51 protein-coding genes and 1 riboswitch (2 of these 52 cut by a window edge) are annotated in these 57,671 nt (G+C 70.2%); of the genes, 27 read left to right on the top strand and 24 right to left on the bottom strand.

Annotated elements, in window-relative coordinates; translation table 11 throughout:
• The 6 genes from pgmG to HD841_RS17970 all read left to right on the top strand — a co-directional run.
• Positions 1-1,234: the 3' portion of a phosphoglucomutase/phosphomannomutase PgmG gene (gene pgmG / locus HD841_RS17995; RefSeq protein ID WP_179510267.1), read on the top strand. 134 nt of this gene lie to the left of the window's left edge; the window shows 1,234 of its 1,368 coding nt (coding positions 135-1,368); the start codon falls outside the window, past its left edge; its stop codon occupies positions 1,232-1,234.
• Between the two features lie 30 nt (positions 1,235-1,264).
• Positions 1,265-1,729, top strand: coding sequence for a PH domain-containing protein (locus HD841_RS17990; RefSeq protein WP_179510266.1), 465 nt, complete (start codon positions 1,265-1,267; stop codon positions 1,727-1,729).
• A gap of 194 nt (positions 1,730-1,923) precedes the next feature.
• Positions 1,924-2,682 (top strand): exonuclease domain-containing protein, encoded by a 759-nt coding sequence (locus HD841_RS17985; protein WP_218845638.1) that lies wholly within the window; start codon positions 1,924-1,926, stop codon positions 2,680-2,682.
• A gap of 182 nt (positions 2,683-2,864) precedes the next feature.
• Positions 2,865-4,376: a sensor histidine kinase gene (locus tag HD841_RS17980; protein WP_179510265.1), complete on the top strand. Its 1,512-nt coding sequence runs from the start codon at positions 2,865-2,867 to the stop codon at positions 4,374-4,376.
• Positions 4,373-4,819: a response regulator gene (locus HD841_RS17975; RefSeq protein ID WP_179510264.1), complete on the top strand. Its 447-nt coding sequence runs from the start codon at positions 4,373-4,375 to the stop codon at positions 4,817-4,819. The genes HD841_RS17980 and HD841_RS17975 overlap by 4 nt, the downstream gene beginning before the upstream one ends.
• A 1-nt stretch (position 4,820) precedes the next feature.
• Entirely contained in the window at positions 4,821-5,858 is a 1,038-nt protein-coding gene (locus HD841_RS17970; RefSeq protein WP_179510348.1) for a sensor histidine kinase, read from the top strand.
• Positions 5,859-6,295: 437 nt separating this feature from the next.
• On the opposite strand, the gene HD841_RS17965 is transcribed toward HD841_RS17970, so the two are convergent.
• Entirely contained in the window at positions 6,296-6,763 is a 468-nt protein-coding gene (locus HD841_RS17965; RefSeq protein ID WP_373563066.1) for a DUF1440 domain-containing protein, read from the bottom strand.
• 321 nt (positions 6,764-7,084) lie between these two features.
• On the bottom strand, positions 7,085-7,828 hold the full coding sequence (locus HD841_RS17960) for a class I SAM-dependent methyltransferase (protein WP_179510263.1): 744 nt from the start codon (positions 7,826-7,828) through the stop codon (positions 7,085-7,087).
• A 49-nt stretch (positions 7,829-7,877) separates the two neighbouring features.
• Between HD841_RS17960 and HD841_RS17955 the strand changes: the two genes are divergently transcribed.
• From HD841_RS17955 to HD841_RS17940, 4 genes are all read left to right on the top strand, one after another.
• On the top strand, positions 7,878-8,738 hold the full coding sequence (locus tag HD841_RS17955; RefSeq protein ID WP_179510262.1) for an oxygenase MpaB family protein: 861 nt from the start codon (positions 7,878-7,880) through the stop codon (positions 8,736-8,738).
• 103 nt (positions 8,739-8,841) lie between these two features.
• Entirely contained in the window at positions 8,842-10,338 is a 1,497-nt protein-coding gene (locus HD841_RS17950) for a DUF4153 domain-containing protein (protein ID WP_179510261.1), read from the top strand.
• A gap of 11 nt (positions 10,339-10,349) precedes the next feature.
• Positions 10,350-11,048 (top strand): response regulator transcription factor, encoded by a 699-nt coding sequence (locus HD841_RS17945; protein ID WP_257015754.1) that lies wholly within the window; start codon positions 10,350-10,352, stop codon positions 11,046-11,048.
• A complete protein-coding gene (locus HD841_RS17940; RefSeq protein WP_373563065.1) occupies positions 11,033-12,598 on the top strand; it encodes a sensor histidine kinase in 1,566 nt (521 codons plus the stop codon). Before HD841_RS17945 ends, HD841_RS17940 begins: the two co-directional genes overlap by 16 nt.
• A 4-nt stretch (positions 12,599-12,602) precedes the next feature.
• Here the strand turns inward: HD841_RS17940 and HD841_RS17935 are convergent, their stop codons facing one another.
• Together HD841_RS17935 and HD841_RS17930 are read right to left on the bottom strand one after the other, a co-directional pair.
• Positions 12,603-14,513, bottom strand: coding sequence for a CocE/NonD family hydrolase (locus tag HD841_RS17935; RefSeq protein ID WP_179510259.1), 1,911 nt, complete (start codon positions 14,511-14,513; stop codon positions 12,603-12,605).
• 96 nt (positions 14,514-14,609) lie between these two features.
• A complete protein-coding gene (locus tag HD841_RS17930; protein ID WP_179510258.1) occupies positions 14,610-15,902 on the bottom strand; it encodes an Hsp70 family protein in 1,293 nt (430 codons plus the stop codon).
• 267 nt (positions 15,903-16,169) lie between these two features.
• Between HD841_RS17930 and HD841_RS17925 the strand changes: the two genes are divergently transcribed.
• Together HD841_RS17925 and HD841_RS17920 are read left to right on the top strand one after the other, a co-directional pair.
• Complete coding sequence (locus tag HD841_RS17925; protein ID WP_373563069.1) at positions 16,170-17,660, top strand: ATPase domain-containing protein; 1,491 nt, start codon at positions 16,170-16,172, stop codon at positions 17,658-17,660.
• 1 nt (position 17,661) lies between these two features.
• On the top strand, positions 17,662-19,641 hold the full coding sequence (locus HD841_RS17920) for a hybrid sensor histidine kinase/response regulator (RefSeq protein ID WP_179510256.1): 1,980 nt from the start codon (positions 17,662-17,664) through the stop codon (positions 19,639-19,641).
• Here the strand turns inward: HD841_RS17920 and HD841_RS17915 are convergent.
• The 11 genes from HD841_RS17915 to HD841_RS17865 are packed head-to-tail and all read right to left on the bottom strand — an operon-like array spanning position 19,624 to position 30,350.
• Entirely contained in the window at positions 19,624-20,193 is a 570-nt protein-coding gene (locus tag HD841_RS17915) for a histidine phosphatase family protein (protein ID WP_179510255.1), read from the bottom strand. The genes HD841_RS17920 and HD841_RS17915 overlap by 18 nt on opposite strands.
• Positions 20,190-20,951 carry an adenosylcobinamide-GDP ribazoletransferase gene (locus HD841_RS17910; RefSeq protein WP_179510254.1) on the bottom strand — a complete coding sequence of 254 codons (762 nt, stop codon included), beginning with the start codon at positions 20,949-20,951 and terminating at the stop codon, positions 20,190-20,192. Before HD841_RS17910 ends, HD841_RS17915 begins: the two co-directional genes overlap by 4 nt.
• A 2-nt stretch (positions 20,952-20,953) precedes the next feature.
• A complete protein-coding gene (cobT, locus tag HD841_RS17905) occupies positions 20,954-21,970 on the bottom strand; it encodes a nicotinate-nucleotide--dimethylbenzimidazole phosphoribosyltransferase (RefSeq protein ID WP_179510253.1) in 1,017 nt (338 codons plus the stop codon).
• On the bottom strand, positions 21,967-23,421 hold the full coding sequence (locus HD841_RS17900; protein WP_179510252.1) for a cobyric acid synthase: 1,455 nt from the start codon (positions 23,419-23,421) through the stop codon (positions 21,967-21,969). Before HD841_RS17900 ends, cobT begins: the two co-directional genes overlap by 4 nt.
• Entirely contained in the window at positions 23,409-24,320 is a 912-nt protein-coding gene (gene cbiB, locus HD841_RS17895; protein ID WP_373563064.1) for an adenosylcobinamide-phosphate synthase CbiB, read from the bottom strand. The genes HD841_RS17900 and cbiB overlap by 13 nt, the downstream gene beginning before the upstream one ends.
• Positions 24,317-25,087, bottom strand: a complete 771-nt coding sequence (locus HD841_RS17890) for an ABC transporter ATP-binding protein (RefSeq protein ID WP_179510251.1) — start codon at positions 25,085-25,087, stop codon at positions 24,317-24,319. Before HD841_RS17890 ends, cbiB begins: the two co-directional genes overlap by 4 nt.
• On the bottom strand, positions 25,084-26,046 hold the full coding sequence (locus HD841_RS17885) for a FecCD family ABC transporter permease (RefSeq protein ID WP_179510250.1): 963 nt from the start codon (positions 26,044-26,046) through the stop codon (positions 25,084-25,086). The genes HD841_RS17890 and HD841_RS17885 overlap by 4 nt, the downstream gene beginning before the upstream one ends.
• Positions 26,043-26,855, bottom strand: coding sequence for an ABC transporter substrate-binding protein (locus tag HD841_RS17880; RefSeq protein ID WP_218845636.1), 813 nt, complete (start codon positions 26,853-26,855; stop codon positions 26,043-26,045). Before HD841_RS17880 ends, HD841_RS17885 begins: the two co-directional genes overlap by 4 nt.
• Complete coding sequence (cobO, locus tag HD841_RS17875; protein WP_179510249.1) at positions 26,852-27,454, bottom strand: cob(I)yrinic acid a,c-diamide adenosyltransferase; 603 nt, start codon at positions 27,452-27,454, stop codon at positions 26,852-26,854. The genes HD841_RS17880 and cobO overlap by 4 nt, the downstream gene beginning before the upstream one ends.
• Complete coding sequence (locus tag HD841_RS17870; RefSeq protein WP_179510248.1) at positions 27,454-28,431, bottom strand: aminotransferase class I/II-fold pyridoxal phosphate-dependent enzyme; 978 nt, start codon at positions 28,429-28,431, stop codon at positions 27,454-27,456. Before HD841_RS17870 ends, cobO begins: the two co-directional genes overlap by 1 nt.
• The gene (locus HD841_RS17865; protein ID WP_179510247.1) at positions 28,431-30,350 is read right to left on the bottom strand and encodes a TonB-dependent receptor plug domain-containing protein; all 1,920 of its coding nucleotides are present in this window, start codon (positions 30,348-30,350) and stop codon (positions 28,431-28,433) included. Before HD841_RS17865 ends, HD841_RS17870 begins: the two co-directional genes overlap by 1 nt.
• Positions 30,351-30,484: 134 nt before the next feature.
• Positions 30,485-30,687, bottom strand: a riboswitch (cobalamin riboswitch).
• Positions 30,688-30,715: 28 nt separating this feature from the next.
• Here HD841_RS17865 and cobU point away from each other — a divergent pair.
• Positions 30,716-31,237, top strand: a complete 522-nt coding sequence (gene cobU, locus HD841_RS17860; RefSeq protein WP_373563068.1) for a bifunctional adenosylcobinamide kinase/adenosylcobinamide-phosphate guanylyltransferase — start codon at positions 30,716-30,718, stop codon at positions 31,235-31,237.
• A gap of 98 nt (positions 31,238-31,335) precedes the next feature.
• On the opposite strand, the gene HD841_RS17855 is transcribed toward cobU, so the two are convergent.
• From HD841_RS17855 to HD841_RS17825, 7 genes are all read right to left on the bottom strand, one after another.
• Positions 31,336-32,019 carry a response regulator transcription factor gene (locus HD841_RS17855; RefSeq protein WP_179510245.1) on the bottom strand — a complete coding sequence of 228 codons (684 nt, stop codon included), beginning with the start codon at positions 32,017-32,019 and terminating at the stop codon, positions 31,336-31,338.
• The gene (locus tag HD841_RS17850) at positions 32,019-34,679 is read right to left on the bottom strand and encodes a sensor histidine kinase (RefSeq protein WP_179510244.1); all 2,661 of its coding nucleotides are present in this window, start codon (positions 34,677-34,679) and stop codon (positions 32,019-32,021) included. The genes HD841_RS17855 and HD841_RS17850 overlap by 1 nt, the downstream gene beginning before the upstream one ends.
• Positions 34,676-35,242, bottom strand: coding sequence for a potassium-transporting ATPase subunit KdpC (gene kdpC / locus HD841_RS17845; protein WP_179510243.1), 567 nt, complete (start codon positions 35,240-35,242; stop codon positions 34,676-34,678). The genes HD841_RS17850 and kdpC overlap by 4 nt, the downstream gene beginning before the upstream one ends.
• Positions 35,243-35,290: 48 nt before the next feature.
• Positions 35,291-37,327 (bottom strand): potassium-transporting ATPase subunit KdpB, encoded by a 2,037-nt coding sequence (gene kdpB, locus HD841_RS17840; protein ID WP_179510242.1) that lies wholly within the window; start codon positions 37,325-37,327, stop codon positions 35,291-35,293.
• A 12-nt stretch (positions 37,328-37,339) separates the two neighbouring features.
• Positions 37,340-39,043 carry a potassium-transporting ATPase subunit KdpA gene (gene kdpA, locus HD841_RS17835; protein ID WP_179510241.1) on the bottom strand — a complete coding sequence of 568 codons (1,704 nt, stop codon included), beginning with the start codon at positions 39,041-39,043 and terminating at the stop codon, positions 37,340-37,342.
• 16 nt (positions 39,044-39,059) lie between these two features.
• Positions 39,060-39,149 carry a K(+)-transporting ATPase subunit F gene (kdpF, locus tag HD841_RS17830; protein WP_038665721.1) on the bottom strand — a complete coding sequence of 30 codons (90 nt, stop codon included), beginning with the start codon at positions 39,147-39,149 and terminating at the stop codon, positions 39,060-39,062.
• Between the two features lie 109 nt (positions 39,150-39,258).
• Positions 39,259-40,116, bottom strand: a complete 858-nt coding sequence (locus HD841_RS17825; protein ID WP_179510240.1) for a TorF family putative porin — start codon at positions 40,114-40,116, stop codon at positions 39,259-39,261.
• A gap of 438 nt (positions 40,117-40,554) precedes the next feature.
• Between HD841_RS17825 and HD841_RS17820 the strand changes: the two genes are divergently transcribed.
• Complete coding sequence (locus HD841_RS17820; protein ID WP_179510239.1) at positions 40,555-43,062, top strand: TonB-dependent receptor; 2,508 nt, start codon at positions 40,555-40,557, stop codon at positions 43,060-43,062.
• Here the strand turns inward: HD841_RS17820 and HD841_RS17815 are convergent.
• Complete coding sequence (locus HD841_RS17815) at positions 43,032-44,399, bottom strand: sensor histidine kinase (protein ID WP_179510238.1); 1,368 nt, start codon at positions 44,397-44,399, stop codon at positions 43,032-43,034. The two genes, HD841_RS17820 and HD841_RS17815, sit on opposite strands and share 31 nt — an antisense overlap.
• Positions 44,396-45,076 (bottom strand): response regulator transcription factor, encoded by a 681-nt coding sequence (locus tag HD841_RS17810; RefSeq protein ID WP_179510237.1) that lies wholly within the window; start codon positions 45,074-45,076, stop codon positions 44,396-44,398. The genes HD841_RS17815 and HD841_RS17810 overlap by 4 nt, the downstream gene beginning before the upstream one ends.
• A gap of 200 nt (positions 45,077-45,276) precedes the next feature.
• Between HD841_RS17810 and HD841_RS17805 the strand changes: the two genes are divergently transcribed.
• From HD841_RS17805 to HD841_RS17745, 13 genes are all read left to right on the top strand, one after another.
• The gene (locus HD841_RS17805; protein ID WP_179510236.1) at positions 45,277-46,425 is read left to right on the top strand and encodes a zinc-dependent alcohol dehydrogenase; all 1,149 of its coding nucleotides are present in this window, start codon (positions 45,277-45,279) and stop codon (positions 46,423-46,425) included.
• A gap of 12 nt (positions 46,426-46,437) precedes the next feature.
• Positions 46,438-47,109, top strand: a complete 672-nt coding sequence (locus tag HD841_RS17800; protein ID WP_218845634.1) for a hypothetical protein — start codon at positions 46,438-46,440, stop codon at positions 47,107-47,109.
• Between the two features lie 4 nt (positions 47,110-47,113).
• A complete protein-coding gene (locus HD841_RS17795; protein ID WP_179510235.1) occupies positions 47,114-48,955 on the top strand; it encodes a PAS domain-containing sensor histidine kinase in 1,842 nt (613 codons plus the stop codon).
• A 259-nt stretch (positions 48,956-49,214) separates the two neighbouring features.
• Positions 49,215-49,835 (top strand): biliverdin-producing heme oxygenase, encoded by a 621-nt coding sequence (locus tag HD841_RS17790; protein WP_179510234.1) that lies wholly within the window; start codon positions 49,215-49,217, stop codon positions 49,833-49,835.
• Positions 49,819-50,265 (top strand): YbaN family protein, encoded by a 447-nt coding sequence (locus tag HD841_RS17785; RefSeq protein WP_179510233.1) that lies wholly within the window; start codon positions 49,819-49,821, stop codon positions 50,263-50,265. Before HD841_RS17790 ends, HD841_RS17785 begins: the two co-directional genes overlap by 17 nt.
• Before the next feature lie 58 nt (positions 50,266-50,323).
• Positions 50,324-51,265, top strand: coding sequence for a hypothetical protein (locus HD841_RS17780; RefSeq protein WP_179510232.1), 942 nt, complete (start codon positions 50,324-50,326; stop codon positions 51,263-51,265).
• A complete protein-coding gene (locus tag HD841_RS17775) occupies positions 51,255-52,049 on the top strand; it encodes a metallophosphoesterase family protein (RefSeq protein ID WP_179510231.1) in 795 nt (264 codons plus the stop codon). Before HD841_RS17780 ends, HD841_RS17775 begins: the two co-directional genes overlap by 11 nt.
• Positions 52,049-52,663, top strand: a complete 615-nt coding sequence (locus tag HD841_RS17770) for a hypothetical protein (RefSeq protein ID WP_179510230.1) — start codon at positions 52,049-52,051, stop codon at positions 52,661-52,663. Before HD841_RS17775 ends, HD841_RS17770 begins: the two co-directional genes overlap by 1 nt.
• A 102-nt stretch (positions 52,664-52,765) precedes the next feature.
• Positions 52,766-53,500: a methionine ABC transporter ATP-binding protein gene (locus HD841_RS17765; RefSeq protein WP_179510229.1), complete on the top strand. Its 735-nt coding sequence runs from the start codon at positions 52,766-52,768 to the stop codon at positions 53,498-53,500.
• Positions 53,497-54,162 (top strand): methionine ABC transporter permease, encoded by a 666-nt coding sequence (locus tag HD841_RS17760; protein ID WP_179510228.1) that lies wholly within the window; start codon positions 53,497-53,499, stop codon positions 54,160-54,162. The genes HD841_RS17765 and HD841_RS17760 overlap by 4 nt, the downstream gene beginning before the upstream one ends.
• Positions 54,163-54,173: 11 nt before the next feature.
• Positions 54,174-54,968 carry a MetQ/NlpA family ABC transporter substrate-binding protein gene (locus HD841_RS17755; RefSeq protein ID WP_179510227.1) on the top strand — a complete coding sequence of 265 codons (795 nt, stop codon included), beginning with the start codon at positions 54,174-54,176 and terminating at the stop codon, positions 54,966-54,968.
• 75 nt (positions 54,969-55,043) lie between these two features.
• Positions 55,044-55,742, top strand: coding sequence for a DUF2726 domain-containing protein (locus tag HD841_RS17750; RefSeq protein ID WP_179510226.1), 699 nt, complete (start codon positions 55,044-55,046; stop codon positions 55,740-55,742).
• Between the two features lie 134 nt (positions 55,743-55,876).
• A protein-coding gene (locus HD841_RS17745; RefSeq protein WP_179510225.1) for a hypothetical protein crosses the window boundary here: on the top strand, positions 55,877-57,671 show its 5' portion. 626 nt of this gene lie beyond the right edge of the window; 1,795 of the gene's 2,421 nt are visible here — the first part of the coding sequence; it begins with the start codon at positions 55,877-55,879; the stop codon falls past the right edge of the window.

Genomic DNA, 57,671 nt, shown 5'->3' with positions numbered 1-57,671 from the left:
GCGCGTCGCGGTCGGCCGCGACGGCCGCCTGTCCTCGCCCGAGCTGGAGGCGGCCCTGGTCGCCGGCCTCACCGCCGGCGGCGTCGACGTCGTGCGGATCGGCGTCGGCCCGACGCCGATGCTCTATTTCGCCGAAGCGACGCTTGCCGTGGATGCCGGCATCCACGTCACCGGCAGCCACAATCCGCGTGACGACAATGGCTTCAAGATGGTCCTCGGCCATCGCTCCTTCTACGGCGTCGACGTGCAGGATCTCGCCCGCCTCGCCGCCGCAGGCGCGTGGAGCGACGGCGCCGGCAGCGTCAGCGATGCCGACGTGCTCGACGCCTATGTCGCGCGGCTGCTCGCCGGCCATCGCGGCGGCGCCTATCGGATCGGCTGGGATTGCGGCAACGGCGCCGCCGGCCCCGCGGTCGCGGCGCTGACCGCACGCCTCCCCGGCGAGCACCACCTGCTCTATACCGAGGTCGACGGCCGCTTCCCCAACCACCACCCCGACCCGACCGAAGAGCATAATCTCGAAGACCTCAAGGCGCTGGTGCGGGCCGAGGGGCTCGACTTCGGCATCGCCTTCGACGGCGACGGCGACCGGATCGGCGCGGTCGACGGCGCCGGCCGCGTGCTATGGGGCGACCAGTTGCTCAGCCTGCTGATCGCGCCGGTGCTCGCCGCGGTGCCCGGCGCGACCGTGGTCGCCGACGTCAAATCCTCGCAATTCGTCTTCGACCGCATCCGCGACCTCGGCGGCACACCGGTGATGGGTGCGACCGGGCACAGCCTGATGAAGGAGGCGATGCTCGCGCATCACGCGCCGATTGCCGGCGAGCTGAGCGGCCACATCTTCTTCGCGCACGACTGGTACGGCTTCGACGACGCGCTCCACGCCGCGGTGCAGTTGATCGGCGCGGTGCATGACTCGGGCCGCTCGCTCACCCAGTTGCGCGACGACATGCCGCCATTGGTCAACACCCCCGACCTGCGCTTTCCCGTCGATCCCGCGCGCAAGGTTGCGGTGATCGACGCGGTGCGCCAGCGGCTCGAGGCGGCGGGGGCGGACGTCGTCGCGATCGACGGCGTCCGCGTGACGACGCCGCGCGGCTGGTGGCTGCTGCGCGCCTCGAACACGCAGGACGTGCTCACCGCCCGCGCCGAAGCCGCCGATCAGGCCGGGCTCGATGCGTTGCTCGCCGAGATCGACGCGGCGCTGGCGGCGTGCGGCGTCACGCGCGATTGACAGCCGCCGGCCGCCGGATAGGGTCGGCGCATGGTGGGGACCTATAGCAACGAACGACCGGTCGACAGCTTCCGGTCGAGCACCAACCGCTGGCTGTTCGGCAGCTTCACCGGCTGGCTGACCATCCTGGCCTGCGCGATCGGCGTCGGCCTGGTGGTGATCGCGGTGCGCTGGCTGCAGAACCTGTCCGCCGCCTATGAGATCACCGACCAGCGGCTGATCGTGAAGCGCGGCCTCGTCATGAAGTCGATCGACGAGATCGAATTGTACCGGATCAAGGACGTGCGCGTCGACTATTCGCTGGTCAACCAGATCACCGACATCGGCACGATCACCATCACCTCGACCGACCGCACCACCGGCAACACGCAGTTCATCCTGCGCGACATTCCCGCCGCGCGCGAACGCCGCGAGGGCATCCGCAAACTCGTCGACCGCGCCCGCCGCCTGCGTGGGGTGCGTGAGATGGATATCGACGACGACGATTACCGCTGAGGCCGCCCTACGCCCTCGTCATCCCGGACTCGGTCCGGGGTACACTCTGCGGCGAGGAGAACGGCAAGCGCTTCCTGCGTTGCTCCCGCGGTCCGGTGGACCCCCGAACCAGTCCGGGGTGACGGGTGGATGGAACGACCTGCACTCCCCCTTCCCACTGGCATAATCGGCTGCAAGCGCCCATTTAGGGCATAATGCGACCGACCCCACAGATCATCCGCGTCATCGACCTCGAAACCACCGGCAGCGCGCCGCCGGCGCATGGCGTGTGCGAGATCGGCTGGCAGGACGTCGCGCTCCAGAAGGACGGCCGCTGGGAGCTGGAGGGCGAAGGCGGCGCGATCCTCGTCAACCCCGGCCGCGCGATCCCGCCGATCACCCAGGCGATCCACCATATCCTCGACGAGGATGTCGCCGACGCCCCCTGGTGGCACGACGTCGCGCGCCGCGTGCTCGATCCCTATCCGCGCCGCGTCGCGCTCGCCGCGCACCGGGCCGATTTCGAGCAGCAATTCTGCACGCCGAACCTGACCCACGGCCAGGAATGGATCTGCACCTGGAAATGCGCGCTGCGGCTGTGGCCGGATTCGCCGAGCTTCTCCAATCAGGTGCTGCGCTACTGGCGCAAGCCCGACGGCCTCGACCAGAGCCGCGGCCTGCCCGTCCACCGCGCCTTCCCCGACGCCTATGTCACCGCGCATCATCTGCGCGACCAGCTCAACGAGGCGAGCGTCGCACAATTGCTCGACTGGTCGCGCACCCCGGGTCTGATCCCGCGCGTCCGCTACGGCCCGCATCGCGGCAAGGCGTGGAGCGAGCTCGATCACGAGAGCCTGATGGCCTTCATGACCGACCGTGATCCCGACATCCGCTTCACCGCCAACGCCGAGATGGACCGCCGCAGCGGCGGCGGCGCGGTCGGCCGCGCGACGACGCAGGAATTGCTGCTGTAGGCATCGCACTCCGCAGGCAGGCAGACGCCTCCCACCGTTCGCGCTGAGCCTGTCGAAGGGCAGGTGAGACCCAAAGCCCTCGACAGGCTCAGGGCGAACGGGGTGGGTAGCCGGCATCGCCAGCCGTCCCATCCCGACAGCATCGCTGGCGTAACGACACCGGCTCGCGTAAAGCCCCGCGCGTGATCAGAAAAGTCCGCAACCCGTTCGTCGTGTCCGAGGGTCGTTTCGGCCGCGTGCTCGTCACGTTCATGGCGCTCGGCTTCCTCGCGCTGGTCGCGGCGGGATTCGGTGCCGCCTGGGCGACCCGGCAGAACGAGGACCATACCCGCTGGGTCAACCACACCTATGAGGTCGAGCTGGCGGTCAGCAACGCGCGCCGCCTGATCGAACAGGGCGAGGCGTCGCGGCGCGGCTTTCTGCTGACCGGCAATCCCGAATATCGCGATGCCTATCATCGCTGGTCGGCGGCGACCCCCACCGCGCTCGGCTATCTCCAGCATCTGACCCGCGACAATCCGGAGCAGATCGCGACGCTGCGGCTGCTGCGCGACGAGATCCAGGCGCTGCTCACCCAGCGGGCGCGGACGATCGCGCTGATCGATTCGGGCCAGGCCGACACCGCCGTCCGCCTCTTCCGCACCGAGGCGAGCGTGCGCCGCCTGTCGACGATCCGCGACGCGTTCGAACGGATGGCGGTCACCGAGCGCCGGCTGCTCGCCGAGCGCGACGCCGCGCAGCGCGCCAGCGTGCGCATCTTCTACGTCATCCTCGCGCTCGCCGCGGTGATCCTGGTGCTGGTCGCGCTCGCCTCGCTGCTCATCGTGCTCGGCTACACCCGCGACCTCGCCCGCTCGCGCGATTCGCTGCGCCAGTTCAACGAGCATCTCGAGGAGACGGTGCACGAGCGCACCGCCGATCTCAGCCGCGCCAACGAAGAGATCCAGCGGTTCGCCTATATCGTCAGCCACGACCTGCGCTCGCCGCTGGTCAACGTGATGGGCTTCACCGCCGAACTCGCCGCCGCGACTGCGCCGCTCAGCGAGCTGGTCGATCGCGCCGAGGCGGAGGCGCCGCATATCGTCAGCGAGGAGGCGAGGCTCGCGGTGCGCGAGGACCTGCCCGAATCGATCGGCTTCATCCGCACCTCGACGCAGAAGATGGACCGGCTGATCAACGCGATCCTCAAGCTGTCGCGCGAGGGCCGCCGCGTCATCACACCCGAGGCGATCGATCCCGGCGCGATCGCCGACACCGTCGCCGGCTCGATCCGCCACCTGCTCGACGAGCGCGGCATCAGCTTCAGCGTGCGCCGGCCGATCCCGCAGATCGTTACCGACCGCGTCGCGATCGAGCAGATCCTGTCGAACCTGATCGAGAACGCCACCAAATACCTTCAGCCCGGCCGCCCCGGCGTCATCACCGTGTCCGGCGAACAGCGCCGCGACCGCGTGATCCTGTCGGTCACCGACAACGGCCGCGGCATCGATCCGCGCGATCACCAGCGCATCTTCGACCTGTTCCGCCGCTCGGGCCAGCAGGACCAGCCCGGCGAGGGGATCGGGCTGGCGCACGTGCGGGCGCTCGCCTATCGTCTCGGCGGCATGATCGACGTGGAGAGCGAACCGGGCCGCGGGTCGACTTTCCGCCTCAACCTTCCCAAGACCTACGTCAGTCAGGACAGCGCAGCATGAACGCCCATCAATCCGTCGGCATCGTGATGATCGAGGACGACGAAGGCCATGCCCGGCTGATCGAGAAGAACATCCGTCGCGCCGGCATCCTCAACGACATCAAGCATTTCACCGACGGCACCCAGGCGCTCCACCATCTGTTCGAGGCGGAGGACGGCCCCGCCAAGGGCGCGCCCGCGCTGATCCTGCTCGATCTCAACCTGCCCGACATGAGCGGCACCGACATCCTGCAGCAGATCAAGGCGGAGGGCAGCCCGCTCAAGCGCACGCCCGTCGTCGTGCTGACCACCACCGACGACAAGATCGAGATCCAGCGCTGCTACGATCTCGGCTGCAACGTCTACATCACCAAGCCGGTCAATTACGAAAGCTTCGCACAGGCGATCCGCCAGCTCGGCCTGTTCCTGTCGGTGATCCAGGTCCCCGCGGTCGAGGACCATTGATCTGACCGACGCCGCCGCCAGCGTACTCTACATCGACGACGACGACGGCATCCGCCGGCTCGCCGCGCGCGGGCTGGCGCGGCGCGGCTATCGGGTGACCACCGCGGAGAGCGGCGCGGAGGGCGTGATGCTCGCCGCGTCGCAGCCGTTCGACCTGATCGCGGTCGACCATTATATGCCGGGGATGGACGGGCTGGAGACGCTCGAACGGCTCGCCGCGCTGCCGGTGATGCCGCCGGTCGTCTATGTCACCGGCTCGGACGAGGGGCGGATCGCGGTCGCGGCGCTCAAGGCGGGCGCGGCGGATTATGTCGTGAAGACGGTCGGCGACGATTTCTTCGACCTGCTCGTCGCCAGCTTCGACCAGGTGCTCGACCGCAGCCGGCTGGCGCGCGAGAAGGCGCGCGCGGAGGAGGATCTGCGCGCCAGCAACGCGCGGCTCGAGGCGCTGCTCGGCGAGGTCAATCACCGCGTCGCCAATTCGCTCCAGCTCGTCTCAGCGATGGTGCGGTTGCAGGCGGGGGCGCTCGCCGATCCCGTCGCGCGCGCGGCGCTCGACGATACGCAGCGGCGGATCGGCGCGATCGCACAGGTCCACCGCCGCCTCTATTCGGCCAATGACGTCGAGAGCGTCGACATGCGCGACTATCTCGGCTCGCTCGTCACCGAACTGGCCGAGACGCTGACCAGCGGCGATGCGCCGCACGCGCTGCGCGTCGACGCCGAACCGATCCGCCTGCCCACCGACAAGGCGGTGTCGCTCGGCGTCATCGTCACCGAGCTGGTCACCAACGCCTGCAAATATGCCTATCCCGCCGGCGACGGTGGCGAGATCCGGGTGATGCTGGCCGCCGACGGCGACGCCGCCTTCCGCCTCGCGGTGGAGGACGACGGCTGCGGCATGACGGCCGACACCGCGCCCAAGGGCACCGGCCTTGGCACCAAGCTCATCCGCGCGATGGCGCAGAGCCTGCAGACGATCGTCGAATACGAACCGCGCGACCGCGGCGTCTGCGCCACGCTGCGCGCCGCGGTATAGGACGCCGTTGACGATAACGTCCTCGGCCGGGAGGCGAACCGGCCGTCCCTGTCCTACACTCCCGCCGGCGCTCTAAGCAGGATCGGCAGAGAGCGTAATTCCTCCCCGCAAGGGTGTGCCGGGTTGGAGTCTCCCGGTAATCCAAGCACATGCCGGGGCATATGCGACCCGGGACTGTGGCGCGGCGAAGCCGTGACGGAGGGGGGAGGAGCAACGTCTTCGGTGGCGTGTCCTCCCCCTCCGTCATGCCTTCGGCATGCCACCTCCCCCTGGCGGGGGAGGAATTCGATGGACGTCGATCTCGCCGGAGGCGGCGGAGGGTGAGGTCGAGGGAATGGCCCAAGGCTGTCAGAAGCCGTCGACCGATCATCACCGGCACGGAAACGGGGTATCGTTTCCGTCAAAGTATCCATCTTGTCCATGGTGCCGCCATCGGCTCAGTCGAGCACCTCGACGACCGCACGTCGCGTGCCTTCCAGCACCAGCCCGAACACGACATGGCTGACCAGCCCATAGGCATGCGTCGCCGCCGGCGTCTCGGTCGGCGGCGGGCCCCAGCCGAACGCCGGCACCGCGACATCGTCGAGCAGCGTCGCCACGCCGATCCCGAACGCCGCCCCGAAGCCCGCGTTGGACTCGGGCCATTGCCGCACCGCCAGCGCATAGCCCGCGCCGAGTGCCGCCCCGGTGGCATAATGGACCAGGCTGCCCGCGGTCTCGCGATGCTTCTGCGTCACCGCGTCGCCGGTGACCGCGCGCTTGGCGCTGTCGGCGGCCTTTACCGTCGCGGGATCGTCGTTGCTCCCGCCCTGGCCGAACGCCGATGCGCTCACCGACTGGAACAGGTTCATCGCCAGACTGGCGACGAGCCCGCCGGCAATCCCGGCGGCAAGGGTCTTGGTCACTGATGGCACAGGCGTTCCTCCGAAAGGTCGGCGGGGTAACGCACCGCCCTTGGAAAAGGCCCACCCGGCCCGCCAGGGGAGGGCTACCGCATATGACCGTTTGTGCAAGCCCGTCCTCTGCCAGGCCCACCCCGTCACCCCGGACGTGTTCCGGGGTCCACTCTGCGGCGAGGAGAACGGCTTGAGACGTGAGCGCGCGCCTGCGGCCCCGTGGACCCCGGAACAAGTCCGGGGTGACGAATCAAATCGGGAAGCCGATCGAACCTCAGCGCGCAGCGATATGCGATGGGCCGTCCGTCGAGGGGGAGAGGAATACCGGTGCTACGGCTTGCGGAACTTCAGCACGAACTGGTCGGTCCTGCCGCGGATCGCGGGATCGAACACGTTCTTGCTGTGGTCGTCCGCGGGATTGGCCAGCACCTTGCTCGCCCCGGCGAAGCGGAAGCCCGCCGCCTCGACCTGTCGCCGCACCGCCGCGGGATCGATGCGGTGCCGCGTCTCGGTGCCCGACAGGCCGGTGCCCGGCGCATCGGCATGGTCGATCACCACATAGGTGCCGCCCTTGCGGAGCAGCTGGAACACCGCCGCGTCGAACGCGCGCAACGCCGGCTCGCCCGCGCCCTTGTTGGGGATGTCGTGATAATTCTGCACCGTCCAGAACAGGTCAGCGGGCTGCGGCAGGCGCGGCAGGTTGGTCGGCTGCACCTCGGCGACCACGTTGCCGAGCCCACGGGCCTGCAACGCCGGCAGGCTCTTCTCGGCATATTTGGCGCCGGCGGCGGGCCATAAGGCATAGACCTTGCCTTTCGGCCCGACCACGCCGGTGAAGATCCGCGTCCAATAGCCCGCGCCGGGCAGGTAATCGACCACCGTGTCGCCCGGCTTCACCCCGGCGAAGGCGAGCACCGCCGCCGCCTGTCGCCGGGCGTCGTCGCCCGCCTGATCGGCGCGCGCGGGGTCGGCGAGCGCGCGGGTGATCGCCGGGCCGGCGGGCGCGGCCTTGTCCTGCGCCACCACCGCGGTGGTCAGCGCCGCCGCCGCGAGCATCGAAAGGGCAAGCCGCATGGTCGTCTCCCGTCTGGTTTGGCCGCCGGGCCGCACTAGATGACACAGCATGGCCGATCTTCGTGACACGATCCAGACTCAAGTGCATCGGTTGGTCGGTTTCGGGGACGGAGCGGTCGATCTCACCCGCCCGCCCGGCGACGACGGCCTGTTCGGCCCCGGCTCCGCCGCCTGGGTGGTGCATGGCGACTTCACCGCGATGATGACCGGCGGCGTCGCCGCGCTGCTGCTGCAGATGCTCCATCCCGGCGCGCTCGCCGGGGTGTGGGACCATTCCAACTTCCGCCGCGACATGCTCGGCCGGCTGCGGCGGACGGCGCAGTTCATCTCCGGCACCACCTATGGCTCGACCGCGACCGCGGAGACGCTGATCGCCAAGGTGCGCCGCATCCACGACCGCGTCGCCGGCACCCTGCCCGACGGCACGCCCTACAGCGCCAACGATCCCGACCTGCTGACCTGGGTCCATGTCGCCGAGGTGGCGAGTTTCCTCGCCGCCTACCGCCGCTACCGCGATCCCGCCTTCCCCGTGGCAGAGCAGGATCGCTACCTCGGCGAATATGCCATCGTCGCCGAGAAGCTCGGCGCCACCGGCGTGCCGCGGACGCGGGCGGCGCTCGACGCCTATCTCTCGGCGATCCGCCCGCAGCTGCGCGTCGATCACCGCACCCGCGAAGTGTCGCGCGCGCTGCTCCGGCAACAGCCCGCCAGCCTCGCGATGGCGCCGGCGCAGACCGTGCTGATGAAGGGCGGCATCGACCTGCTCCCCGATTGGGCGGCGCGGATGCATGGACTCGGCCGCCCGCCGATCGGCCGGCCCGCGGTCCGCGCCGGTGTGGCGGGCATCGGCTCGGTGCTGCGCTGGGCGCTGCGCGACGGCTCGGCGAAGCGCGCGACGACGCAGAGCTGACTGCACCGGATCTGCACACCGTCTCCGCCGGGCGCGCATGGCGTGCGCCATCGCCGCAGCATCGCGCGGCGCGACACACCGTCCCTCCGAACGGGAGGACGAGATGACGCGACCACGACCGACACCCCTCATGGCGAAGATCGCCGCCACCGCTGCGCTGATCGCGCTGGTCGAGGCGGTGATCGCCGACGCCTCGATCCTGCTGTCGCTGGCGGCGCTGGCCTGGGTCGCCGCGCTCTGCCTGCTGCGCCCGGCGATACGCCGCGACCGCGCCGCCCGCATCGCCGCGATTGCCGCGGCGGCCTTCGTGCTGGCGATGATCGACGATCCCAGCCCGCTCGCGGCGCTGCTGTTCCTCGTCGCGATCACGCTCGCGGCGCTGCTGCCGCGGCGGCGGTTCGACGATGCCGCGACATGGGCGCTGCGCCTCCTCTGGCTCGGCGGGACCGCGCTCGTCGGGCCGCTGCGCGATCTCGGCTTGGCCGGCCGCGCGCAGGCCCGTCGTCGCGAGCCGCGGGTGCGGCTGCGCGCCGTGCTCGCGGCGCTGGTCGTGCCGATCACCGGCGGCGCCGTGTTCCTCGCGCTCTTCGCCAATGCCAATCCGCTGGTCGCGATGGCCTTCGCCGATATCGCGCTGCCCGATGCCGGCACCGTCTTGGGTCGAACCTTACTTGCACTCGTCGTGCTGCTGCCGGTCTGGGCGACGCTGCGCCCGCATCCGGCCGTCACCGCCTGGGCCGGGCCTGACGCAGCCTTAACGCTGCCGCAGACCGGCGTCGGCACGCTGATCCTGTCGCTGGCGACGTTCAACGCGATCTTCGCGATCCAGAACGCGCTCGACCTCGCCTTCCTGTGGAGCGGCGCGGCGCTGCCCGCCGGCGTGACGATGGCCGATTATGCCCATCGCGGCGCCTATGCGCTGATCGTCACCGCGCTGCTCGCCGCGCTGTTCGTGCTGGTGACGTTGCGCCCGGGCAGCGCCGGCGCGGCGCATCCGTTGGTGCGCCGGCTCGTCACCCTGTGGATCGTCCAGACCCTGCTGCTCGTCGCCTCCAGCGCGCTGCGGCTGGTCGATTACGTCGACGTTTATGGCATGACCGTGCTGCGCCTCGCCGCGCTGATCTGGATGGCGCTGGTCGCGACCGGGCTGGTGCTGATCCTGTTTCGGCTGCTCGCCGGACGCTCGGCGGCGTGGCTGGTCAACGCCAATGCGCTCGCCGCCGCGCTGGTGCTCGCCGCCTGCACGTTCGTCGATCTCGGCGCGACCGCCGCCGCCTGGAACGTCCGCGTCGCACTCGCCAGGGGGCGTGACGGCCCGCCGCTCGACCTCTGCTATCTCGAACGGCTGGGATCGTCGGCGCTGCTGCCGCTCGCCACACTGGAACGGCACGCGAAGGGGCGGGTGCTGCACGACCGGCTCGCCGCGCTGCGCTGGACGATCCAGTCGCGCATCGTGGAGGAGCAGGCGAGCTGGCACGGCTGGACGTTCCGCGATGCCCGCCGCCTCGCCGCGGTCGAGGCTATGGTCGGCCGCGCGGCGCCGGTGATCCCCGCGCCGCGAAATTGCGACGGCCGATTGACTGGGGACGCGCAACGATGATCCTGTGCCCGATGCCACGCACCGTCCTGATCGTCGACGACGACCCCCATATCCGCCAGTTGCTCGTCTTCGCGCTTCAGAAGGCGGGGCTCGACACGATCGAGGCGGCGGATGGCGAGGCCGGGCTGACGCTCGCCGGCACGCATGCCCCCAGCCTCGTCATCCTCGACATCAACATGCCGCGGATGGACGGGCTGGAGGTCTGCCGCCGGCTGCGCGCGGAGGGCGATCTGCCGATCCTGTTCCTGTCGAGCCGCGACGACGAGATCGACCGCGTGCTCGGTATCGAGCTCGGCGCCGATGATTACGTCGTCAAACCCTTCTCCCCGCGCGAGGTCGTCGCGCGGGTCATGGCGATCCTGCGCCGCACCGCCGCCCGGCCGCCCGCGGTGGAGGACGGGCGCGGGCTGGAGCATGGCCGGCTGCGGCTCGACCTCGACGGCTGGCGCGCCCTGTGGGAGGGGCGCGAGGCGACGCTGACCGTCACCGAATTCTCGATCCTGCGGCTGCTCGTCTCGATGCCCGCCAAGGTGTTCAGCCGCGACGCGATCATCGACCGGTTGCACGGCCCCGGCTTCGCGGTGACCGACCGGACGATCGACAGCCATATCCGCAACCTGCGCCACAAGTTCGCCGCGCTCGGCTGCACCGACCTGATCGAGACGCGCCCCGGCATCGGCTATCGGCTGGGGGCGTGCGGGGCGGCGTGATCGGCCGCGCCAAGGATTGGGCGAAACGTTGCTGGCCGCGGTTGCGGCTGCGCACGATCGTGTTCGCGACGCTGTTCCTCGTCGCGGCGCTGCCCGGCTTCGGCGCGGTGTTCCTGCGCGTCTACGAGAACACGCTGGTGCGCCAGACCGAGGCGGAGCTGGTCGCGCAGGGCGCGGCGCTCGCCGCCGCGGCGGCGGCGCAATGGCCGGGCGGCGATGGCCGGCTCTCGCCGCGTGCGATCCTGCCGCAGGCCGACGGCGTCGACCTCAGCCAGACGCCGATCCTCGCCGAACGGCCCGCCCCGGCCCCCGCCGACACCGTAGCGGCAGATGCCCTGCGCGCCGCACCGCGCCTGCTCCCGATCCTGCGCGCGACACAGATGACGACGCTCGCCGGCATCCTCCTGCTCGACGATCGAGGCCGGATCGTCGCCGGCAGCCGGCAGCGCGGCAGCCTCGCCGCGCTGCCGGAGGTCGCCGCCGCGCTTGCCGGCCGGCCGACCACGGTGCTGCGGCGGAACGGCGCCTATCGCGCGGTCTATCGCTTCGAATGGCTGTCGCGTGCCGCGGCGATCCGGGTCCATCATGCCCGACCGATATGGGTCAACGGCCGGGTCGTCGGCGTGCTGCTGCTGTCGCGTTCGGCCCGCGCGCTGTTCCGCGGCCTCTACGAGGATCGCGGCAAGATCGCGATCGGGATCGCCGCGATCTTCGCGTTGCTGGTGCTGCTCAGCGGCATCCTGTCGCGCGGCGTGACGCGGCCGATCGAGCGGCTCGGCCAGGCGACACGCGCGGTGGCGAGCGGCCGCGGCAGCGTGCCCGAAATACCGCCGACCGCTGCGATCGAGATCCAGGGCCTCTATGCTGATTTCGCCGCGATGAATGCGGCGATCGAGCGCCGCTCACGCTACCTGCGCGATTTCGCTTATGCGGTCAGCCACGAATTCAAGACGCCGCTCGCCGGCATCCGCGGCGCGATCGAGCTGATGCAGGATCATCCCGAAATGGCGGCGGCGGATCGCGACCGCTTCCTCGCCAATGCCGATGCCGATGCCGGGCGGCTGGCGCTGCTGGTGACGCGGCTGCTCGAACTCGCGCGCGCCGACATGGCCGCGCCGGCCGACGCGGCGACCGACCCGCTGCCGGTGGTGGCGCGGACCGCCGACGCCTATCGCACCGACGGTTTCGCCATCACCGTGACCTGGGGTGCCGAGCCGCCGCCGGTCGCGCTGCCCGCGAGCACGATCGAACACACGCTCGCGACCCTGTTCGAAAACAGCCGGCAGGCGGGCGCCACGGTGGCGCTGGTGGCGGGGCGCGTCACGCCGTCGACGGTGGTGCTGCGGGTGGCGGACGACGGCCCCGGCGTTTCGACGGGAGACGCCGGGCGGTTGTTCGAACCCTTCTTCACCACCCGCCGCAGCGAAGGCGGCACCGGCCTGGGCCTCGCCATCGCCCGCTCGCTGATCGAGGCCGGCGGCGGCACGATCGATCTCGCCGACGGCGCCGCCGCGGTGTTCGTCGTGACGCTGCCGATTGTGCCCCGCTGACGCCTTACCGCGCCTGTGCCTGCTCCACCGGGACGACCGGCAGCAGCACCGCGCTCGGCGTCGCGCCGCCGCGGCGCAGCGTCACCGTCGCCTTCCTGTAATCCGCCGGCTTGGCGAAGAAGATGTTGGGCACATAGGTCTGCGGATTGCGGTCGTAGAGCGGGAACAGGCTCGACTGCACCTGCACCATCACGCGATGCCCCGGCTGGAAGACGTGGTTCACCGTCGGCAGGCGGAAGCGGTAATGCTGCACCTTGTTGGCGGGGATCGCGCTCGGACGCGCAAAACTGTCGCGGTAGCGGCCGCGGAAGATGTCGAGGCTGATCGGCAATTGATAGCCGCCCATCTTCGGATCGGTGGCGTTTTCCGCCGGATAGACGTCGATCACCTTGACCACGAAATCACCGTCGGTGCCGGTTGTCGCCGCATAGAGATCGGCGATCGGCGCACCCGACACGCGCATCGCCGCGGTCAGCACCGGCGTCGTATAGGTCATCACGTCGGGCCGCCCGTCCGACCCGCGCTGGTCGCTGACCAGCCAGTCGCCCCAGCGCCCGTCCTTGAAATTGACCGGACGCGGCAGGTGCGGGACCGGCTTGGCGGGATCGGAGACATAGCTGTCGCCGCCCGCCGCCGCCTTGTCGAAGCCGAGCCCGCCGTCCGCCTGGAGGTAGATCGGCTTGAGCGGCGCCGCGCAGCCGCTTTCGCAGGCGAGCGGCCAGTTGGCGAGGCGATCCCAATGATTCTCGCCGGTGTTGTAGATCGCCGCCTGCGGCAGGTTCGCCGCCGGACCGTCCTTGAGATATTGGTCGAACAGCGGCCGTACCATCTGCTCGCGGAACTGTGCCGCGGTGTCGCCGTCCCACTGGAACGGCCCGAGGCTGCGGCCGTCGCGATTGACCTGGCTGTGCCGCCACGGCCCCATCACCAGGAAGTTGTTGCCCGCCTTGCCCTTGGCCTTCAACGCCTCCCATGCGGTGATCGCGCCGTACATATCCTCCTGATCCCACAGCCCCTGTTCCCAGAGCGTCGGGACGTTCGACGGATTGGCGGCGAGCATCGTGTCGAGCGCCTGCCCCTGCCAGAAATGGTCATAGGCGGGGTGCTGCGACATCCGCTTCCAGTACGGCAATTGGTCGTAGCCCGACTTCTTCGCCCAGTCGCCGGCCGATCCGACCTCGCGGAAATTGTCGTAATCGTCCCAGCCGCCGGTCGGCGGCACGGTGCCGTTGCCCTTGTAGCCGGTCTGGCCGCCGAGCCAGGCGATATTGGCGAGGCGGAAGGCGCCGTAATGGAACCAGTCGTCACCCATCCAGCCGTCGATCATCGGGCTTTCCGGTGCCGCGACCTTGAGTGCGGGATGCGGCGCGAGCAGCGCCATCACCACGGTGAAGCCCTCGTAGGACGAACCGATCATGCCGACGCGGCCGTTCGACTGCGGCAGGTTCGCCTTGTTCACCAGCCAGTCGATCGTGTCGTAGGCGTCGGTGACGTGATCGACCTTGGTCGGGTTGAGCGGGCCGATCACCGGGCGGGTGACGACGTAATCGCCCTCCGATCCGTATTTGCCGCGGATGTCCTGATAGACGCGGATATAGCCGCCCTTCACGAAGATCTCGTCGGCGAGCGGCAGCGTCGCCAGCATCGAGGCGCTGTCGCTGCGGTTGGCGCGCGCCTTGGCGTTGTAGGGCGTGCGGGTCAGCACGATCGGCGCGTTGGTCGCAGCCTTGGGGATGACGATGACGGTGTAGAGCTTGGTCCCGTCGCGCATCGGGATCATCACTTCGCGCTTGATATAGTCGTTGGCGGTGTCGACCGGCTTGAACTGCGCGGGGATATCGCCGGCGGGCTGTTGCTGCGCCTGCACACCGACCGAGAGCAGTGCGATCGAGGACAGCAACAGGACAGCGCGCATGGGAATCTCCGGCAGAATGAGTGACCTATGCTAGGCTGGAGACGCGACACACGGCAAGCGCCCAAATCCTGCCCGATCGGGGGAGGAGCGCGCGGCTCAGCTCGCCCAGGCGGCGATGTCGTCCTGCACGCCGATCAGCGCCAGCCCATGCGCGATCGACGTGAGTTCGCCGCCGGTCGCGATCCGCTCCGCGCCGAAGCGTTCGTCGAACAGCCGGCGGATGCGCGGGGTCAGCGACGTGCCACCGGTCAGGAACACGCGGTCGATCGCCGCCGCCGGAACGCCGGCACGGGTCAGCGCCTCGTCGACCGCCGCGTCGATGCGGACGATGTCGGGGGCGATCCACGCCTCGAACTGCTCGCGCGTCACCTCCGCCTCGATCCCCAGCCCCGCGCCCTCGAACACGAAGCGCGCGCCTTCCGCCTCCGACAGCGCGCGCTTGAGCTGCCCGACCGCGTCGTAGAGCCGATAACCCAGCTCCTGCTCGATCACCGCGATCATCCGCCCGATCGCCTCGGGATCGAGCGCCGCGCGGCGCAGCTTTTCCAGTTCGGCGAGCGTCCGCCGGTTGCGCATCAGCGCCAGCCGCGACCAGTCGGCGAAATCGGCGAAATAGCCGCCGGGGATCTCCAGCACCTTGTCGAACGAGCGATACGCGCCGCCCTTGCCGAGCAAAGGCATCACCAGCCGGTCGACGATCCGCTGGTCGAACCGGTCGCCGGCGATACCGACGCCGGCATGGCCGAGCGGCACGCAGCGCCGTGCCGCGCCCGGCACGTCGACGCGCACGACGGAGAAGTCGCTCGTGCCGCCGCCGAAATCGGCAACGAGGATCGTCGCGCGCTCGCTCAGCCGCGCCGCATAGCTGAACGCCGCGCCGAGCGGCTCGTAGACATAATGGACCTCCGCACCGAGTGGGCCGAACACCAGGTCGTAGCGGCTGCGCGCCAGCGCCTCGTCAGGGCGGCTGCCGGCATAGGCGACCGGCCGGCCGACCACGACCCGCGTCATCGGCCCGTCGAGCCGCCCGCGTGCCCGCGCCCGCATCTTGGCGACGAACAGGCTGCCGAGATCCTCGAAGCGCATCCGCCGCTCGAAGATATTGGCGTGCTCGAAGCTCGCGCTGGCGGCGACCGACTTGAACGACTGGATGAACCGGCTGCCCTCGGGATAGTCGAGATATTCGCGGATCGCCCACGGTCCCGCCTCCGACGCGAGCCCGCCGCGCGTGTCGCCGTCCTCCCAGAAGCACAGCGCCGAGCGGAACACCGCCTGCTCGCCATCGGGTGCATCGAGCGCGACCAGTTCGGCCGTATCCCCCCGCGCAACCGCCGCAACCGAATTGGTCGTGCCGAAATCGAGGCCGAGGGCAGGCAAGGGCGTGGTCATCGCCACGGCTTTGTCATGCGCCAGGCCCCCGCCGCAAGTGCCGAACGACGGCAGCGCCGCGTCCGCGCGACCGGGTCGGGATCAGCCCGTCGCGCCGGACCTGCCCGTCCCGACGTGGAGATACCCCGCCGGAACCCTTTGCAGCGGAGCGCGCGCGCACCCACATGGCATGATGGTGAGGCGGCTAGGCGATCCACGCTAAAACGCCTAACAAGCATTAGAAACCGGGACCGTTGTCATCCGGCAAAGTCTACGGAGACCGGATTGGTGCAGCCTTCAGACTCGACCCACGCATCCACCGGCGTATCCGGGCTCGATTACGTCCTCAACGGTGGCCTGACGCCCGAGCGCCTGTATCTGGTCGAGGGCACGCCCGGCACCGGCAAGACGACGCTGGGGCTGGGCTTCCTGCTCGCCGGCGCGGCGATCGGCCAGGTCGGCCTGTACGTCACGCTCGCCGAAACCAAGGTCGAGCTGCTCGCGGTGGCGGAGACGCATGGCTGGTCGCTCGACCCGATCACCATCTTCGAAATGGTGCCCGCCGACGGCCTGGGTGACGATCAGGAACAGACGCTGCTCCATCCCAGCGAGGTCGAGCTGGGCGAGACGGTACGCGCGATCATGGCCAAGGTCGACGAGCTGCGCCCCACGCGTGTCGTCATCGACAGCCTGTCCGAACTGCGCCTGCTCGCGCAGAGCCCGATCCGCTATCGCCGCCAGATCCTGGCGCTCAAGCATTTCTTCTCGACCCGCCAGTGCACCGTGATCGTCCTCGACGACAAGAGCGCGACCGGCAACGACCTGCAATTGCACAGCATCGCGCATGGCGTGATCGCGCTCGAACAGACGCTGTCGGGCTTCGGCGCGCAGCGGCGGCGGCTGCACGTCGTCAAGATGCGCGGCGTCCGCTACCGCGGCGGCTACCACGATTTCGAGATCGAGCGCGGCGGCCTGTCGGTCTACACCCGCCTCACCGCCGCCGATCATCAGGCCGAGCACGACCTCGAATGCGTATCGACCGGGTCCGAGGCGTTCGACGCGTTGCTCGGCGGCGGCCTCGTCCGCGGCACCGCGACGCTGCTCACCGGTCCCGCCGGCGTCGGCAAGACGACGACCACGGTGCAATGCACGATGGCCGCGTTGCGCCGGGGCGAGAATGCCGCCTATTTCCTGTTCGACGAGCGCGCGCCGACGCTGCTCGCGCGCTCCAAGGCACTGGGGATGGACCTGCATCCCTATCTTGCCAGCGGCCAGCTGACGCTGCGCGCGATCGATCCGGCCGAGCTGTCGCCGGGCGAGTTCGCCGCGACGGTGCGCATCGCGGTCGAGGAGGATGCGGCCCGCGTCATCATCATCGACAGCCTCAACGCCTATCTGCAATCCATGCCGAGCGAGCAGTTCCTGATGCTCCAGATGCACGAGCTGCTGACCTATCTCGGCCAGCGTGGCGTCGTGTCGCTGCTGATCCTCGGGATGCACGGCATCCTCGGCGACGTCCGTGCCGACGTCGATCTCAGCTATCTCGCCGACACGGCGGTGCAATTGCGCTATTTCGAGGCGTTCGGCGCGGTGCGGCAGGCGATCTCCGTGATCAAGACGCGGACCGCGCGGCACGAGCGCACGATGCGCGAGTTCCGCATCAGCGAGGGTGGCATCGATCTGGGCGAGCCGCTGGCCTCGTTCCAGAACGTGCTGAGCGGCGCACCGACCTTCTCGGGCGAGGGCAAGGCCTTGCTCGCCCCGTCCGGCGGCGGCTGAGGTGGACGACCGGGTCCTCATCCTCGCGCCGCGGGGGCGCGACGCCTTCGTCGCCGCCGACCTGCTGCGGCGTGGTGCGATTGCCGCCGAGATCGTGCCGGACCTCGCGACGCTGGTGACCGAACTGGCGCGCGGCGTCGCCGCGGTGCTGATCACCGAGGAGGCGCTCGCCGCGGAGGATCGCTCGGCGCTGTCCGCCTGGGTGGCGGCGCAGCCGACCTGGTCCGACCTGCCGTTCGTGATGCTCGCCAACGGTGGCCGCGCGCCGCGTTCGGCCGCCGCGGCGCGACGGCTCGACGATCTGGGCAACGTGGTGATGCTCGAGCGGCCGCTGCATGCCGAGGCAATGCTCGGCGCGGTCCGCTCGGCGATCAAGGCGCGACAGCGCCAATATGAGGTGCGCAGCGCCGCCGCGACGCTGGAGGAGGCGGTGGCGCAACGCACCGCCGAGCTGGAGGCGGCCCGCGACAGCCTCGAATTCGCGCTGGAAGCGGCCGGCATGGGCAGCTGGGACCTCGACGTCGCGACCGGCGACATCCGCCGCAGCCCGCGCCACGACGAGATTTTCGGCTATGGCGCACCGCAACCGCAATGGTCGGTCGAGCGGCTCATCGGCCATGTCGACCCGGCGCAGCGCGACGAGATCGCCGCGGCGATGGCCGATGCGGCACGCACCGGCGCGCTCGACATCGAATGCGCGATCCTTGGTGCCGACGGCAGCCGGCGCTGGATCAGCAAGAAGGGGCGGATGCGCTTCGCCGCCGACGGCACGCCCGAACGGATGACCGGCGTCGTGGCCGACATCACCACCCGCAAGGAAGCCGACGCACAGCTCGCCCAGGCGCAGAAGATGGACGCGATCGGCCAGCTCACCGGCGGTGTCGCGCATGATTTCAACAACCTGCTCACCCCGATCGTCGGCAGCCTCGACCTCGTCCGGCGCCGGCACAAGGATGACGAGCGCACCCAGCGGATGGTCGGCGGCGCGATGCAGGCGGCCGAGCGCGCGGCGACACTGACCCAGCGACTGCTCGCGTTCGCCCGCCGTCAGGCACTGCAACCCAAGGCGGTCGATGTCGGCGCGCTGATCGAGGGGCTGGTCGACCTGATCCGCCGCTCGCTGGGTCCGACGATCAAGGTGGTGATCGAAAGCGTTGACGATCTGCCCTCGGCGCGCGTCGATCCCAACCAGCTCGAACTCGCATTGCTCAACCTCGCGATCAACGCGCGCGATGCGATGCCGGGCGGCGGCCAGCTGACGATCACCGTCGGCGGCGCCACGGTCGATGACCGCAACGCGATCGGCCTTTCCGCCGGCCGCTACGTCCGCATCCTGGCGAGCGATACCGGCATCGGCATGGACAAGGCGACGCTGGCGCGTGCGACCGAACCCTTCTTCTCGACCAAGGGGGTCGGCAAGGGCACCGGGCTGGGCCTGTCGATGATCCACGGCCTCGCCGCGCAATCGGGCGGCACGCTGACGCTGGCGAGCGAGCCGGGGCGCGGCACCCGCGTCGAACTGTGGCTGCCGGCGACGCAGGAAGAGCCCGCCGAGGTCGCCGATCACCACAACGAGCCGGTGACCGCGCGCCGCGCCGCCAAGATCCTGCTGGTCGATGACGAGGATATCGTCCGCTTCGCCACCGCCGACATGCTGCGCGACATCGGCTATCAGGTGGTCGAGGCGGCATCGGGCAGTCAGGCGCTGGCTGCGATCCGCGGCGGTGTCGATGTCGATCTGCTCGTCACCGATTACCTGATGCCGGGCATCACCGGCGCGGCGCTGATCACCGAGCTGCGGGCGACCGGCCATACGCTGCCGGCGCTGCTGATCACCGGCTATGCCGCCACCGGTGCGGACGTCCCGGGCGACGTGCCGCGGCTCGCCAAGCCGTTCCGCCAGGTCGATCTCGCCGCGCGCGTCGACGCGCTGCTCCACCAGCCGCCGAAGTCGGCCAAGGCGCTACGCGTCGTCCGCTGAACCATCGCGGCGCAGGCGGACGATCGTCCCGCAGGGCGGCACCGCCTCGATCATCCGGTCGAGCGGACGACCCGCCAGCTGCGTGCGGATCGCCGCGATCGGCCCGCCGTGGCTGATCACCAGCACATCCGCCGATCGCGGCAGGGCCTCCCAGGCGGCGCAGGCGCGGCGGGTGAGCTCCATGCCGGTCTCGCCGCCGCCGGGCCGGAAATCCTGCGGATGCGTCATCATCCGGTCCATCAGGTCGCCGGTCTCGCGCCAGATCGCATCCCAGCGCCGCCCCTCCCACGTTCCGAAATCGCGCTCCAGCCAGCGGGGGTCGACACGCATCGGCCGCCCGGTCAGCCGCGCCACCTGCTCCGCCAGCCGTCGCGTGCGGATCGCGCCGGAATGGACGATCGCGGCAAAGGACTCGGTCGCGAGCTGCGCCGCGAGCTGCCGTGCCAGGGCCGCTCCGGCGCGGCTCCAGCCCATGTCCGACCGCCCGTAACAGCGTCCCGCCCACGCCGTCGCCACCGGCGGATGGCGGACGAGCAGCACCTGCGCGCTCACCCCGCCGCCACGGCGAGCAACAGGGTCAATTGGCCGGCATAGGCTGCAAAGCCTAGGCAATCGCCGGTGCTGCCACCGATCCGCCGCCGCAGGACCCGCGCCAGCCACGACAGCAGCACGACCCCGAACGCGGCATGGACCAGCAGCGGCAGCGGGCGCAGCCATGCCAGCGGCAGCACGCCGGGCAGCGCGAGCGCCAGCGCCGCGAGCGCCCGGCGGGCGGGCACGCTGCCCATCCGCGCCGCCGTCCCCTCGGCCACCGGCGGCAGGATCGCTGCGAGCAGCACCGCCCACAGCCGCCCCGCCGATGCCGCCGCGACGATCGCGGCGACCGCCAGCGTCGGCGGCAGCGCGATGAGCGCCGCACAGCGCAGCGCAACCATCAGCCCCAGCCCCAGCGCGCCATAACTGCCGATCCGGCTGTCGCGCATGATCCTGAGCGCGGCCTCACCGCGCGCGGTGCCACCGAACGCATCGCAGTAATCGGCGACGGCATCTTCGTGGAAGGCGCCGGTCAGCAGCGCCTCGACCGCCAGCGCGAGCAGCGCCGCGATCACCGGCGGCCACAGCGTCTGCGCCGCGACGAACACGCCAGCGGTCACCCCGCCGATCACCGCGCCGACCAGTGGCAACCACGCCATCGCCCGTGCCAGCCCGTCCGCCGCCTGCGCCGCGCTCAGCCGGGCGAGGACGGGCACCGGCAGGCGGGTGAGGAACTGCACCGCCAGCAACGGCGGCGCCCAAGGCGGCGCGCGCATCGTCAATCCGCCCGCTCGGCGCCGATCGCATCGAGCCGCGCGACATCGCACAGCACGGCCGCCGCCGCGTCGAGCAGGGGCAGGGCGACCAAAGCGCCGCTCCCCTCCCCCAGCCGCATGCCCCAGTCGAGCAAGGGGTCGAGGCCGAGATGCGCCAGCGCCGCGGCATGGCCGGGCTCGGCAGAGCGGTGTCCGGCGATCATTCCCCGCACGCTCCCGGGCGCGAGCCGCTCCGCGACCAGTGCCGCGGCGGTCGCGACATAACCGTCGAGCAGCAGCGTCGCACCGCGCTCGGCGCCGCGCGCGAAGAAGCCCGCCATCGCGGCGATTTCGTAGCCGGCGACCGCCGCGATCGCGCGTGTCGCATCGTTGGCCAGGACCGGTGCGGCCTGCGCCACCGCCGCGGCGACGATCCGCGTCTTGGTCGCGACGATCGCCGCATCGGCACCGGCGCCGCTCCCCACCGCTGCCGCCGCGGGCAGTCCCGTCAGCAGCGCGGTGAGCGCCGCGGCCGGGGTGGTGTTGCCGATCCCCATCTCGCCCGCGATCAGCAGCGCCGCGCCGTCATCGACCGCAGCGTCCGCTTCTTCCACGCCGACCCGCCATGCCGCGGCGAATTGCTCCGCGTCCATCGCCGCGCCGTGCGCAAGGCTGGCGGTGCCGTCGGCGACCCGTGCCGCGCGGAAAAAGGCCGGCGGCGTCGCCGGCACCGGCCCCGCCACCCCGACATCCACCAGCCGCAACGGACAATCGTGCGCCGCCGCCAGCGCGTTGCTGGTGGCGCGCCCGGCGAGAATCGTCGCGACCATCATCCCGGTCACCGCCGAGGGCCAGGCGGAGACGCCGTTCTCGACGCACCCGTGATCGCCCGCGAACAGCACCAGCCGCCGCGGCCGGGTGCGCGGATCGAGCCGCCCCTGCGTCCGCGCCAGCCGCACCGCCATGGCCTCCAGCCGCCCCAGGCTGCCCCGCGGCTTGGCGAGCGCATCGAGATGGGCGCGAACGTCGTCGTCGGTCATGCGGCGGTCCTTGCAAGCGCGATCAGCGCGTCGATGTCGAGCACGTCCTCCAGCGTCGCCGCGATCGCGTCGAGCGCCGCATCGATCACCTCGCGCCGATCGAACCCGTCCGAGACGACGCCGAGCGGCGCGAGCAGATGCGCCCGCGCTGCGGGATCGTCGAACAGGCCGTGGACATAGCAACCGGCGATCCGCCCGTCGTGCGCACGCGCGCCGTCCGCGACGCCATCAGCGAAACGGAGCAACGGCGACGTGCCCGCATCGACCGTGGTGACGCCGGCATGGATCTCATAGCCGGCAAAGCCGATGCCGGCCGCGATCTCGCCGGTCACCGGCCGGGTGCGCTTGTCGCCGGCCAGCACGGTATCGACCGGCAGCAATCCCAGCCCCGCCACCGTCTCCGCCGGCCCCTCGATCCCCAGCGGATCGGCGACCGTCCGCCCGAGCATCTGGTATCCGCCGCAGATGCCCAGCACCCGCCCGCCGCGGCGGACATGCGCGGCGAGATCTATGTCCCAGCCCTGCGCGCGGAAGAAGGCGAGGTCGGCGATCGTCGCCTTGCTGCCCGGCAAAACGACCAGCGCCGCATCGCCCGGCAGCGGCTGGCCCGGCGGGATCATCGCCAGCCGCACCCCCGGTTCGTACGCCAGCGCGTCGAAATCGTCGAAATTGGCGATCCGCGACAGCATCGGCACCGCGATCGTCACGCCCGCTCCCGCTGGCCCGCGCCCCAGCGCCACCGCATCCTCGGCGGGGAGCCGCGCCGCCTCGGCCAGCCACGGCACCACCCCGATCGAGGGCCAGCCGGTACGCGCGACGATCTCCGCCAGCCCGTCCGCGAACAGCGCCGGATCGCCGCGGAACTTGTTGACGATGACACCGCGGATCATCGCCGCATCGTCCGCGTCGATCACCGCGCGCGTTCCGACCAGCGACGCGATCACGCCGCCGCGATCGATATCGCCGACCAGCACCACCGGCACGCCGGCGGCGCGCGCGAAGCCCATGTTGGCGATGTCGTTGCGACGCAGGTTGATCTCGGCCGGCGACCCCGCCCCCTCGACCACGACGATATCCGCCGCCGCCGCCAGCCGGCGATAGGCATCGAGCACCTCGCCGAGCAGATCGGGCTTGCGCCGCCAATAGTCGCCTGCCGCCAGCGTCCCGCGCGACCGCCCGGCGACGACGAGCTGCGAGGTGCGATCGCTCTGCGGCTTGAGCAGTACCGGATTCATGTCGACGTGCGGCGCGACGCGCGCGGCGATCGCCTGCAACGCCTGCGCGCGGCCGATCTCGCCGCCGTCGGCGGTGACCGCAGCGTTGTTCGACATATTCTGCGGCTTGAACGGGCGGACGGTCAGGCCACGATTGGCGAGCGCACGGCACAGGCCAGCGACGAGCACCGACTTGCCGACGTCCGACCCGGTTCCCTGCAGCATCACCGCGCCCATGCGGGCGCTCCGACCACGATCCACAGCAACAGGCAGGCGATGCGATAGATACGCAGCGCCCGTGCCAGATCGGCGGCATCGGGCAGCGGCCCCGCGCCCAGCACCGCGCGCGCGGCCGGCTCGCCATCATAGGACACCGCGCCGCCCAGCCGCCGCTCCAATGCGCCTGCCATCGCCGCCTCCGGCCAGCCGCCGTTGGGCGAGGCGTGGCGGTGCGCGTCGCGCCACATGGTCCGCCAGCCGCTGCGACCCGCCAGACAGATCAACACGCCCGACAGCCGCGCCGGCAGCCAATTGACCAGATCGTCCGCGCGCGCCGACGCCCAGCCGAACCGGACCAGCCGCGGCGTGCGATGGCCGACCATCGAATCGGCGGTGTTGATCGCCTTGGCGGCGAACAGCCCCGGCAGGCCGGCGACGAGGAACCAGAAGGCCGGCGCGACGACGCCGTCGCAGAAACTCTCGGCAAGGCTCTCGATCGCCGCAACGGCGACCCCGCGCTCGTCGAGCGTCCCGGTGTCGCGCCCGACGATCATCGCCACCGCGCGTCGCGCCGCGGGCAGGTCACCGCGTGCAAGCGGCCCCAGCACCGCCGCGACATGATCGTACAGGCTGCGCTGCGCCAGCCCGGTCGTGCCGATCGCCACCACCGCGATCAGCCCCCATCCCTGCCCCGCCAGCCGCTCGATCGCGCCGCCGAGCAGCACCGACAGGCCAACGAGCAGCGCCAGCAGCGCCACGCCGCCGAGCCGCTGCCGCACCGCGTCGCCGCGGTTCCAGCGCCGCTCGACCGCATCGATCAGCGCCCCCACCGCCACCACCGGATGCCGCCACGCCCGCGGATAGCCGAACGCCGCCTCCGCGATCAGCATGACAAGCAGCGGCAGCGCATGGCTCACCGCGCGATCGGCAGGATGAAGCGCTGGCCGGCGGGGGTGATGCCGATCTCGACCTCCACCCCATAGGCCTCGGCGATCAACGGCGCGGTCAGCACCGTCTCCGCCGGGCCCGCCGCGACGACGCGCCCGCCGCGCAGCAGCACGGCGTCGTCGGCGATCCGCGCCGCGAGATGCAGGTCGTGCAGCACCAGCACCACGCCGCTGCCGCCCGCGGCGACGCCGCGCAGTCGCGCGAGCACGTCGAGCTGGTGCGCGGGATCGAGGCTGGCGAGCGGCTCGTCGGCGAGCAGCCAGTCGGGCTCGCCCGCCAGCACCCGCGCGAGCAAGGCCCGCCCGCGCTCGCCGCCCGACAGCCGCTCGACGCCGCGCGTCGCGAAGCCGGTCATGTCGGTCGCCGCCAGCGCGCGCGCCACCGCGGCGCGGTCTGCGTCGGTCTCGCCCCAACGGCCGCGATGCGGCAGCCGCCCGAGCCCGACGAGCGTCGCGACGTCGATATCCCAATGCACGTCCGCCGCCTGCGGCAGCAGCCCGATCGCGCGCGCGCGCACGCGCCGGTCGAGCGCCTGCACGTCGACCCCGTCGAGCGTCGCCGCGCCTTGGTCCGGCCGGCGCAGTGCGGCGAGACAGGCGAGCAACGTGCTCTTGCCCGCACCGTTGGCGCCGAGCAGCGCGGTCACCCGTCCCCGCCGGAAGGCGAAGCTGACGTCATCGAGCACCCGGTTGCCGCCGAGCGTCAGCCCGATCCCCTCGGCTGCGAGTCCGGTCATGCGAGCCTCCGGCGCATCGCGATCAGCAGATAGAGGAAGAACGGCCCACCCAGCATCGACATCGCGATGCCGAGCCGCAGCTCGCTCACCGTCGGCACGATCCGCACCAGCGCATCGGCCAGCGTCAGCAGCAGCGCACCGCCCAGCGCCGAGGGCAGCAGGATCGCCGACGGGCGATGGCCGGCGAACGGCCGTACCATGTGGGGCACGATCAGCCCGACGAAGCCGATCTGCCCCGCCGTCGCCACCGAGGCGCCGACGGTCAGCGCCACGCCGGCGATCACCAGCGCTTGCAGCCGCGCCGGATCGACCCCCATCGAGCGCGCCGCCTGTTCGCCCAGGGTCAGCGCGTCGAGCGAGCGGCCGGTGGCGAACAGCAGTGCCGCGCCGACCGTGACCAGCGGCGCGGCGACCTTGACGTCGTCCCAGCTGCGATCGGTCAGCGCGCCGAGCAGCCACGTCACGATCTGCGACGAGACGAACGGCGTCGGCGCGAGGCTGATCGCCAGGCTCGTCAGCGACCCGAAGATGCTGGTGAGGATCATCCCCGCGAGCGTGAACAGGATCAGGCTGCCCGAGCGCCCGGCGATCAGCGCGAGCAGCGCCATGGTCAGCCCCGCGCCGGCCAGCGCGAAGCCGGGCAACAGCCACATCTGCGCGGCATAGCCGAAATAGAGCGCCAGCACCGCGCCGAACGCCGCGCCGGTCGACACGCCGAACAGCCCGGGATCGGCGAGCGGATTGCGCAGATAGCCCTGCATCACCGCCCCCGACAGGCCGAGCGCCGCGCCGACGACCAGCGCCAGCACGGTGCGCGGCAGGCGCAACTCGACGATGATGATCGAGCGCGGATCGGCGGCGGTCCATGCGTCCCACGGCACCCACACCTTGCCCGCCGCGACCGACAGCGCCGCGACGGCGAGCAACGCGACCACGAGTCCGATGTTGAGCCGCGTCATGCCCCGAATCCCCCGCGCACCTGCCGCAGCCGCGCCATCGCCGCGATGATCGTCGGCCCGCCGCAATTCATCAGCCGCGTCGGATAAGGCGCGACGGTGATCCGCCCCGCCAGCCGCCGCACCGCCGGATGCGACGTCATCCGGTCCTCGCCGACGTCGGCCGCGGCAGTCGACAGCAGCACGCGCGGCGGCCGCGCGACGAGATATTCGAGCGGCAGCACGTCCCATTTCTTGAGGCCATAAGTCGCGCTCATGTCGCGAAAGCCGGCGCGGCGCAGCAGCTCGGCGGACAATGTACCGCTACCCGGCACCAGACCGCCCGATTGCCAGATCAGCGCCGGCACCGGCGTCACCGCCGCCGGCCGCGCCGCCGCCGCGATCCGCGCCGCCAATGCCGCGCCGCGCTGCGGATGGCCGACGACGCGGGCGATATCGCGCACCTGCGCCTCGCTCTCCGCGACCGTGTCCGGCACCGGATATTGGACGATGCGGATCTTCATCCGGGTCAGTGCGGCGATCGTCGCGGGCGCGACATGCGGGCCGGTCAGCACCATGTCGGGCGCCAGCGCCACCACCTCCTCCGCGGTGCCCGAGGTCGCGGTGAAGCGCCTCGCCTGGGTGAGCGGGATCGAGGTGGCGCGCGGGTCCTGCGAATAGTGGCTGATCCCGGCGATCTGCGCCGGATCGGCGACGTGCATCAGCACTGCGTCGATACACGGATTGATCGATACGATCCGCGGGGGCCGCGGCGGCGGCGCCGCCGACACCAGCGGCAGCGCGGCGATCGCGACGGCGAGCGGCCGGATCAATATTCGACGCCCTTCTGCGCCTTGAACCCGGCATTGTACGGATGCTTCACCTCGCCGAACTCGGTGACCAGATCGGCGATCTCCAGCAATTCGGGCTTGGCGTGGCGGCCGGTGATGCAGATATGCTTGGTCAGCGGCCGCTCCTTAAGAAACGCCACGATCTCCGCGATCGGCAGCGTCCCGTCGCGCAGCACGATGTTGAGCTCGTCGAGGATGACGAAATCGATCGCGGGATCGAGGATCATCGCCTTGGATCGCTCCCATGCCGCCTGCGCCGCGGCGATGTCGCGCGCGCGGTCCTGCGTGTCCCAGGTGAAGCCCTCACCCATCACCTCGAACGTCGCGAGATCGGGGTACGCCTCGAAGAAGTTGCGCTCGCCCGTCTCCCATTTGCCTTTGACGTACTGGAGGATCGCGACCTTGAGCCCCCAGCCGATGCTGCGGATCGCCATGCCGAAGGCGGACGACGACTTGCCCTTGCCGTTGCCGGTGTGGACGATGAGCAGCCCGCGTTCGAGCGTCCGGCGCGCCTGCATCTTCTCGCGCGCCGCGGCGACCTTCGCCATGCGGGCGTTGTGGCGGGCATGATCGTCGGTCATCAGCGATACTCCTCGAGGGCCGCGGCAAGGCGGGTGAGCGCCGCCGCACCGCGCGGCAGGCCGATCCGCAGCCGGTCGGCCCGGTCGGCGAAGGGACGGGTCAGGATAGCATGGCGTGCCAGCGTCTCGAACAGGCGCGCGGCATCGTCGCAGGCGACCAGCCGGAACAGCGGCGCGCTGCCCGCCAGCGTCAGCCCGGCGTCGGCGAGCACACCGTCGAGCAGCGCCCCCGCCTCCGCCATCCGGCTCGCCTGCGCGCGCCGCCACGCCGCATCACGATAGGCGGCGGTGCCGATCGCCACCGCCGGCGACGACACCGGCCAATCACCCAGCATGGCACGCAGCCCGCCGGCGATCCCCGCCCCCGCCACCACGAAGCCGAGCCGCAGGCCGGGCAGGCCATAGAATTTGCCGAACGAGCGCAACACGATCAGCCGGTCCGACGCGTCCGGGCACAGGCCCGGCGCGGGATCGGCATAGGCTTCGTCGAGCAGCACGGTCACCCGCCCGGCGAGCGCGCGCAACGCCGCCGGATCGGCGACGCGCCCGTCGGGATTGGCCGGGCTCGCCAGCACGAACAGGTCGTGTGCGCCCGGACCATCGGCGACCAGTTCGGCGTCGGGCCATGCCGCGCGATGCCCGGCATAACCGGGATGGCGCACCGCCGGCGCGCGCGCGCCGATCAGCGGCGCGAGCAGCCGCATCGCCAGATCGGTCCCCGGCACCGCGACGACCCGCGCCGCATCGGCGACGCCGAACGCCCGCGCTGCCGCCGCCTCCAGCGCCGCGATCTCCGCCGGCTCGGGCAGCCGATCGAGCCCGGGCAACGCCGCCGCCGGCCATGCCCAGGGCGCGATGCCGGTCGACAGGTCGATCCAGTCCGCGCCGCCGAACGCCGCGCGCGCCGCCGCCACCCGCCCGCCATGCGCGCAGAAGGTGGCCCAGCGATCCGCGGCGGGGCTGCGCAGGTCGATCATCAATAGCTCAACCGGATGCCGCCGAACGCGCCGCGTCCGGGCTGGCCGTAGTTGAGGATCGTCTGGTAGCGCGTGTCGAACACATTCTCGATCCGGCCATAGACCTCGACGTGATCGGCGAGCGGAAAGGCGGCGCGCAGATCGGTGACGACATAGCCGTCGAGCCGCTGGCTGTTGGACGCGTCGCTGAAGCTGTCCCCAACCGCGGTGACCGTCGCGCCGGTCGCCAGCCCGAACGGCCAGCGGTAATCGGCGTTGACCGTCACGCTATGATCCGGCCGCCGTGCCAGGTCGCGCCCGAAACTGGCGGTGCCGGTCGAGCGATCCTTGGCATCGAGATAGGTATAGGCGGCGGCGACCGTCAGCGCCTCGACCGGCTTCAGCGTCAGCGCCAGCTCGACGCCCTGCGCGCGGGTTCGTGCGACATTGTCGTACGTGCCGAACGGCCGGTCGGCGCAGATGCCCACCGACGTGTCGCACGAAATGAAGGTGATGAGATCGAACGACGTGCGCCGGAAATAGGTCGCACTCGCCTCGACGGCGCCGTCGAGCGCCTTTTGCGCCACGCCCGCATCCCAGCCGCGCGAGCGCTCGGGGTTGAGCCGCGCGTTGCCGTATTCACTCTGCAACTGGTACAAGGTCGGCGCCTTGAACCCTTCCGAATAGCTCGCGCGGAACGCGGTCGCGCCGCCGTTGGGCGAATAGACGCCGCTGCCCGACCAAATGGTCGCGCCGCCGAAGATATTATGGTCGTCGTGGCGCACCCCGCCGGTCGCGGTCAGCCCGGCGACCGGCGTCACCGCGAGCTGGCCATAGATGCTGAAGATCCGCGCCCGCCCCCGCGTCGCCGGCGCGCCGTAGCTCGCCGTGGTGAAGCGCGACACCTCACGCTCGGCGCCGAAGGTTCCGAACACCGCCGAAGTGAGATCGACGACGCCCTGATATTCGATCCGGTCGTTGCGCCCCTTGCCCGCGAACGTCTCGACCGGCGTGCCGTCGGGATCGTAATTATGCCGGTCGGTATCGGTATGCGCATAGCCGATGCGGTTGCGCAGCCGCCCGTCGAACAGCGCCGCGTTGAGCCCGGCATAGCCGGTCCATTGCTCCGACTTGCCGTATTCGCGCGTATCCTGCAGCGGGAAGCCGCCGTCGAAATCGGTGCGCCCGTTGGAATAGAAACCGCGCAGGTCGACCGAGACGTTCTGCGCCAGCGCAATCCCGAGGCTGCCGTTGGCGGCATAATTGCGATAGCCGTCACGCTCCTTGCCCCCGGCAAAGGCGGAGATGCCGTCGGTCGTGTAATAGCCGCCGCCGAGGCTCGCCGACACCGGCCCGCTCTTGCCCGAGACGTTGGCGAACCCCTGACCCGTCCCGTGCCAGCCACCCTCGGCGCGGGCGTTGACCGCGAGCCGCTCGGTCGGCTGGCGGGTGATGAGATTGACGACACCGCCGATCGCCTGGCTGCCCCACAGCACCGATTGCGCGCCGCGCAGCACCTCGATCCGGGCGATATTGCCGATCAGCAGCCCGCCGAAGTTGAAGCCGCCGCCCGGCGACGACGGATCGTTGAGCTTGATCCCGTCGATCAGCGCGACCGTCTGGTCGCTGTCCGCGCCGCGGATCGTGACCGAGGTCGCGGTGCCGACGCCGCCGTTGCGCGTCACGCCGATGCCCGGCGTCTGGCGCAACAGGTCGGACACGACGACCGCCTGCCGCTGTTCGATCGTCGCGGTGTCGAGCACCGTCACCGCCTGGCCGACGGTGGATGCGGGCCGCGCCTCGCGATTGGCGGTGACGAGGATGTCGCTGCCGGCATAGGCGGCCCGTTCGAGGCCGCTGGTCGATTGCGCCGTCTGGGCGAAGGCAGGTGTCGCCGCCGCGATGCACGGCAGCAGGATCAGGTAAACGGACGTCTTCACAATGATTTCCCCCTCGTTACAACAACGGGGACGCGCATTGCGGAACGCCGGAACCGGTGATCCGCCGTGCGCCGCCCCCAACATCGTCGTCTCGCGAGGAAACCCTCGATCGCGCCGGCACACCCCGTCCGCACGAAGGACAACCGCGACGGGCAGGTCTCCTGGCTCGCGGGTCGTCGCCTGGCCCGGCCTTCCCGGATCGTCCGATCCAGTGGCGCACGGAGGAGCTGGGCTCGCCGGTCACAGTTGCGGGGGCAGCCCCGGCTGGCGAGCCTGACGCTCGCTTCCGGGTTCCCTTTTCATCCCATCTCTGGGAACCTGTCGCATCGGCGCCCCTAGAACCCCGCGGAGACGAAGGCAAGATGATCGCAGCCAAGACGCTGTTCCTGGGCGGTGCCCGCTCGGGCAAGAGCCGGCTGGCGCAGGCTGCCGCCGAGCGCTGCGCCGGCCCGCTCCATTATCTCGCCACGGCCGAGGCATGGGACGACGAAATGACCGATCGCATCGCCCGCCACCGCGCCGACCGCGACGCGCGCTGGCGCACCGTCGACTGCCCGCTCGCGCTGCCCGAGGCGATCGGCGGGATCGCGGATGGCACGATCCTCGTCGATTGCCTGACCTTGTGGCTGACCAACGTGATGCTGGGCGACCACGATGTCGACGCGCATGCGACGAGGCTGATCGCTGCGATCGCCGCGACGCGCCTGCCGCTGTTCGTGGTGAGCAACGAGGTCGGCCTCGGCATCGTCCCCGACCATCCGCTCGGCCGCGCCTTCCGCGACGCCGCCGGCCGGCTCAACCAGCAGGTGGCAGCGGCAATGCGCGAGGTCTATTTCGTCGCCGCCGGCATGGTGCTGCCGTTGCAGCCGTTTCCAGGGCGGGACTGAGGCGCCCCCCGACCCCGTTCGTGCCGAGCCTGTCGAAGCACGGTGAGCCCCCCTGCCCTTCGACACGCTCAGGGCGAACAGGTCGGGGGAGTGCCCCCTCACCCCATCAGCAACCGATACCCCACGCCCAATTCGTTGGCGATGACGCTCCCGGTCGCGTTCGGCTCTTCCAGCTTCAGGCGCAGGTTGCGGATGACGATGCGCAGATATTCCACCCGCGGATCGTCGTCGCCGCCCCAGGCTGCGGCGAGGATGCGCTGGTGCGTCACCACCCGCCCGGGATGCCGGGCGAGCACCGCCAGCACGTCATGCTCCTTGCGCGTCAGATGGAAGGCCTCGCCGCCGCGCCGGACGAGCCGCTGGTCGAGGTCGATCTCCAGCCCGTCGCGGCGGATGACGCTCGCCGCCGCCGCCGCGATGCCGCGATGGCGCAGCGCCGCGCGCAGCCGCGCGAGCAGTTCCTCGCCGTCGAACGGCTTGGTGACGTAATCCTCGGCGCCGAGATCGAGCGCAGCGACCTTCTGGTCGGTCGCGTCGCGCGCCGAGACGACGAGGATCACCGCGTCGCCCGCCTTGCGGATCAGCGGCACCAGCTCCAGCCCGTCGCGATCGGGCAGGCCGAGATCGAGCAGCACCGCGTCCGGACTTTCCGCCGCGACCGCCGCCAGCGCCTCGCGCCCGTTGATCGCGTCCACCACCGCGTAACCGGCGCGTTCGAGCGTGTTGCGCAGCAGCCGGCGGATCGGCTGTTCGTCGTCCACCACCAGAACCTTGGCCGCCATCAGTCGAGTTCCTCCGCCATGTCGCGCACGATCAATGCCGCCGGGAAGGACAGGCCGAAGCGCGCGCCCGGCCGGTCCTGGCGGTTGGCCGCCTCCACCCCGATGCCCATTGCCGCGGCGAACGCCTTGACGATCGCCAGCCCCAGCCCGGTGCCGCCGATCGCGCGATCCGAACCGGCGAACCGGCGGAAGGTGTCGAAGACCTCCGCCTCGCGCCCCGGCGGCAGCCCCGGCCCTTCGTCGACGACGGACAGCAGGATGACCCCGTAGCGGTGCCACGCCTCGACCCGGATCGGCGTGCCGGGATCGGCGTAGCGGCCGGCATTGTCGAGCAGGTTGAGCAGGCAATGGTGCAACAATTGCTGGTCGGCGCGGACGAGCGGCAGGTCGGGTGGCACGTCGAGCTCGATCGGATGGCCTTCGAGCGCGCGGCGCGCGTCATGCGCCGCGCCCGCCACCGCATCGGCGAGATCGACCGCCTCCATCCGCAGCGTCAGCGCGCCGGCCTCCACCCGCGCCATGTCGAGCAGATTGGCGACGAACCGCTGCAGCCGCGCCGCCTCGCCCTCGATCGTCGCGATCAGCGCCGGCGTCGCGCCGTGATGCAGCTCTGCCGCCGCCGCGATCACCGCGGTCAGCGGCGTGCGAAGGTCGTGGCTGACCGACGACAGCAGCGCCGTCCGCAGCCGTTCGCGCTCGCGCATCGCACCGAGATCGCGCGTCTCGATCTCCAGCCGCAGCCGTTCGAGCGCCAGCGTCGCCTGTTCGATCAGGTTCATGAACAGCGGGATCTGGTCGGGTCGCAGCGGATCGCCGCCCGCTTCGTTGGCGAGGCCGAGCACGCCGAGCGTCCGCTCACCGGTCACCAGCGGCTGGAAGAACCATTGCGACGCGGCGAGCGTCGCCGAGCCGCGCCCGGCCGGCGCCCCGCCGTCATAGGCCCATTGCGCCGCCGCCATCTCCATCGTTTCGAGCCGATAGTCGCTGGCGTTCGCCGCCTGCACCGCCAGCCCCGCCCCCTCCGCGACGAGCATCACCGTCCGCAGGCCGAACAACTGGCCGACCTCGTCGCAGATCGCCTGCGCCACCGCGACGGGATCGTTGAGCCGGGTGAGCTGGCGCAGGAAGCCGGCCAGCGCGGCGTTGGTCCGCGCGCTCGCCGCGGCGATGTCCGCCTGCGCCCGCACCCGCGACGTGAGGTGGCTGGTCGCCACCGCGATACCGAGCAGCACCAGCACCGATACGACATTCTCCGGGTTGCTGATCGTCAGCGTGCCGGTCGGTGGCAGGAAGAAGAAATTATAGGCGATGCTCGACGCCAGCCCGGCGAACAGCCCGGTCCGCAGCCCGAACAGGCTCGCCGCCATCATCACCGGCAGCAGGTAGAGCAAGGCGACGTTGCCGAGGTCGAGGATGTGGAACAGCGCGCTGGCGACGCCGGTCACCGCGGCGACCATCGCGCCGGTCCAGGCATAGCCGCTGCGGCTGCCCCAGCGATCGACCGGCGCCGCCCGGCGGCCACGCGCCGCGGCGGGCATCGGCAGCACGTGGATCGCGATGTCGGGCGTCTCGCGCACCAGCCGGTCGACGATCGAGCCGTGGCGCAGCTCGAACCAGCGCGAGCGCGTCGACTTGCCGACGATGAGCTGCGTCGCGCGCGCTTCGCCGACATAGGCCTTCAGCCCGGCGAGCACGGTCTGCGCCGGCACCGCCGCCGCCGCACCGCCGAGCTGCGTCGCGAGGTTCATTACCTTGGCGACCTGGCGGTGCTCCGCCGCGCCGAACGCCTGGGTGCGCGGGGTCTCGATGAACACCGCGGTCCACGGCGCGTGCAGCGCATCGGCGAGCCGCTTGGCGGCGCGCACCAGCGTCTCCACCCCCGCCGCCTCGCTGACCGCGACGACGACGCGCTCGCCGCCCGCCCAGGTACCGCCGACGCCGAGCGCGCGGACATGGTCGAGCATCTGCGCATCGACCGCCTGCGCCGCGCGGCGCAACGCCAGTTCGCGCAGCGCCGACAGATTGGTCTTGGAGAAGAAATGCGCGAGCGCCCGCGTCGCCTCCTGCGGCAGATAGACCTTGCCCGCCTTCAGCCGCTCGATCAGCTCGTCGGGCGGAATGTCGACGACCTCGATCTCGGCGCGTTCGAGGATGCGGTCGGGCACCGTCTCGCGCACCCGCACGCGGGTGAAGCCGGCGACGACGTCGTTGAGGCTCTCGACGTGCTGGATGTTGACCGTCGAATAGACGTCGATCCCCGCCGCCAGCAGTTCCTCGACGTCCTGATAGCGTTTGGAGTGGCGGCTGCCCGGCGCGTTGCTGTGCGCGAGCTCATCGACCAGCACCAGCCGCGGCGCCCGCGCGAGGATGGCGTCGATATCCATCTCGGCGAGGCCGTGGCCCTCGTGCGTCACGATCCGCCGCGGCACGATCGTATAGCCGCGGGTCAGCGCCTCGGTCTCGCTGCGGCCGTGCGTCTCGACCACGCCGATGACGACGTCGACCCCCTCGCGCGCCCGCGCCGTGCCCTCGGACAGCATCTCATAGGTCTTGCCGACGCCGGGCGCGGCGCCGAGGAAGATCTTCAGCCGCCCGCGTCCCTCCTGCGCGGCATGGCGCAGCAGGGCGTCGGGATCCGGGCGGGCGGCGGCGTCGCTCAACGGCCCACGTCGAGCGCCCGGTTGAGCGCGAGCACGTTGACGTGCGGATCGCCGAACGGCGAATCCTCCACCTGTCGTTCGACCAGCGCCCGCACCGCGTCGACCGACAGGCCGCGGACCCGCGCGACCCGCGACACCTGCGCCAGCGCGGCGGCGGGCGACAGGTCGGGGTCGAGGCCGGAGCCGCTGGCGGTGACGAGATCGGCAGGCAGCGGCCCGCTCACGCCCTCGCCGCGGCGCTTCGCCACATCGGGGGTGACGCGATCGACCAGCGCCTTGCTCGCGGGGCCGAGGTTCGACCCCGACGAGGCAAGCCCGTCATAGCCCTTGCCCGCCGCCGAGGGCCGCGTCTGGAAATAGCGGTCGCTGACGAATGCCTGCCCGACCACGGTCGAGCCGATCACCTTGCCGCCGGCGGTGACGAGGCTGCCATTGGCCTGGGCGGGGAAAAGCGTTTGTCCGATGCCGGTCATCGCAAGGGGATAGCCGATCCCGAGCAAGGCTGCGAACAGGATCGTCAGCACGAACGCCGGACGCAGCGCGGAAGTAAAATCGGAAGTCATCGTCGGTCCTTTCCCCCTCCCGCCGGCGGGAGGGGCAGATGTTGCGTGTTACGCGAGCCCCAGGCCGCCCACGGCGAGATCGATCAGCTTGATCCCGGCGAACGGCGCGAGCAGCCCGCCGAGGCCGTAGACGGCGAGATTGCGCGCGAGCAGCGGCCCCGCCGCCATCGGCTTGTACGCCACGCCCTTCAGCGCCAGCGGCACGAGCAGCGGAATGATCAGCGCGTTGAAGATGATCGCGCTGAGGATCGCCGATTGCGGCGTCGCCAGACCCATCACGTTGAGCACGCCCAGCCCCGGATAGAGCGCGACGAACATCGCGGGAATGATCGCGAAATATTTGGCGACGTCATTGGCGACCGAGAAGGTGGTGAGCGCGCCGCGCGTCATCAGCAACTGCTTGCCGAGCCCGACGACCTCGATCAGCTTGGTCGGGTCGCTGTCGAGATCGACCATATTGCCCGCCTCGCGCGCCGCCTGCGTGCCGGTATTCATCGCGACGCCGACATCGGCCTGCGCCAGGGCGGGCGCGTCGTTGGTACCGTCGCCGCACATCGCGACCAGCTTGCCGCCCTGCTGCTCCTTGCGGATCAGCGCCAATTTGTCCTCGGGTGTCGCCTGCGCCAGGAAGTCGTCCACCCCGGCCTCGGCGGCGATCGCCGCGGCGGTGAGCGGATTGTCGCCGGTGATCATCACCGTGCGGATGCCCATCGTCCGCAATTCGCCGAACCGTTCGCGGATGCCCGCCTTCACCACGTCCTTGAGGAAGATCGCGCCGAGCAGCCGCCCGTCCATCGCCACCGCCAGCGGCGTGCCGCCGGCGCGCGCGATCTCGTCGGTGGCGCGGCGCAATTCGGTCGCCGCCGCGGTCTCGCCCGCGCCGGGATTGGCGCGCAGGATCGAATCGACCGCGCCCTTCTGGATCAGCGTCGCGCCGATCTGCACGCCGGAAATCCGCGTCTGTGCGGTGAACGGGATCACCTCCGCGCCCTCGGGCAGCCGCGCGGTGGCGACCCCGAACCGCTCGCGCGCCAGCGTGACGATCGAACGGCCCTCCGGCGTCTCGTCGGCGAGGCTGGCGAGCAGCGCCGCCTCGGCCAGTTCGCTCGGGCTCACCCCGGCGACGGCGCGGAACTCGCTCGCCTGGCGGTCGCCGATCGTGATCGTGCCGGTCTTGTCGAGCAGCAGCACGTCGACGTCGCCCGCCGCCTCCACCGCGCGGCCCGACTTGGCGAGCACGTTGAAGCGCACCAGCCGGTCCATGCCGGCAATGCCGATCGCCGACAGCAGCGCCGCGATCGTCGTCGGGATCAGCGTGATCAGCAGCGCGGCGAGGATCGACACCGGGATCGACCCGCCGGCATAAGCGGCGAAGCCCGGCACCGTGCCGACCGCGATCAGGAAGATGATCGTCAGCCCGACGAGCAGGATGGTCAGCGCGATCTCGTTCGGCGTCTTCTGCCGCTCGGCGCCCTCGACGAGCGCGATCATCCGGTCGAGGAAGCCCTGCCCCGGATTGACCGTCACCCGCACCCGGATGCTGTCGGAGATGACGCGGGTGCCCGCGGTCACCGCCGAACGGTCGCCGCCCGCCTCGCGGATCACCGGCGCGCTCTCACCGGTGATCGCCGCCTCGTTGACCGAGGCGACGCCGGCGATCACCTCGCCATCGCTGGGGATCAGGTCGCCGGTCTCGACCAGCACCACGTCGCCGATCGACAGCCGGCTGGCGGGCACCAGCTCCCAGGCGTCGGCGACGCCGATCAGCAGCTTGGCGCGCAGTTCGGCCTTGGCGTCGCGCAGGCTGGCCGCCTGCGCCTTGCCGCGGCCTTCCGCCAGCGCCTCGGCAAAGGTGCCGAACAGCACCGTCAGCCACAGCCAGACGACGAGTTGCAGCTTGAAGCCAAGGGTGAGGCCGTCGCCACCGACCGCGAGCAGCACGGTGAGCAGCAGCGCGACGACGGCGGTGACGAACATCACCGGATTGCGGACGAGCTGGCGCGGATCGAGCTTGCGGAACGCATCGCCGATCGCCGGCAGGATCAGGTCGGCGGTGAACAGGGATTTGGTTTGTGCGCGTGCCATGTGCGGCGCCTTTTAGGAGAGTTGGCCGTGGATCATGGCGAGATGATCCGCGATGGGACCGAGCGCGAGGCCCGGCAGGAAGGTGAGCCCGCCGAGGATCAGCACGATGCCGACGAGCAGGCCGACCCACAGGCCGCCGGTGGTCGGGAACGAGCCGGCGCTTTCCGGCGTATGCTTCTTGGCGGCGAGGCTGCCGGCGATGGCGAGCATCGGCACGATGATGAAGAACCGCCCCACCCACATCGCCAGCCCGAGCAGCCCGTTGTAATAGGGCGTGTTCGCGGTCAGCCCGGCAAAGGCGGAGCCGTTGTTGCCGACCGCGCTGGTGAAGGCGTAGAGGATCTCGCTGAAGCCGTGCGGCCCCTTGTTGAGCGGCCCCGCCAGCCCCTGCGCCAAGACCGACGACAAGGCGGTAAGGCCGAGGATCATCAGCGGCAGTACCGCGATCGCCAGCACGGCGAGCTTGACCTCGCGGCTCTCGATCTTCTTGCCGACATATTCGGGGGTGCGCCCGACCATCAGCCCGGCGACGAACACCGCAAGGATCGCGAACAGCAGGAAGCCGTAGATGCCGGCGCCGACGCCGCCGATCACGACCTCGCCCAATTGCATGTTGAACATCGGCACCAGCCCGCCCAATGCGGTGAAGCTGTCGTGCATCGCGTCGACCGCACCGCACGAGGCGGCGGTGGTGACCACCGCGAACAGCGACGAGGCGGCGATGCCGAAGCGCACCTCCTTGCCCTCCATATTGCCGCCGGCGACGCCGAGGTGATGGAGCACGGGATTGCCCGCCGCCTCCTGCCAATAGGTCATCGTCACGCCGGCGAGGAACAGGATCACCATCGCCGACAGGATCGCCCAGCCCTGGCGCGTGTTGCCGACCGCCTTGCCGAAGGTCCAGGTCAGGCCGAAACCGATCAGGAAGATCGACAGCATCTCCACCATGTTGGTCAGCGCGGTCGGATTCTCGAACGGATGCGCGCTATTGGCGTTGAAGAAGCCGCCGCCGTTGGTGCCGAGCATCTTGATCGCCTCCTGGCTGGCGACCGGGCCGAGCAACAGCGCCTGTTTCGCGCCCTCCAGCGTGGTGACGTCGACGACGCCGGCAAGCGCCTGCGGCACGCCGCTGGCGATCAGGAAGACGGTATAGACGACGCAGATCGGCAGCAGCAGGTACAGCGTGACGCGCGTGCAATCCGCCCAGAAATTGCCGATCGCCTTCGCCTCGCGCCGCGCGAAGCCGCGGAACAATGCGAAGGCGAGCGCGATCCCGGTCGCCGCCGACAGGAAATTGTGGATCGTCAGCCCGAGCATCTGGCTGAGGTTCGACATGGTCGCTTCGCCGCCATAGCTCTGCCAGTTGGTGTTGGTGGTGAAGCTGACCGCGGTGTTGAAGGCGAGGTCGGGCGACAGGCCGGCGAGCCCCTGCGGATTGCCGGGCAGCACGCCCTGCAGCCGCAGCACCGCATAGGTGAAGACCATCAATGCGACGTTGAAGATCAGCATGTGGACGGCGTAGCGCCGCCAGCCCTGTTCGGCGGTCGGGTCGATGCCGGCGAGCCTGTAGAAACCGGTCTCGACCGGGCCGAGCACCGTGTGGAGCGGCGTGCGCCGCCCTTCGTACAGTGCGAACAGCCACATACCGACGGGCTTGGTCAGCGCCAGCAGGATGCCGACGAAGCCGAGGATCAGGATCCATCCCTGCACAGTCATGGGAATGCGCTCCTTTCTAGAAGCGTTCGGGACGGATCAGCACCGCCACGAGATAGAGGAGCAGGCCGAGCGCGGTCAGCGCCGCCAGCCACAGGTCGAGCGTCATGGCATGCGTCTCCGGTCAGGCATTATCGCAGAGCCGGGCATAGGCGAGCGTCGCCGCCGCCAGCCCGATCATGATCGCGATCCACAGCAAATCGTGCATGGCAGTGTCCTCAGAAGGCGGCGGTGAGGCCGACGACGAAGGCGCCGTCGGCGATGCTGCCGCGGCCGTCCTGGCCGCGGCTGAAGCTCGGCTGGAGATAGGCGGCGTCGCGGCGGCCGATGTCGGTGTCGACATAGCTCACACCGAGCGTCAGGCTGCGCCAATGCGCGTCGGCGCCGAGCGACCAGTCCCAATAGTCGCCGGTCGGGGTGACGCTGGTGGCGTTGGGGCCGAGGCCGTCATTGCCCCAGCTATGGCCGATATGGGCGCGCGCGGTCAGCGGCGTGCCGGCGATCGCGAGGGCGCCGTCGCCGGCGAGGTACAGATTGTCCTTCTTGTCGCCGCGATCGCTATAGACGCCCGCCGCCGCCTCGGCGCCGGTGCGATACCAGCGGCCGAGCGCCTGCTGCTTGGGCGCATAGGCGACGCTGGCGGTCAGCGTCGCCGGGCCGGCGGTGCCGGTCAGCCGGGCATAGGGTTCGGCGAAGTCGGTCTTGGCCGCACCGCCGGGATACATGTACCAGGTCAGCCCGACGTCGAGCGTGGCATTGGGGCCAAGCGCGTGCTTGTAGCCGCCGATCAGGTCCAGCTCCATATTGGCGCCGCCGAACGTGCCCCAGCCGGCGAGGTTCGACGCCCAGGTGCCGACGTACAGGCCGCTGTCGTGCGCGATGGTCAGTCCGCCCTGGACCGCCATGTCCTTGTCCGACTGCGACACGCCGCGGAACCGATAGTCGGACACCAGCCCGACCGACCCCGAGACGGTGACCGCCGGCGGCGGCGCGGTCTCGCCCGCGGCGGATTGCGCGAACGCGGAAGCCGGCATCGCGCACAGCAGGGCGGCGCCGCATAAACGATAAACGATCATCACTTACCCTTTCGGTCGCGGCCGGGCCGTCATGATCGACGGCGGGGCGCGTCCCAGGCGGAGCGATTAGGCAGCGCGCGCGTAGCAAAGCGAGATCGCTTTCCGGGAACCGCATAGCATTCGCATAGGGTTGCGCGTTTTCGGGCAGCGCGGACGACGCGCGGGCGGGGCCGCATGGCGCCGGTCGCGCGCTCCCGCCGAACAGCGCTCCTGGTGCTGGTCAGCCCGACGCCGCGCGGGCGCAAGGAGTCCTCGCGCATCCGCCGCCTTTCACAAGATTATCATCGTCTTGTGGCAGAGCATCCGAGCCTCCCGCGATCAAGATGAACTCAGAATGACATTTCGGCGCCGATCGGCGTCACCGAACAGTCACGGAGAGTACTTTCGCCGCCGCTAGGGGCGCGGCTCATCACATAATCACTATCAGGGGGACGTTCTTTGTCCGGTTCTTCTCATGCCCGCGCGTATCTGCTGGCTGGCGCTGCACTGCTGGCGCTTGCCGGTACCACTCCGGCCTTCGCACAGACGCAGTCCGACACCACGAGCGATGCCGCGGCGGCGCCGTCGGTCGTCGCCGAAAACGATCCCGACACCGGCGGCAGCCAGCTGCAGGACATCGTGGTGACCGCGACCAAGCGCGAGACCAACCTCCAGAAGACGCCGATCTCGATGAACGTGCTGACCGCGACCTCGCTGGTCGACCGGCACGTCCAGAGCCTCTACGACCTCGCCGACGGCGCTGTGCCCTCGCTGCGGGTCGCCACGTTCGAAGCGCGACAGACCGCGCTGACGATCGGCATCCGCGGCATCGTGCCGCTGGACGCCAACCAGCCCGCGCGCGAACAGGGTGTCGGCATCTATATCGACGGGGTCTATCTCGGCCGCCAGCACGGCCTCAACGCCGCCTTGTTCGACATCGACCGGATCGAGGTGCTCAAGGGTCCGCAGGGCACGCTGTTCGGCCGCAACACCGAAGGCGGCGCGCTCAGCATCGTCACCAAGGGGCCGAGCGGCAAGTTCGGCGGCAGCGCCACCGCCGGCATCGCCAATTACGGCGGCTACAACGGCGCGCTGCGCCTCGACCTGCCGGAAACCTATGGCGTCAGCCTGAAGCTCGACGGCGTCGTCCAGTATCAGGGTCCGACCACCAAGAACCCGCTCGCCGGGCAGACCGGATGGAATTATTTCGACCGCCGCGGCTTCAAGGCGACCGCCCGGATCAAGCCGATCGAGGGCATGACCGCCGACTTCAGCTACGACAACGGCTATGACGCCAACAGCCCGTTCTACAGCCAGCTGCTGAACTACAATCCGAACGGCTGCGTCGCCGGCACGCAGGCCGCGTCGCCCAAGTGCTTCCTGCCCGGTACGAACTTCAGCAGCCTTACCGGCACGGTGAAGCCGCTGCCGCCGCAGGTGATCGTCAACGGCACCAGCCGGATGAAGACCGCCGACATCGGCGTGCCGCAGCAGCCGAGCATCGACAAGACGCACGGCTTCACCTCGAACATCCGTTGGAACGTCGCTCCCGAGATCGAGCTGCGCTCGATCACCGCATGGCGTGGCGTCAGTTCGACCCAGTGGGACAATAGCGGCGGCGCGCATCGCGTGCCCGTGGTGGCGCCGAACTGCACCGGAAGCGCGTGCAACTTCAGCCGCTACAGCCTCGCCGACCTTTACCAGCACCAGTTCAGCCAGGAATTCCAGGCAGTTGGTACGGTTGGCCAGCTCGATTACGTCGCCGGCCTCTATTATTTCAACGAGCATGTCAGCGACGACGCCGCGACGCCGAACTCGAATGCCTTCGTGTCCAACGGCACGGCGCTTACCGGTGTGACCATCCTCGATCCCTGCACCGGCTCGGGCGGCTTCGGTTCGCAGCCCGGCTGCCGCTCGATCGACCGCGCCTCGGAAGTCTGGTCGAAGAGCTATGCCGGTTATGGCCAGGTCACGTGGAACGCGACCGATGCCGTCCATCTGACGGTCGGCGGCCGCTACACGCGCGACGAGAAGCAGGGCGTCCTGCACTTCTCGCGCAACATCAATTACGACACCAACACCGCCGCCGCGCGCGCCAACGGCTACCAGCCGCTCGACCGCGTCTGGAAGCGGTTCAACCCGATGGCGACGCTGGCGTTCGACGCGAGCGATAACGTCCACCTCTATGCGAAATACGCCACCGGCTATCGCGCCGGCGGTGCCAGCTCGCGCACGGCCAACTATCTGCCGTTCGATCCGGAGGACGTGAAGTCCTACGAGATCGGGCTGAAGTCGGACTTCTGGGATCACCGCGCGCGGTTCAACCTTGCCGGCTACATCATGGACCGCAAGAACAGCCAGGTCGACATCAGCTCGATCCAGTCGACCGCGACCGGCAACTTCAACAATCTCGTGACGATCAACGCCGACGGCATCACCAAGATCCGCGGGATCGAGGCGGACCTGACCGTGCAGCCGGTCGATCACCTGACGCTGAGCGCGGGCTATGCCTATACCTACACCAAGATCCCGCCGGTGCTGATCACGTCGACCAACGTCTATCAGGACTTCTTCATCGTCTTCACGCCGCGTAACGCGGCCAACGGGGCGATCGACTATACCCTGCCGCTCAACGACATGGATCTGAAGTTCCACATCGACGGCAATTATGCGCAGTCGACGCAGGCCTTCGATCAGTTCGCGACCCACAACGATGCCTCGTTCATCGTCAACGGCCGCGTCGCGCTGTCGAACATCAACCTCGGCACCAACCAGCTGACGGTGTCGGCCTGGGTCCGCAACCTGTTCGACACGCAGTACGTCTTCCGCCGCGACCCGTCGAACAGCCTGCCCGCCGCGCCGAAGACGCCCGGTGCCACCACCGGTGACATCAAGGACGTGCTGGGCGATTACGGCAACTTCAACGCGCCGCGTACCTACGGCCTCGAAGCGTCGGTCAAGTTCTGATCGGCTGATCCAAGGGGAAAGGCGAGCCCGAGCACCAGCCCGGGCTCGCCGTCCTCCAATCGCAACACACCGCCGTGCAGCCGCATGATCGCGGCGATCAGCGGCAGGCCCAGGCCATGGCCCGGCCGATTGCGGCTCGCCTCCAGCCGTCCGAAGCGCCGTAGCGCCAGCTCCCGCTGATCCGCCGGAATCCCCGGCCCGTCGTCGCCGATCCGCACCCAGACGCAACCATCCGCCACCGCCACACCAAGCGTCACCCGCGTGCCCGCCGGCGTATGCCGCAGCGCGTTCTCGATCCCGTTGAGCAGCGCCTGTTCGATCAGCCGCGGATCGCCGGTGATCGCCGCCGCCTCCCCCGCCGCGACCACCAGATCATGGCCGCTGTCCTCGGCGACCGGCGCCATCGCCTCGCCGATCTCGGCGACCAGCGCGGCGAGGTCGACGCGCGTGAAACCCGCGGTGCGCCGCCCGCTCTCGATCTCGGCGATGCGCAGCATCGCGCCGACCATGGCGAGGATCGCATCGCATTCGCCGATCGCCTGTTCGACCTCGTCGCGAGTCCGCGCATCCGCGCGCGCCGCGATCGTCGCCAGCCGGCTGCGCAGCCGTGCGAGCGGCGTCCGCAGGTCGTGCGCGACGTCGTTGGAGACGTTGCGCAGCCCGTCCATCAATTCGGCGATCCGGTCGAGCATGCGGTTGAAGGCATGCGCCTGCCGGTCGAACTCGTCGGCCGATCCGGTCACGGCGATACGCTGCTGCATGTCGCCGGCGATGATCGCATCGACCGTCCGTCGCGTCTCGGCGAAGCGCCGCGCGATCGTCCGTCCGAACGCGACCAGCCCGCCCAGCACGATCACGACGATCAGCGAATAGCCGAGCAGGTAGATGTAGCGCCGGGCGCCGCGATAGCCGTCGAACGGCTCGGTCTCGGCGATCGTGGTCAGCGTCAGCCCGTTGCCGACCGGCCGGGTGAACGCCCGCCCCGCCGACAGGCCCTGGATGCGGTCGCGCCGCCGCACATCGGCATAGCCGGGTGCGAAATGCCGCGTCAGCGTGACGTTGCCGCCAAGCCGCCGCCCGGCGGCATCGGTGAGCTGGAAGCCGATATCGCCCGTGTCGCGCCGCCTCGCGAGCGTCGCGATCCGCGCGAGCAGCACCGGCGCGGTGGCGCGCGCGCCGTCGGCGGCGACCAGCGCGCTGACGTTCTCGATCCGCCGGTCGACCAGCCGATCGATCGTCCCCAGCGTCAATCGATAGGTCGCCAGCCCGGTGCCCGCCGTCGCGAGCAGGAACGCCGCGAGGAATCCGACGGTGAGCGCACGCAGGCTCGGCTTCATCCGCGCATCATGTACCCGATGCCGCGCAACGTCTGGATCGGGTCGTCGCCACCGCCCTCGGTCAGCTTGCGACGCAGCCGGCGGATATGGACGTCGACGATATTGGTGTCGGGCATGAAGTCATAGCCCCACACCCGCTCGATCAGCATCGCGCGGGTCAGCACCGCATCGGCGTTGCGCACCAGCTCGACCAGCAGCTTGAGCTCCAGCTTGGCGAGATCGATCGGCTTGCCGTTGCGCCAGGCGCGGAAGCTGGTCGGGCTGACGACGATATCGCCCGCCTGCAGCGTGTCGGCGCTCGACGTCGTCCAGCCGCGGCCACGCAGGATCGCGGTCAGCCGCGCGTGCAGCTCCATCGCCGCGACCGGCTTGACGACATAATCGTCAGCCCCCGCCTCCAGCCCCTCGACCTTGTCCTGCGACGCGGACAGCGCGGTCAGCATGATCACCGGCAGCGTCATGCCGCCCGCCCGCAAGGTCTGGAGCACCGACATGCCGTCGAGCCGCGGCATCATCCGGTCGAGGATCACCGCATCATAGGCCGCCTCGTTCATTGCGGTGAGCGCCTGGCGGCCGTCGCCGGCGATCGCGGTGGCATGGCCGATCGCGCGCAGTTCCTCGGCCAGCGCCTCGGCATACGCGGCATCATCCTCGACCAGGAGCAGGTTGAGAGTCATCGCCGCCAGTAAACGCTGCCTCTCTTGCTCGCCGTCAAGCGCTTTCGACGCGACCGTGGATGGCGAAACCCCCGCCAAGGCCCGGCAAAACGCGCTAACCTACGGCAATATCAGGAACTCTTGTCTGCAACTAGGCTTCCTAACGCGTGAAGCGAGCGTGCGATGTCACGGTCGTCCGACAGACTCAGGGAGCCGCAACGATGCTGGCGATGAACTATCGCGGACCATATCGCGTTCGCGCCGACGAACGGGCGATGCCGACGATCCAGCATCCCGAGGACGCGATCGTCAAGGTGACGCGCTCGTGCATCTGCGGGTCGGACCTGCATCTGTATCACGGCATGGTCCCCGACACGCGCGTCGGCACTACCTTCGGCCATGAATTCTGCGGCATCGTCGAACACATCGGGCCGGAGGTGCGCAACCTGAAGGTCGGCGACCAGGTGCTGGTGCCGTTCAACATCGCCTGCGGCAAATGCCATTTCTGCCAGCAGGGATTGTTCGGCAATTGCCACGAATCGAACGCGCAGGCGACCGCGGTCGGCGGCATCTTCGGCTATTCGCATACCGCCGGCGGCTATGACGGCGGCCAGGCGCAATATGTGCGCGTGCCCTATGCCGATGTCGGACCGATGGTCATCCCCGACTGGATGGACCCCGACGACGCGGTGCTGCTCACCGACGTCGTGCCGACCGGCTATCAGGCGGCGGAGATGGGCGGCATCCAGCCCGGCGATACCGTCGTCGTATTCGGCGCCGGCCCGGTCGGGCTGATGGCGGCGCGCGCCGCCTGGCTGTTCGGAGCCGGCCGGGTGATCGTCATCGATCATCTCGAATACCGGCTCGAATTCGCCCGCACCTTCGGCCCCGCCGAGGTCTACAACTTCCGCGAGATCGACGACATGGCGGTCTTCATCAAGAAGCAGACCGACGCGCTCGGCGCCGATGTCTGCATCGATGCGGTCGGCGGCGACGCCGCGGGCAGCGCGATCCAGACGCTGATCGGCACCAAGCTGAAGCTGGAGGCGGGCAATGCGATCGCGCTGCACTGGGCGATCAACTCGGTGAAGAAGGGCGGGATCGTCTCGATCGTCGGCGTCTACGGCCCGACCGGCAACATCATCCCGATCGGCAACGTCGTCAACAAGGGCATTACCATCCGCGCCAACCAGGCGTCGGTGAAGCGGCTGCTGCCGCGGCTGATCGAGCATGTCCGCGCCGGTCATATCGATCCCAAGGCGATGATCACGCATCGCGTGCCGCTCGCCGACGTGGCGGATGCCTATCACCTTTTCTCGGCGAAGCTCGACGGCTGCATCAAGCCCGTGCTGCTGCCGAACGGCGCCTGAGGGAGCATCGACATGAGCGATACCGCAACCATCCCCGCGACAACCGGCCCGACGCGCGTCCCGGTCGATCCCGCCACCGTGCCCGGCTGGGGCGTCGATGCCGATCCCGGCAACAACCCGACCTATCCGATGCGCCATATCGAGGATCAGACGCGCGGCTTCACCTGGGATCGCCCGACGCAGCAGCAGCCCGAGGTCGAGATCCTGCGCTCGATCGAATATAACGCGCTCCCCGCGGTCGTCGGCACCTCGACCCCGCCGAGCGGGGTGAGCGGCATGATCCGCCGCTTCGCCTTCAAACGCAGCGAGTCCGACTGGTGGCACTGGCTGCTGCTGATGGGCGCCGACCGGATCAACGTCGTCGAAGGCGTCGTCGCCGATCTGGCGCAAGGCCATGTGCCCAATATCCCCGCCGAAATGGGCATCCGCGCCGAATGGCGGCACAACCGTTCGGGGCTGTTCGCCAAGGCCGGGATCGTCGCCGCGGTGTCGCTCGGCGCGCTGCTGCTCGTCCGCCGCGGCCGCCGGCACGACGCCGCCCCGACGATCGGCAACGGCGAGACGATCCGGCCCGGCGCGCGCGAGACGCGGCTCAGCGATCATCTCCACGCCAGCGCGCTCGGACCGGTCGCGACCGCGGGCGGACCGACGATCGATCTGGATTCGGACGGATCGCGCCCCTAAGGCGGTGATCCGGCCGGAACGGAGCCGAACAAGCGAGGATCAGCCTATTCCTGCCTGCGACCTGCCCGGCGAATGGTCGATCCTCGATGCGGCGCGTCACGCGGTCCTGGTCACCGGCCCGGTGCTCGACGCGCCGGGGCCGGTCATCCGCTATGCCAATCCGGCGATGCTGGAGCTGACCGGCTATCGCCGTGACGAACTGATCGGCGCGACGCCGCGCATCCTGCAAGGCCCCGGCACCGATGCCGCGGTGATCGCCCAGCTGCGCGCCGCGCTCGCCGCCGGCGACGGCTTCCACGGCGAGGGCATCAACTATCGCAAGGACGGCAGCGCCTATCTGGTCGACTGGACGATCGATCCGGTGCGCGACGCGGACGGGACGATCACCGCCTGGCTGTCGATCCAGCGCGACGTCACCTCGCGGCGCGAGGATGCGATGCGCGCCGCCGAGCGTGAGGCGCGGCTCGGCGCGATCTTCGCCCATGCCTCGGTCGGCCTGTCGGTTATTGATGCCGAGGGCCATTTCCTGCGCGTCAACCAGGAGCTGTGCCGCATCCTCGGCCGCAGCGAGGCGGAGGTGCTGCGCAGCACCGTCGCCGACGTCACCTTCGCCGACGACTTTCCGGCGTCGGTCCGCGCGCTCACCCGGGCGGTGACCGACCGCCAGCCGGCGGTGCTCGACAAGCGCTACCATCGCCCGGACGGCACGGTGATCTGGGCGAACAGCACCGTGACGCCGATGGCCGATGTCCGCGACCAGCCCGGCCATCTGCTCGTCGTCACCGTCGACCTCACCGCGCGGATGGAGATCGAGCGCGCGTTGCAGGAGAGCGAGACCCGGTTCCGCCAGTTCGGCGACGCCTCGTCCAACGCGCTGTGGGTGCGCGAGGCGAGCGGGTTGCAGCTCGAATATGCCAATCCCGCCTTCGAACAGCTGTACGGGCTCGCCAGCGGCGAGGCCGATGTCACCCGCTGGGCCGATCTGGTGGTGGCAGAGGATCGCGCCATGGCGCTCGACGCGATCCGCAGCGCCTGCGCCGGGGAGCACCGCAGCAGCACCTTCCGCATCCGCCGGCCGTCGGATGGGGAGGTGCGGTGGGTGCACGACACCGTCTTCGCGCTTCGCAGCGAGCGCCCGCAGGTCGCGCGGATCGGCGGAATCAGCGTCGATGTCACCGATGTCATCGCCAATTCCGAACGGCTCGAAGTGCTGGTCGCCGAATTGCAGCACCGCACCCGCAACCTCATCAATCTCGTCCGCTCGATCGCCGACCGGACGGCGCGATCGAGCAGCGACCTGCCCGCCTTCCGCAGCCGGTTCGTCGACCGGCTCGAGGCGCTTGCCCGCGTCCAGGGGCTCTTGTCGCAATTGCAGGACGTCGACCGCGTCAGCTTCGACGAGCTGGTCCGCAGCGAGCTGTCGGCGATGGCGGGCGCGTCGGATCGCATCGTGCTCGACGGGCCGCCCGGCATCCGGCTGCGCTCGTCCGCGGTGCAGATGCTGGCGATGGCGCTGCACGAACTGGCGACCAATGCGGTCAAATATGGCGCGCTCGGCCAGCCGCAGGCGCAGCTCACGGTGCGCTGGTCGCTGATCCCCGCCACCGACGGCGCATCGCCGCGGCTCCATATCGACTGGCGCGAATCGCAGGTGACGATGCCGCCGCCGGGTGCGCCGCACGACATCGCGGCGCACGGCACCGGCCAGGGCCGCGAGCTGATCGAGCGTGCCCTGCCCTATCAGCTCGATGCGCAGACCGGGTTCACCCTGGAGGCCGATGGCCTGCATTGCACGATCGAGCTGCCGGTGTCCGATACCAACGCGGTCGCGTCCTGCTCCCCCTGATCCCTGGCGGCGCCTGACGCCCGCGCGCAGGCGGATCGCGATTTGCAAAGGCCGCGAAACGGCAGCACAGTCCCCGCTTGCCCCTCCGTCACCCAGGCCGGTTTTCGCTGGCAATCACCATCGCACCGGCATAAATATGAGAATGCTTCTCAATAGCCGGGTGGAGGTAGGGATTATGCCGTCGGGACCGTCTTCCATATCGAACGGGCCGGCTTCCCGTCCGCCAGCCTATCCTCACTACCGATCCGGAGACTTTGCCATGACGCCCGCCACCACCGCAGCCGCCGCTGGCCATCCGGTGGCACCGCCAAGCCGCGCGAAGCGGCTCAAGGCGCTGACCCACGATACGCACGAACGGCTCGACAACACCGTCTCCACCGCCGCCTCGTTCGCGACGCGCGACGGCTATGTCCGCTTCACCGGTATGCAGTATCTGTTCCACCGCGATATCGACGCGCTCTATGCCGACGTGACGTTGCAGGCGCTGCTGCCCGACCTAGCCGAGCGGCGGCAGTTGCCGCTGTTGCAGCAGGACCTCGCCGATCTGGCGGTCGCCGCACCGCAGGCCGTAGGCGACCCCGCCTTCACACCGGGCGCGGCGATCGACCTGCCGACCGCGCTCGGCTGGCTCTATGTCGCCGAAGGGTCGCGGATGGGCGCGACGCTGCTGCGCAAGGATGCCGCCAAGCTCGGCCTGTCGGATGCGTTCGGCGCGCGCCACCTGGCGCCTGCCCGCGAGGGGCCGGCGGCCTATTGGCGCATCTTCACCGCCGCGCTCGACGCCGTGCCGCTCGATGCGGAGGGCGAGGAGCGGGTGACCGCGGGTGCCGAGGCCGCCTTCGCCCGCGTGCAGGCCTATGCCGATGACACCCTCCGCTGACCGACCGCCGCTGGCGCCCGCGCTGCTCGCGCGCAGCCGCGTCAGCCGGGCCTTGTGGATGGCGCTCGGCTGGATGCTGGTCGGCGTCGGCTTCGTCGGCCTGTTCGTGCCGCTGCTGCCGACCACCGACTTCCTGATCCTCGCGCTGCCCTGTTTCGCACGCTCGTCGGTGCGGCTGGAACATTGGCTGCTCGATCACCCCCGCGTCGGTCCGCCGCTGCGCGCCTGGCGGACCGAGCGGGCGATCCCGCGCCATGCCAAGATCGCCGCTTGCGGCGGCATCGCGCTCGGCTTCGCGTCCTTCTGGGCGCTCGTCCGCCCCGGCGCACTGCCCGCGATCGCCGTCGCCCTCCTGCTGCTCGCCTGCGCCGCCTGGATCGTCAGCCGCCCGTCTCCGGGAGCCAATCCTCGGATTCCTGCGGTAGACTAAGGTAAATATACGGTTAACCATCTGGATTCGTGGTAGGTCTCCGGGCAGGGAGACTCATATGACGTATCGGGCAGCGACCATTGGCAGCGCCATCCTTGCCATCGCCGCCGCCGGCCCGGCAGCGGCGCAGGATCAGGACGGCTCCGCCACCGACGCGATGCGCCGGTCGATCCGCTACGACATCAGCGCTCCCGTCTCGCCGTCCAGCGGCACCTCGACGGTCTCGCCGAGCAGCGTGCCGCAGGCGATGGAGCGGATGACCGACGGCGATACCCGCGCCGACCTTTCGCTCGGCTCGATCTATGCCGAGGGCAAGTTCGGCACCGGATCGAAGACGACGATCTGGAGCTCGGCGCTCGGCGCCCGGCTGCGGATGGGCGACTGGACGCTGTCCGCCTCGCTGCCGTGGATGCGGATCCGCAGCCGCTCGACGATCTTCACCGGGATCGATTCGACGCCGATCCTCGTCGCGCCGAACACCGCGCCCGTCCGGCGGACCGCGGACGGCTTCGGCGACCTGACGCTCGGCGCCGCCTATACGATCGTTTCGGCGACCACGCCGCTGGAGGTGCAGCTGTCCGGCCGCGCCAAGATCAACACTGCGACGGACAGCAGCGGCCTGTCGAGCGGCAGGAACGATTATGCCGGCGGCGTCGACGTCTCCTATCCCGTCGGCAAGGTCACGCCGTTCGGGTCGGTCAGCTATCGCATCCTCGGCGACAGCGCGCGCTACGACCTGCGCGACGGGCCGGCGGCGTCGGCGGGCGCCTCCTACGCGCTCGGCACCGACAGCTTCCTGCTCGCCTCCTACCATTATTCGCGCGCGGCGACGCGGCTGGTCGAGGATGCGCACGAGCTGTTCGCCGGCGCCTCGACCCGCATCGACGGCACGCCGCTGCGCCTTACCGGCTTCGCCACCGCCGGCCTGTCGCACGGCGCCGCCGCCGCGTCGGGCGGGCTGTCGCTGTCGCTCGGCCTCCAGAAGCGCAATGCCCGCTGAGCTGGGCGACGGTGTCACGCGGATCTATGCGATCGGCGACGTGCACGGCCGCTACGACCTGTTCCGGCGGCTGATGAACATCATCGAGCGCGACCAGGCGAACCGGCTGGCGGCGCCGACGCGGATGATCCTGCTCGGCGACATCGTCGATCGCGGTCCCGATTCCGCCAAGATGGTGAAGGGCTGCATGAACCTCACCGCGTCGACCGACCGCTTCATGGTGCTCAAGGGCAATCATGAGGAGATGATGGTCGAGGCGCTGCGCGGCAGCCTCTACGCCTATCGGCAATGGCTCAAGTTCGGTGGCCGCGAGACGCTGGTCAGCTGGGGCGTCGACGCGGCGCTGCTCGACGGTCCGGCGACGATGGACACGCTGCGCCACGCCGCCGCGATCGTCGGCGAGGAGGCGCTCGACTGGCTCGCCCGCCTGCCCCTCTACCATCGCCACGGTGATTACCTCTTCGTCCACGCCGGCATCCGCCCCGGCGTGGCGCTGCGTCGCCAGCGCGCGGAGGACATGCTGTGGATCACCGACGAATTCCTCGATTCGGACGTCTCGCACGGCATGGTCGTCGTCCACGGCCACACCATTTCCGAGCCCCGCCCGACGGTGCGCAACAACCGGATCGGCATCGATACCGGCGCCTACCGCACCAACCAGCTGACCGCGATCGGCATCGAGGGCAAGGACCGCTGGATGCTGCACACCACGCTGCTGCCCGAACTGATGCTGACCGCGGAGGATGCCACCGCGGACGGCGATCTCAAGGCGCGCCACGGCTGATGCCCCCACCCGGCTTCAACGACAAACGGCTCGATGCGAACCTCGCCTCGATCCTCGGCCTGCGCGACCAGCCGCCGGCGCCGCCGCCGGAGGACGTCGCCCGCGCCGCGCCGACGCTGCATCGGGTCAGGAGCTCGCGCCGCGCCTCGGCGACGGTAGCCGCGTCGCTGGGCATCGCGCTGCTCGCCGGTGTCGGGCTGGTCGTCGGGCGCAGCGTCACGACGCACCAGCCTGCCCCCGTGCCGCACCGGGTCATCGACCTGCCGACAGCGCCGGGATCGGTGCCCGCCCCCGCAGCGGCGGTGACAGCCGCGCCGCGGCCCGCCCTGGTCCGCCACCACCGAACCCACGCGACGCCTTCCCCCGCTGCGCCGTCGGTCCCCAGCACGCCGCTGCTGGCCGAGGCGCTTGCCGAAGCGATGCGCAACAGCGCGGCGCCGACTCCCGCCGCCGAAGCGCCGCCCGCCGTCGCCGCCGCGCCGCGCCCGGCCGCGACCGAACCGCCCGCGCCGCGCCCCAGCGCCGCCGCGACGCCCAACGGCCCGGCGCCCGATCCCGCACGCGCGCGCCGCGACGGCGTCGACGCGATCCGCGCGCTGCGCCGCCAATGGTGAAAAGCATCCTTTAGCGTCCCCAAGTCTTCCCCCGATGGCGTTTCGCCCTGCGATCCGGCACAGGCTGCGGCTTTGCGTATCGAAGGCTGCGAACCACCGATCATGATCAGGCTTACCGACGTCCGAAAGCAGTTCCCCGGCGGTGCCACGCCGGCGCTCGACGGCGTGTCGCTCACCATCGCACAGGGCGAGGTGTTCGGGATCATCGGGCGATCGGGCGCCGGCAAGTCGACGCTGATCCGGCTGCTCAACGGCCTCGAACGGCCGACCAGCGGGCACGTCGCGATCGAAGGGCTGGCGATCGACACCCTCCCCGCCGCCGAACTGCGCCGGCTGCGCCAGCGCATGGGCATGATCTTCCAGAATTTCGGCCTGTTGTCGTCGCGTACCGTGGCGGGCAACGTCGGCTTTCCGCTCGAACTCGCCGGTACGCCGCGGCGTGACCGCGATGCCAAGGTCGCCGCCCTGCTCGATCGCGTCGGCCTCACCGCGCTCGCCGGCCGCTATCCCGCGCAGCTCTCCGGCGGCCAGCGCCAGCGGGTCGGCATCGCCCGCGCGCTGGCGACCGACCCGGCCGTGCTGCTGTGCGACGAGGCGACCAGCGCGCTCGATCCGGAGACGACGCGCGACGTGCTCGCGCTGCTGCGCGATCTCAACCGCGAACTCGGCCTCACCATCGTGCTGATCACGCATGAGATGGAGGTGGTGCGCAGCATCTGCGACCGCGTCGCGGTGATCGAGGCGGGACGGATCGTCGAGACCGGCACGGTCGACGCGGTCTTCGCCGCAGCGCGCCATCCGGCGACCCAGAGCATGCTCGCGGCGGTGGCGGCATGACCGACCTGTTCGTCAACATCGACTGGCCGGAGATCGGCCGGGCCTGCCTGGACACGCTGGCGATGCTGTCGGGATCGCTGCTGCTGTCGATCCTGTTCGGCCTGCCGCTCGGCGTGCTGCTGTATCTCACCGGCGAACGCGGGCTGCTCGCCAACCGCTTCGGCAACTTCGTGCTCGGCGGACTCGTCAACGTGCTGCGTTCGGTGCCGTTCATCATCCTGCTGATCGTCATGATCCCGCTGACGATGGCGCTGGTCGGCACGTCGCTCGGCGTCGCCGGCGCGATCCCGCCGCTCGTTGTCGGCGCCGCGCCCTTCTATGCGCGCCTCGTCGAGAGCGCGCTGCGCGAGGTCGATCGCACGACGATCGAGGCGACGCAGGCGATGGGCGCGACGACGCGGCAGATCGTCACCGGCGCGCTGATCCCCGAAGCGTTGCCCGGGCTGATCGCCGGCGCGACGGTGACCGCGGTGGCGCTGGTCTCGTTCACCGCGATGGCCGGGGTGGTCGGCGCCGGCGGGCTCGGCGACCTCGCCATCCGCTTCGGCTATCAGCGCTTCCAGACCGATGTGATGGTCGTCACCGTCGTACTGCTTGTCGCGCTGGTTCAGCTCATCCAATATGGCGGCGATCGTCTCGCCCGCCGCGTCACCCGTCGTTGAAGGTCCTGTCGATGAACCGTCGTATCCTCCTCGTCACGCTGTCGCTCGGCCTGCTCTCCGCCTGTTCGGGCGGCGCCAAGCCGGATGCCAACACGCTGAGCATCGCCGCGACCGCGGTGCCGCATGCGGAGATCCTCGAACAGGTGAAGCCGATGCTCGCCAAACAGGGGCTCGATCTCGATATCCGCGTGTTCAACGACTATGTGCAGCCCAACCTGCAAGTCGATCAGCGCCAGATCGACGTCAACTACTTCCAGACCAAGCCCTATCTCGACCAGTTCAACGCCGCGCGCGGCACGCATCTGGTGCCCTTCGCCGGCATCCATGTCGAGCCGCTCGGCGGCTATTCGCGGCGCTACAAGCAGCTGGCGCAACTGCCCACCGGTGCGGTCGTCGCGCTGCCCAACGAGCCGAGCAACGGCGGCCGCGCGCTACTGCTGCTCCAGCGCGCCGGGCTGATCCGGCTGAAGGAGCCGACCAACGCGCTGTCGACGCTGCGCGACATCGCCGACAATCCCAAGCGCCTGCAGTTCAAGGAACTCGAGGCGGCAACGCTGCCGCGCGTGCTCGGCGAGGTCGATCTGGCGATGATCAACACCAATTACGCGCTCGACGCCAAGCTCAACCCGACCCGCGACGCGCTGGTGATCGAGGATGCAAAGTCGCCCTATGTCAATTTCGTCGTCGGCCGCGCTGGCGAACAGAACGACCCGCGCGTTGTCAAACTGATCGCCGCGCTGCGCAGCCCGCAGACCCGGGCGTTCATCGAAAGCCACTATAAGGGCGCGGTGCTGCCGGCGTTCTGATCGTTCTATAAAGCCAGCAAGGCCACGACGCCGCTGCCCGGCCCGGCACCTCCGTCAGGCCGGGCAAGGCGGACGATGGAGTGGATGCTGGCGATGGACATGATGACGCTGTTGTTGCCGATCGGATTCGGCAGCGGGCTCTACGTCCGGGGGCTCTTCGCCCGCGCCGAGGCCGCGAGAGCCCAGGATGAAGCCAGCGGACTCCGGCGCCAGGCGGAAACGCTCAAGCAGAAGATCGAGGCGATGGCCCGTTCCGAAGCCGAAAGGCAGTCCAGCGCCGAGCAACGCAGGCAGTTCTTCGCGCAGAACGACGTGACGCTGGTCGAGAACCAGCTCCGCTTCATCAGTCAGGCGAATCTGCACGCCATCCGGCCGGTCAACAAGGAGGCGGCGCGGGTGCTTTACGCACTCGACGAATGGATCATCGCGCATCAGCCGGACTGGCGGCTGGCGTTCGAGGTGGCAATGGGGTCCTTCATCAAGACGTCGGACAGCGGGGATGCCCGCACCCAGGACGCGGCGTTCAGTTCGTACAACAGCAAGCGTGTCGACTTCCTGCTGATCGACCGGTTCGGCCATCCGATGCTGGTCGTCGAATATCACGGCTCGGGCCATGATCTGGCCGGCGATGCAGCCGACCGCATGCAGGTAAAGCGTCTTGCGCTCGCCCGTGCGGGTATCCCGCTCGTCGAACTGCCGGTGCATGCACAACGGACGGACATCTTCCGCATGGTGAACGAAGCGCTCGGCGCATCCGACGCGGCGGTGAACTGATCCGAGGTTCGCTGCCATGTGCGCCAGGCATTTGTCGTCCAATTCTCTCGGCTCAGCCTCAATCTGAACACAAGCGCGGGGCAGAAGCGGGGCTTCCTTCATGACGGTCTCGGACCGGGGTTGCTGCCTGCCTCATGCCGCGTGTGTTCCGCCATCTCAGCCTCGTCGCCCTGCTCGCCACCGCCGCCTGGCGGGTGGAGGCGGCGCCCTCGCAATTCGATCTGGTCGGGCCGCGGCTCGATGTCGCGGTCACCCATAACGGCGAGACGCTGCCGCTCGCCTGGGTGCCCAATCTGGCTGAGGGCGACCGGGTGTCGATCAGGCTCGACCTGCCGCCCGCGGGCAGCGAGCGGTTTCGCCTGGTCGCAGTCTTCCTGCGGGGCGCGATCGAGCGACCACCGCGCGACTGGTTCCACGACACGCTCAGCAGCAAGCGCGGGAAAGCAGGCGATGGCGGCAATGGCGGCGACCTGTCGCTGGTCGTGCCGAAGGGCGCGCAGCAGCTCGCGCTGTTCATCCTGCCCGAAAAGGGCGGCGGCGCGGATGCGGTGGTCAGCGCGGTGCGCAAACAGCCCGGCGCCTTCGTCCGCGCGGTGCAGGACCTCAATCAGGCAACGCTCGATCGTGCGCGGCTCGACACTTTCCTCGACGTGCTGCTCCAGGCCGAACGCGAGGACCCGGAGAGCGTCAGCGCCACCTCGCAGGTGCTCACGCGCAGCCTGTCGATCAAGCTGAAGGCGGAATGCCTGCAACAGCCGGCCGACCTGCAAGCCGCCTGCCTGACCGGCGACCGCGAGACGCTGCTGTTCGCCGATACGCACAGCTCGGCGCTCGCCGATACGCTGACCGGCGCACCCACCGATCTCGCCTTCCAGCTCAGCGCGACGCCGCAGGCCGGCTATGGCTTCTACAGCTCCTATATCGGCGTGGTGCGCGATATCTTCCGGCTGTTCGGCGCCTTTCAGTCGACGCAGCTCCAGTTCGTGCCCGCGCTGGCGCGGATGGGCGACAGCCGCATCACGCTGCTGCTCAACACGCCGCTGTCCTTCGCCAAGCCGGCGTCGGTGATGGTCGTCGGCCTGCCCGCGATCGAGGCCGCCAAGCCGCCGCCGCTGCGGCGCGGCGAAGGCGGCGCGATGCTGTGCGCGACGAGCGGCGCGGTGCTGCCGGTCGAAGGGGCGCCGCTGGTCTATGCGACGCGCTATGCGCGCGACGTGATGGTCCGCGTCGCCCGCGCCGACGGTTCGACGCTCGACCTGCCCGTCCATGCCGATGCCCGGCGCGGCGGCTATGTGCTCGACCGGACGCTGCCGGGCGCGGGCTTCGCCGGACCGGTCACGGGGCAATTGCACGGCAATTGGGGCTTTACGCCCTTCGACGGTCCGCGCTTCACCCTGTCGCGGCCGCAGGCGAACCTGTGGACGGCGCCGGCCAATACGACGCTGGTGGTCGGCCGTACCAACACGCTCGCACTGGCGGGCGAGGGTGCGGGCTGCGTCGGCAAGGTCGAGATGCGGCGCGGCGACGGCGCCAGCCAGACGCTGAACTGGAGGCCGGACGGGCAGCGCGGCATCGTCGTCGACGTGCCGCTCGACAAGGCGGCGCCCGGGCCGGTCACGCTGACGGTCACCGGTGCGGCCGGTGCGGCGCCGGCGGTGCTGACGCTGCCGGCGTTGCAGGAGATCGGCCGGCTCGACGCGCTGACCCTGGCGGCCGGCGACGACGCGGCACTGCTGACCGGATCGCGGCTCGACCAGGTGCGGGAGGTCAGGCTGGGCGACCTCGTGTTGCGCCCGGGCGCGCTGACCCGAACCGATCGCGCCGACCAATTGACGCTCGTCGCAGCCGATCCCGCGGCGCTACAGGCGATCGCCGCGGGCAGCCGGATCGTCGCCGACGTCGGCTTCGCCGGTGACCGCCACAAGACGA

The sequence above is a fragment of the Sphingomonas melonis genome, assembly GCF_013409985.1.
GTDB lineage: Bacteria > Pseudomonadota > Alphaproteobacteria > Sphingomonadales > Sphingomonadaceae > Sphingomonas > Sphingomonas melonis_A.
Note: the sequence above shows the minus strand (reverse complement) of the source record. Positions and strands in the feature narration are given on the sequence as shown.

Coding starts and splice junctions, on each gene's coding strand:
- HD841_RS17790 (WP_179510234.1), top strand. CDS start 49,215: ATGACGCCCGCCACCACCGCAGCCGCCGCTGGCCATCCGGTGGCACCG.
- cobT (WP_179510253.1), bottom strand. CDS start 21,970: ATGACCGACGACGACGTTCGCGCCCATCTCGATGCGCTCGCCAAGCCG.
- kdpB (WP_179510242.1), bottom strand. CDS start 37,327: ATGGCACGCGCACAAACCAAATCCCTGTTCACCGCCGACCTGATCCTG.
- HD841_RS17870 (WP_179510248.1), bottom strand. CDS start 28,431: ATGATCGACCTGCGCAGCCCCGCCGCGGATCGCTGGGCCACCTTCTGC.
- HD841_RS17855 (WP_179510245.1), bottom strand. CDS start 32,019: ATGGCGGCCAAGGTTCTGGTGGTGGACGACGAACAGCCGATCCGCCGG.
- HD841_RS17945 (WP_257015754.1), top strand. CDS start 10,350: ATGCCACGCACCGTCCTGATCGTCGACGACGACCCCCATATCCGCCAG.
- HD841_RS17885 (WP_179510250.1), bottom strand. CDS start 26,046: ATGACGCGGCTCAACATCGGACTCGTGGTCGCGTTGCTCGCCGTCGCG.
- HD841_RS17985 (WP_218845638.1), top strand. CDS start 1,924: ATGCGACCGACCCCACAGATCATCCGCGTCATCGACCTCGAAACCACC.
- HD841_RS17900 (WP_179510252.1), bottom strand. CDS start 23,421: ATGGGCGCGGTGATGCTGCAGGGAACCGGGTCGGACGTCGGCAAGTCG.
- HD841_RS17775 (WP_179510231.1), top strand. CDS start 51,255: ATGCCCGCTGAGCTGGGCGACGGTGTCACGCGGATCTATGCGATCGGC.
- HD841_RS17760 (WP_179510228.1), top strand. CDS start 53,497: ATGACCGACCTGTTCGTCAACATCGACTGGCCGGAGATCGGCCGGGCC.
- HD841_RS17960 (WP_179510263.1), bottom strand. CDS start 7,828: ATGCGGCTTGCCCTTTCGATGCTCGCGGCGGCGGCGCTGACCACCGCG.
- HD841_RS17785 (WP_179510233.1), top strand. CDS start 49,819: ATGACACCCTCCGCTGACCGACCGCCGCTGGCGCCCGCGCTGCTCGCG.
- cobO (WP_179510249.1), bottom strand. CDS start 27,454: ATGACCGACGATCATGCCCGCCACAACGCCCGCATGGCGAAGGTCGCC.
- HD841_RS17890 (WP_179510251.1), bottom strand. CDS start 25,087: ATGACCGGACTCGCAGCCGAGGGGATCGGGCTGACGCTCGGCGGCAAC.
- HD841_RS17935 (WP_179510259.1), bottom strand. CDS start 14,513: ATGCGCGCTGTCCTGTTGCTGTCCTCGATCGCACTGCTCTCGGTCGGT.
- HD841_RS17770 (WP_179510230.1), top strand. CDS start 52,049: ATGCCCCCACCCGGCTTCAACGACAAACGGCTCGATGCGAACCTCGCC.
- kdpF (WP_038665721.1), bottom strand. CDS start 39,149: ATGACGCTCGACCTGTGGCTGGCGGCGCTGACCGCGCTCGGCCTGCTC.
- kdpC (WP_179510243.1), bottom strand. CDS start 35,242: ATGACTTCCGATTTTACTTCCGCGCTGCGTCCGGCGTTCGTGCTGACG.
- HD841_RS17950 (WP_179510261.1), top strand. CDS start 8,842: ATGACGCGACCACGACCGACACCCCTCATGGCGAAGATCGCCGCCACC.
- HD841_RS17805 (WP_179510236.1), top strand. CDS start 45,277: ATGCTGGCGATGAACTATCGCGGACCATATCGCGTTCGCGCCGACGAA.
- kdpA (WP_179510241.1), bottom strand. CDS start 39,043: ATGACTGTGCAGGGATGGATCCTGATCCTCGGCTTCGTCGGCATCCTG.
- HD841_RS17975 (WP_179510264.1), top strand. CDS start 4,373: ATGAACGCCCATCAATCCGTCGGCATCGTGATGATCGAGGACGACGAA.
- HD841_RS17755 (WP_179510227.1), top strand. CDS start 54,174: ATGAACCGTCGTATCCTCCTCGTCACGCTGTCGCTCGGCCTGCTCTCC.
- HD841_RS17990 (WP_179510266.1), top strand. CDS start 1,265: ATGGTGGGGACCTATAGCAACGAACGACCGGTCGACAGCTTCCGGTCG.
- HD841_RS17780 (WP_179510232.1), top strand. CDS start 50,324: ATGACGTATCGGGCAGCGACCATTGGCAGCGCCATCCTTGCCATCGCC.
- HD841_RS17825 (WP_179510240.1), bottom strand. CDS start 40,116: ATGATCGTTTATCGTTTATGCGGCGCCGCCCTGCTGTGCGCGATGCCG.
- HD841_RS17930 (WP_179510258.1), bottom strand. CDS start 15,902: ATGACCACGCCCTTGCCTGCCCTCGGCCTCGATTTCGGCACGACCAAT.
- HD841_RS17910 (WP_179510254.1), bottom strand. CDS start 20,951: ATGCGCGCGCCGCCTTGGGCGCCGCCGTTGCTGGCGGTGCAGTTCCTC.
- HD841_RS17800 (WP_218845634.1), top strand. CDS start 46,438: ATGAGCGATACCGCAACCATCCCCGCGACAACCGGCCCGACGCGCGTC.
- HD841_RS17765 (WP_179510229.1), top strand. CDS start 52,766: ATGATCAGGCTTACCGACGTCCGAAAGCAGTTCCCCGGCGGTGCCACG.
- HD841_RS17815 (WP_179510238.1), bottom strand. CDS start 44,399: ATGAAGCCGAGCCTGCGTGCGCTCACCGTCGGATTCCTCGCGGCGTTC.
- HD841_RS17750 (WP_179510226.1), top strand. CDS start 55,044: ATGGAGTGGATGCTGGCGATGGACATGATGACGCTGTTGTTGCCGATC.
- HD841_RS17810 (WP_179510237.1), bottom strand. CDS start 45,076: ATGACTCTCAACCTGCTCCTGGTCGAGGATGATGCCGCGTATGCCGAG.
- HD841_RS17955 (WP_179510262.1), top strand. CDS start 7,878: ATGGCCGATCTTCGTGACACGATCCAGACTCAAGTGCATCGGTTGGTC.